General features: G+C 64.9%; 55 protein-coding genes and 2 pseudogenes (2 of these 57 cut by a window edge). 42 read left to right on the top strand and 15 right to left on the bottom strand.

Translation table 11 applies throughout. The features are described from left to right. Nucleotides 1-153: the beginning of a TetR/AcrR family transcriptional regulator gene (locus NDN01_RS18430; protein ID WP_272623191.1), read on the bottom strand. The gene continues 441 nt to the left of window position 1, outside the view; only the first 153 of its 594 coding nucleotides appear in the window; the start codon lies at nt 151-153; the stop codon falls past the left edge of the window. 59 nt (nt 154-212) lie between these two features. Between NDN01_RS18430 and NDN01_RS18435 the strand changes: the two genes are divergently transcribed. Further along, nucleotides 213-1,160, top strand: coding sequence for an alpha/beta hydrolase family protein (locus NDN01_RS18435; protein ID WP_272623192.1), 948 nt, complete (start codon nt 213-215; stop codon nt 1,158-1,160). Here the strand turns inward: NDN01_RS18435 and NDN01_RS18440 are convergent. Then, nucleotides 1,140-1,571, bottom strand: a complete 432-nt coding sequence (locus tag NDN01_RS18440; protein WP_272623193.1) for an NUDIX hydrolase — start codon at nt 1,569-1,571, stop codon at nt 1,140-1,142. The genes NDN01_RS18435 and NDN01_RS18440 overlap by 21 nt on opposite strands. A gap of 168 nt (nt 1,572-1,739) precedes the next feature. Between NDN01_RS18440 and NDN01_RS18445 the strand changes: the two genes are divergently transcribed. Beyond that, the gene (locus NDN01_RS18445; RefSeq protein ID WP_272623194.1) at nt 1,740-2,648 is read left to right on the top strand and encodes a LysR family transcriptional regulator; all 909 of its coding nucleotides are present in this window, start codon (nt 1,740-1,742) and stop codon (nt 2,646-2,648) included. Here NDN01_RS18445 and maiA read toward each other — a convergent pair. Both maiA and gstA read right to left on the bottom strand, forming a co-directional pair. Then, nucleotides 2,638-3,300, bottom strand: a complete 663-nt coding sequence (maiA, locus tag NDN01_RS18450) for a maleylacetoacetate isomerase (protein ID WP_272623195.1) — start codon at nt 3,298-3,300, stop codon at nt 2,638-2,640. The genes NDN01_RS18445 and maiA overlap by 11 nt on opposite strands. Before the next feature lie 13 nt (nt 3,301-3,313). Then, entirely contained in the window at nt 3,314-3,904 is a 591-nt protein-coding gene (gene gstA, locus NDN01_RS18455) for a glutathione transferase GstA (protein ID WP_272623196.1), read from the bottom strand. Nucleotides 3,905-4,069: 165 nt separating this feature from the next. Between gstA and NDN01_RS18460 the strand changes: the two genes are divergently transcribed. The 7 genes from NDN01_RS18460 (at nt 4,070) to NDN01_RS18490 (ending at nt 11,589) form a co-directional block, all read left to right on the top strand. Further along, on the top strand, nt 4,070-4,870 hold the full coding sequence (locus tag NDN01_RS18460) for an AraC family transcriptional regulator (RefSeq protein WP_272623197.1): 801 nt from the start codon (nt 4,070-4,072) through the stop codon (nt 4,868-4,870). A gap of 112 nt (nt 4,871-4,982) precedes the next feature. Then, nucleotides 4,983-5,411 (top strand): hypothetical protein, encoded by a 429-nt coding sequence (locus NDN01_RS18465; RefSeq protein ID WP_272623198.1) that lies wholly within the window; start codon nt 4,983-4,985, stop codon nt 5,409-5,411. 2 nt (nt 5,412-5,413) lie between these two features. After that, on the top strand, nt 5,414-6,907 hold the full coding sequence (locus NDN01_RS18470; RefSeq protein ID WP_272623199.1) for an efflux transporter outer membrane subunit: 1,494 nt from the start codon (nt 5,414-5,416) through the stop codon (nt 6,905-6,907). After that, a complete protein-coding gene (locus NDN01_RS18475) occupies nt 6,904-8,439 on the top strand; it encodes an MFS transporter (RefSeq protein ID WP_272623200.1) in 1,536 nt (511 codons plus the stop codon). Before NDN01_RS18470 ends, NDN01_RS18475 begins: the two co-directional genes overlap by 4 nt. 11 nt (nt 8,440-8,450) lie before the next feature. Beyond that, the gene (locus tag NDN01_RS18480; protein ID WP_272623201.1) at nt 8,451-9,485 is read left to right on the top strand and encodes an HlyD family secretion protein; all 1,035 of its coding nucleotides are present in this window, start codon (nt 8,451-8,453) and stop codon (nt 9,483-9,485) included. A gap of 57 nt (nt 9,486-9,542) precedes the next feature. Beyond that, nucleotides 9,543-10,685 carry a diaminopimelate epimerase gene (dapF, locus tag NDN01_RS18485; protein WP_272623202.1) on the top strand — a complete coding sequence of 381 codons (1,143 nt, stop codon included), beginning with the start codon at nt 9,543-9,545 and terminating at the stop codon, nt 10,683-10,685. A 49-nt stretch (nt 10,686-10,734) separates the two neighbouring features. Continuing rightward, a complete protein-coding gene (locus NDN01_RS18490) occupies nt 10,735-11,589 on the top strand; it encodes an NAD(P)-dependent oxidoreductase (protein WP_443025142.1) in 855 nt (284 codons plus the stop codon). Here the strand turns inward: NDN01_RS18490 and NDN01_RS18495 are convergent. Then, nucleotides 11,574-12,506 carry a LysR family transcriptional regulator gene (locus NDN01_RS18495; protein ID WP_272623204.1) on the bottom strand — a complete coding sequence of 311 codons (933 nt, stop codon included), beginning with the start codon at nt 12,504-12,506 and terminating at the stop codon, nt 11,574-11,576. The two genes, NDN01_RS18490 and NDN01_RS18495, sit on opposite strands and share 16 nt — an antisense overlap. Nucleotides 12,507-12,571: 65 nt before the next feature. Between NDN01_RS18495 and NDN01_RS18500 the strand changes: the two genes are divergently transcribed. Then, a complete protein-coding gene (locus tag NDN01_RS18500) occupies nt 12,572-13,636 on the top strand; it encodes a zinc-dependent alcohol dehydrogenase family protein (protein ID WP_272623205.1) in 1,065 nt (354 codons plus the stop codon). A gap of 18 nt (nt 13,637-13,654) precedes the next feature. Continuing rightward, a complete protein-coding gene (locus NDN01_RS18505) occupies nt 13,655-14,380 on the top strand; it encodes an SDR family oxidoreductase (RefSeq protein ID WP_272623206.1) in 726 nt (241 codons plus the stop codon). Nucleotides 14,381-14,424: 44 nt separating this feature from the next. Here NDN01_RS18505 and NDN01_RS18510 read toward each other — a convergent pair whose 3' ends face one another. Further along, complete coding sequence (locus tag NDN01_RS18510) at nt 14,425-15,507, bottom strand: NmrA family NAD(P)-binding protein (RefSeq protein ID WP_272623207.1); 1,083 nt, start codon at nt 15,505-15,507, stop codon at nt 14,425-14,427. A gap of 125 nt (nt 15,508-15,632) precedes the next feature. On the opposite strand from NDN01_RS18510, the gene NDN01_RS18515 reads away from it, so the two are divergent. Beyond that, a complete protein-coding gene (locus NDN01_RS18515) occupies nt 15,633-16,133 on the top strand; it encodes a winged helix-turn-helix transcriptional regulator (protein WP_272623208.1) in 501 nt (166 codons plus the stop codon). A 15-nt stretch (nt 16,134-16,148) separates the two neighbouring features. Here the strand turns inward: NDN01_RS18515 and NDN01_RS18520 are convergent, their stop codons facing one another. Continuing rightward, complete coding sequence (locus tag NDN01_RS18520; protein WP_272623209.1) at nt 16,149-16,916, bottom strand: hypothetical protein; 768 nt, start codon at nt 16,914-16,916, stop codon at nt 16,149-16,151. Between the two features lie 66 nt (nt 16,917-16,982). On the opposite strand from NDN01_RS18520, the gene NDN01_RS18525 reads away from it, so the two are divergent. The 4 genes from NDN01_RS18525 (at nt 16,983) to pdhA (ending at nt 20,746) form a co-directional block, all read left to right on the top strand. Further along, a complete protein-coding gene (locus NDN01_RS18525; protein WP_443025143.1) occupies nt 16,983-18,350 on the top strand; it encodes an MFS transporter in 1,368 nt (455 codons plus the stop codon). Between the two features lie 45 nt (nt 18,351-18,395). Further along, a complete protein-coding gene (locus NDN01_RS18530) occupies nt 18,396-19,247 on the top strand; it encodes an EamA family transporter (RefSeq protein WP_272623211.1) in 852 nt (283 codons plus the stop codon). 143 nt (nt 19,248-19,390) lie between these two features. After that, on the top strand, nt 19,391-19,720 hold the full coding sequence (locus NDN01_RS18535; RefSeq protein ID WP_272623212.1) for a DMT family transporter: 330 nt from the start codon (nt 19,391-19,393) through the stop codon (nt 19,718-19,720). A 12-nt stretch (nt 19,721-19,732) separates the two neighbouring features. Continuing rightward, the gene (gene pdhA / locus NDN01_RS18540) at nt 19,733-20,746 is read left to right on the top strand and encodes a pyruvate dehydrogenase (acetyl-transferring) E1 component subunit alpha (protein ID WP_272623213.1); all 1,014 of its coding nucleotides are present in this window, start codon (nt 19,733-19,735) and stop codon (nt 20,744-20,746) included. 24 nt (nt 20,747-20,770) lie between these two features. Here the strand turns inward: pdhA and NDN01_RS18545 are convergent, their stop codons facing one another. Further along, entirely contained in the window at nt 20,771-21,229 is a 459-nt protein-coding gene (locus NDN01_RS18545; protein ID WP_272623214.1) for a winged helix-turn-helix transcriptional regulator, read from the bottom strand. 100 nt (nt 21,230-21,329) lie between these two features. Between NDN01_RS18545 and NDN01_RS18550 the strand changes: the two genes are divergently transcribed. From NDN01_RS18550 to NDN01_RS18570, 5 genes and pseudogenes are all read left to right on the top strand, one after another. Beyond that, nucleotides 21,330-22,538, top strand: a complete 1,209-nt coding sequence (locus NDN01_RS18550) for an MFS transporter (protein WP_272623215.1) — start codon at nt 21,330-21,332, stop codon at nt 22,536-22,538. 132 nt (nt 22,539-22,670) lie between these two features. Beyond that, nucleotides 22,671-22,786: pseudogene (locus NDN01_RS26015) on the top strand (IS3 family transposase); the annotation flags it as partial. Nucleotides 22,787-23,442: 656 nt separating this feature from the next. Beyond that, on the top strand, nt 23,443-24,459 hold the full coding sequence (locus NDN01_RS18560; RefSeq protein WP_272623216.1) for an ArdC family protein: 1,017 nt from the start codon (nt 23,443-23,445) through the stop codon (nt 24,457-24,459). Continuing rightward, on the top strand, nt 24,456-24,857 hold the full coding sequence (locus NDN01_RS18565) for a DUF2958 domain-containing protein (RefSeq protein ID WP_272623217.1): 402 nt from the start codon (nt 24,456-24,458) through the stop codon (nt 24,855-24,857). Before NDN01_RS18560 ends, NDN01_RS18565 begins: the two co-directional genes overlap by 4 nt. Nucleotides 24,858-24,943: 86 nt before the next feature. Beyond that, nucleotides 24,944-26,701 carry a ParB/RepB/Spo0J family partition protein gene (locus tag NDN01_RS18570; RefSeq protein WP_272623218.1) on the top strand — a complete coding sequence of 586 codons (1,758 nt, stop codon included), beginning with the start codon at nt 24,944-24,946 and terminating at the stop codon, nt 26,699-26,701. 100 nt (nt 26,702-26,801) lie between these two features. Here the strand turns inward: NDN01_RS18570 and NDN01_RS18575 are convergent, their stop codons facing one another. Beyond that, complete coding sequence (locus tag NDN01_RS18575) at nt 26,802-27,224, bottom strand: DUF6771 family protein (protein WP_272623219.1); 423 nt, start codon at nt 27,222-27,224, stop codon at nt 26,802-26,804. A 190-nt stretch (nt 27,225-27,414) separates the two neighbouring features. On the opposite strand from NDN01_RS18575, the gene NDN01_RS18580 reads away from it, so the two are divergent. Continuing rightward, nucleotides 27,415-28,128 (top strand): DNA helicase, encoded by a 714-nt coding sequence (locus tag NDN01_RS18580; RefSeq protein ID WP_272623220.1) that lies wholly within the window; start codon nt 27,415-27,417, stop codon nt 28,126-28,128. A gap of 75 nt (nt 28,129-28,203) precedes the next feature. Here the strand turns inward: NDN01_RS18580 and NDN01_RS18585 are convergent, their stop codons facing one another. Next, the gene (locus tag NDN01_RS18585) at nt 28,204-28,416 is read right to left on the bottom strand and encodes a hypothetical protein (RefSeq protein WP_272623221.1); all 213 of its coding nucleotides are present in this window, start codon (nt 28,414-28,416) and stop codon (nt 28,204-28,206) included. A 315-nt stretch (nt 28,417-28,731) separates the two neighbouring features. Between NDN01_RS18585 and NDN01_RS18590 the strand changes: the two genes are divergently transcribed. The 7 genes and pseudogenes from NDN01_RS18590 to NDN01_RS18620 form a co-directional block, all read left to right on the top strand. Then, nucleotides 28,732-29,031, top strand: coding sequence for a DUF736 domain-containing protein (locus NDN01_RS18590; RefSeq protein ID WP_272623222.1), 300 nt, complete (start codon nt 28,732-28,734; stop codon nt 29,029-29,031). 332 nt (nt 29,032-29,363) lie between these two features. Further along, on the top strand, nt 29,364-29,603 hold the full coding sequence (locus tag NDN01_RS18595; protein WP_272623223.1) for a helix-turn-helix domain-containing protein: 240 nt from the start codon (nt 29,364-29,366) through the stop codon (nt 29,601-29,603). Then, nucleotides 29,590-30,174 (top strand): S26 family signal peptidase, encoded by a 585-nt coding sequence (locus NDN01_RS18600; protein WP_272623224.1) that lies wholly within the window; start codon nt 29,590-29,592, stop codon nt 30,172-30,174. Before NDN01_RS18595 ends, NDN01_RS18600 begins: the two co-directional genes overlap by 14 nt. A 17-nt stretch (nt 30,175-30,191) precedes the next feature. After that, a complete protein-coding gene (locus tag NDN01_RS18605; protein WP_272623225.1) occupies nt 30,192-30,770 on the top strand; it encodes a lytic transglycosylase domain-containing protein in 579 nt (192 codons plus the stop codon). 179 nt (nt 30,771-30,949) lie between these two features. Beyond that, a complete protein-coding gene (locus NDN01_RS18610; RefSeq protein WP_272623226.1) occupies nt 30,950-31,345 on the top strand; it encodes a hypothetical protein in 396 nt (131 codons plus the stop codon). A gap of 270 nt (nt 31,346-31,615) precedes the next feature. Continuing rightward, nucleotides 31,616-33,589: a relaxase/mobilization nuclease RlxS gene (rlxS, locus tag NDN01_RS18615; RefSeq protein WP_272628300.1), complete on the top strand. Its 1,974-nt coding sequence runs from the start codon at nt 31,616-31,618 to the stop codon at nt 33,587-33,589. A gap of 59 nt (nt 33,590-33,648) precedes the next feature. Further along, nucleotides 33,649-33,798 (top strand): annotated as a pseudogene (locus NDN01_RS18620) (transposase domain-containing protein); the annotation flags it as partial. Nucleotides 33,799-34,308: 510 nt separating this feature from the next. On the opposite strand, the gene NDN01_RS18625 reads toward NDN01_RS18620, so the two are convergent. Further along, complete coding sequence (locus NDN01_RS18625) at nt 34,309-34,782, bottom strand: Lrp/AsnC family transcriptional regulator (RefSeq protein WP_272623227.1); 474 nt, start codon at nt 34,780-34,782, stop codon at nt 34,309-34,311. A 117-nt stretch (nt 34,783-34,899) separates the two neighbouring features. Here NDN01_RS18625 and NDN01_RS18630 point away from each other — a divergent pair, with 117 nt between their 5' ends. Beyond that, entirely contained in the window at nt 34,900-36,210 is a 1,311-nt protein-coding gene (locus NDN01_RS18630) for a S41 family peptidase (protein ID WP_272623228.1), read from the top strand. Nucleotides 36,211-36,449: 239 nt separating this feature from the next. Further along, nucleotides 36,450-37,814 (top strand): serine hydrolase domain-containing protein, encoded by a 1,365-nt coding sequence (locus tag NDN01_RS18635; protein WP_272623229.1) that lies wholly within the window; start codon nt 36,450-36,452, stop codon nt 37,812-37,814. Between the two features lie 252 nt (nt 37,815-38,066). Here NDN01_RS18635 and NDN01_RS18640 read toward each other — a convergent pair whose 3' ends face one another. Genes NDN01_RS18640 through NDN01_RS18650 form a run of 3 tightly spaced genes read right to left on the bottom strand, consistent with a single transcriptional unit; the run spans nt 38,067 to nt 41,718 of the window. Then, nucleotides 38,067-40,040 carry a DUF3732 domain-containing protein gene (locus tag NDN01_RS18640; protein ID WP_272623230.1) on the bottom strand — a complete coding sequence of 658 codons (1,974 nt, stop codon included), beginning with the start codon at nt 40,038-40,040 and terminating at the stop codon, nt 38,067-38,069. Next, nucleotides 40,040-40,552 (bottom strand): three component ABC system middle component, encoded by a 513-nt coding sequence (locus NDN01_RS18645; protein ID WP_272623231.1) that lies wholly within the window; start codon nt 40,550-40,552, stop codon nt 40,040-40,042. The genes NDN01_RS18640 and NDN01_RS18645 overlap by 1 nt, the downstream gene beginning before the upstream one ends. Continuing rightward, on the bottom strand, nt 40,549-41,718 hold the full coding sequence (locus NDN01_RS18650; RefSeq protein WP_272623232.1) for an ABC-three component system protein: 1,170 nt from the start codon (nt 41,716-41,718) through the stop codon (nt 40,549-40,551). The genes NDN01_RS18645 and NDN01_RS18650 overlap by 4 nt, the downstream gene beginning before the upstream one ends. 626 nt (nt 41,719-42,344) lie before the next feature. Between NDN01_RS18650 and NDN01_RS18655 the strand changes: the two genes are divergently transcribed. From NDN01_RS18655 to trbJ, 7 genes are read left to right on the top strand one after another with little or no spacing between them, the layout of a single operon-like run. Beyond that, entirely contained in the window at nt 42,345-44,429 is a 2,085-nt protein-coding gene (locus NDN01_RS18655) for a conjugal transfer protein TraG (RefSeq protein WP_272623233.1), read from the top strand. A 2-nt stretch (nt 44,430-44,431) separates the two neighbouring features. After that, the gene (locus tag NDN01_RS18660; protein ID WP_272623234.1) at nt 44,432-44,833 is read left to right on the top strand and encodes a CopG family transcriptional regulator; all 402 of its coding nucleotides are present in this window, start codon (nt 44,432-44,434) and stop codon (nt 44,831-44,833) included. After that, nucleotides 44,830-45,819: a P-type conjugative transfer ATPase TrbB gene (gene trbB / locus NDN01_RS18665; protein WP_272623235.1), complete on the top strand. Its 990-nt coding sequence runs from the start codon at nt 44,830-44,832 to the stop codon at nt 45,817-45,819. The genes NDN01_RS18660 and trbB overlap by 4 nt, the downstream gene beginning before the upstream one ends. Beyond that, entirely contained in the window at nt 45,816-46,157 is a 342-nt protein-coding gene (locus tag NDN01_RS18670) for a TrbC/VirB2 family protein (protein WP_443025144.1), read from the top strand. The genes trbB and NDN01_RS18670 overlap by 4 nt, the downstream gene beginning before the upstream one ends. 8 nt (nt 46,158-46,165) lie before the next feature. Continuing rightward, nucleotides 46,166-46,438, top strand: a complete 273-nt coding sequence (locus NDN01_RS18675; protein ID WP_272628302.1) for a VirB3 family type IV secretion system protein — start codon at nt 46,166-46,168, stop codon at nt 46,436-46,438. Continuing rightward, nucleotides 46,432-48,876 carry a conjugal transfer protein TrbE gene (gene trbE / locus NDN01_RS18680; RefSeq protein ID WP_272623237.1) on the top strand — a complete coding sequence of 815 codons (2,445 nt, stop codon included), beginning with the start codon at nt 46,432-46,434 and terminating at the stop codon, nt 48,874-48,876. The genes NDN01_RS18675 and trbE overlap by 7 nt, the downstream gene beginning before the upstream one ends. Further along, nucleotides 48,876-49,622 (top strand): P-type conjugative transfer protein TrbJ, encoded by a 747-nt coding sequence (gene trbJ / locus NDN01_RS18685; protein WP_272623238.1) that lies wholly within the window; start codon nt 48,876-48,878, stop codon nt 49,620-49,622. Before trbE ends, trbJ begins: the two co-directional genes overlap by 1 nt. A 244-nt stretch (nt 49,623-49,866) precedes the next feature. Here trbJ and ltrA read toward each other — a convergent pair whose 3' ends face one another. Further along, nucleotides 49,867-51,393 carry a group II intron reverse transcriptase/maturase gene (gene ltrA / locus NDN01_RS18690; RefSeq protein ID WP_272623239.1) on the bottom strand — a complete coding sequence of 509 codons (1,527 nt, stop codon included), beginning with the start codon at nt 51,391-51,393 and terminating at the stop codon, nt 49,867-49,869. A 637-nt stretch (nt 51,394-52,030) separates the two neighbouring features. Between ltrA and trbL the strand changes: the two genes are divergently transcribed. The 4 genes in view from trbL to NDN01_RS18710 are tightly spaced (at most 3 nt apart) and all read left to right on the top strand, a layout consistent with a single transcriptional unit that may run on beyond the window. Beyond that, nucleotides 52,031-53,326 (top strand): P-type conjugative transfer protein TrbL, encoded by a 1,296-nt coding sequence (gene trbL / locus NDN01_RS18695; protein WP_272623240.1) that lies wholly within the window; start codon nt 52,031-52,033, stop codon nt 53,324-53,326. 3 nt (nt 53,327-53,329) lie between these two features. After that, nucleotides 53,330-54,139: a conjugal transfer protein TrbF gene (gene trbF / locus NDN01_RS18700; RefSeq protein ID WP_272623241.1), complete on the top strand. Its 810-nt coding sequence runs from the start codon at nt 53,330-53,332 to the stop codon at nt 54,137-54,139. Next, on the top strand, nt 54,136-55,068 hold the full coding sequence (gene trbG / locus NDN01_RS18705) for a P-type conjugative transfer protein TrbG (RefSeq protein ID WP_443025145.1): 933 nt from the start codon (nt 54,136-54,138) through the stop codon (nt 55,066-55,068). The genes trbF and trbG overlap by 4 nt, the downstream gene beginning before the upstream one ends. Beyond that, a protein-coding gene (locus NDN01_RS18710; protein ID WP_272623242.1) for a TrbI/VirB10 family protein crosses the window boundary here: on the top strand, nt 55,065-55,756 show its 5' portion. 520 nt of this gene lie beyond the right edge of the window; only the first 692 of its 1,212 coding nucleotides appear in the window; it begins with the start codon at nt 55,065-55,067; the stop codon falls past the right edge of the window. Before trbG ends, NDN01_RS18710 begins: the two co-directional genes overlap by 4 nt.

Consider the following 55,756-nt stretch of genomic DNA (forward strand, 5'->3'; position numbering starts at 1 on the left):
CTTGCTGCGGAAATGATAATAGACGCTGCGCTTGGTGAGCCCCGCCTTCTCCGCGATCGCGTCGACGCTGACCGCCTTGACGCCGAGCGACTGGAACAGGCTCGCCGCAGCCTTGAGGATCCGGTCGCGAGCAGGAGCAAGGGTCTTGGGCATCCCTCAAGTATACCTACCAGTGAATATACTTGAAGCCTCCCGCGCGTTAGCCTCGACCCATGGCATCGACGCAGCATCCAGCACATCCGGTTGGCAGCGAAGCGGTCGCGATCGCCTGCGGCGACGGCGTGGTGCTGGGCGGGCACCTTTGCCACGGGCACGGCGATGCGCGGGTCGGCAGTGTCATCATCAACTGCGCGACCGGCGTACTGGCCCGCTATTATCACCGCTACGCCCGCTTCCTTGCCGGACAGGGCTATGACGTCCTCACCTACGATTATCGCGGCATTGGTGAGTCCCGGCCGGGGCGCTTGCGAGGCTGCGGCTATCGCTGGCGCGAATGGGGAACGCGCGATTTCGAGGCGGCGCTGCGCTTCATGCACGCGCAGCGCCCGGGCGCGACGATTGCGGTCGTCGGCCACAGCATCGGGGGCTTTCTCCCCGGCCTCGCACCCAGCACCCCGCTGGTCGCGCGTATGCTGACGGTGGGCGCGCAATATGCCTGGTGGGGCGACTATGCGAGGGCGGCGCGGATGCGGCTGTTCGCCAAATGGCACGTCGCCATGCCGGCTCTAACGGCGCTCTTCGGTTATTTCCCCGGCCGCAGGCTGGGCTGGCTCGAAGACCTGCCCGCCGGTGTCGCGAACGAGTGGAGCTTTCGGGGCCGCCGGTTCGAGGAGAGCTTTCCGCGCGCTGATCGGCAAGCCTCGCGCGACCGGATGCGCGCCGTGACCGCGCCTATCCTGGCGATCTCGCTTGCCGACGACGAGATCGGCACGGTAGCGGCAGTCCGGCGCACGCTCGATTATTATGCCGGGGCAGATCGCACCCTCGTCCAGATCCGACCGTCGGACTTCGGGAGAGACGCGATCGGCCATTTCGCGCTGTTCCACGACAGCTACGCCGAGACCTTCTGGACCGGCACGCTTCGATGGCTGCGCGACGGACACAATCCTTGGCCGTATCTCAGCGCGCCGGTCGTCTCGTCACACAGCGAGGCTCGCTAGAATGGCGGCCTGGCGCGCGACATCCGCGACACCGAAGCTCATCGCGAGGCCGGCATGATCGAGACCGTCAAGATCATGCCAGGCCGCCTCGAGCGCATCGTCTCCGGCCTGCGGCTCTCCCGCCGCCCAGCGGCACAGCACCGCGATCAGGACGTAATGGGCATGAACCCCGCCGGTCGTGGCCAAGTCCATCGCGTCTACCGCAGTAAAGACTGGCCCCGCTTCGGCGCGGATGCCGGTCTCCTCGAAGAGCTCGCGGACCGCCGCCGCCTCGATCGTCTCGCCATGATCGATCTTGCCCCCGGGAAAGCCCCACAGGCCAGCATCGGGCGGGTTGGCGCGGCGGACGAGGAGAACCTGACCATCACGGATGACGGCGGCGATGGTCGCAGGGACGGGATGGCTAGGCATGGCGAAACCTTAGTCGCGACCGGGTACGGTCTGGATTGCCGTATCGAAAGGAGCGTTTGCAATCCTGCAACCGCACGTCCGATTGTCTGCGTAGTCCTTTGCGATTATGCAGACTTGCAAGCCAAAGCGTGATGATCGTCTCCGCGCTTTCCAAAAGGCAAACCGAACATGGACTGGAATGACTTCCGGCTGATCCTCGCGATCGGCCGAAGCGGATCGTTGAAAGGCGCCGCGCACACGCTGGGCAATGACCATTCGACCATCTTTCGCTGGCTGAATGCGCTCGAAGCGCGCGCCCAGGTCCAGCTCTTCGAGCGGGCCGGCGGCGCCTATACCGCAACGGATGCCGGCGATCGCATGCTGCTCGCCGCCGAGCGCATGGAGCAGGAAGTTCTCGCGCTTGACCGGGAGATCACCGGCCGCGACGCGCGCCTCTCGGGCAACCTGCGCATCACTTGCTCGGAATCGCTCGCCTATCGGATCCTCAACGATCTCCTGTCCGAGTTCCGCGCTCGCCACGAGGGCATCACGCTCGAACTGCTGGTCGACAACCGCCAGCTCGACCTGCTGCGCCGCGAAGCCGATATCGCGATCCGCGCCACCCGCCCCGTCGAGGGCGACCTGTTCGGCCGCCAGATCGCAGAGACCGCTTGGGCGCTCTATGCCAGTCCCACCTATCTGGCCGCCAACGCCCCCGTTACCGGAGCACCCTTCGAAGGTCACCGCTTCATCGGCTGGGACAGCATGGCGGTCGCGGCGGCCGCGAAATGGCTGACCGACACGGTCTCCTCCGACCAGATCGTCTATCGATCGAGCAGCCTCATCAACCAGATGATGGCGGTAAAAGCCGGGATCGGGATGGCGCTCTTGCCCTGCTATCTCGGCGACCAGGAGGGCGATCTCACGAGCGTATCGCTCCCGGAGGCGACGTTGACCCGCGAACTCTGGCTCATCACCCACCGTGACCTTCGCAACACGGCCCGCGTCCGCGCCTTCTTCGACGTGATCGGCCAAGGGCTGACGGCGCGCCGAGCGCTCCTTGAAGGGCAAAGCCTCAACCCGGATATCACACGCTGATCGTTCCTGCCGCTCGATAGCCTGGATGCGCGAAGGGATGCGCGTCGGCGAAGGCTGGCAATTCGAAACAGCGTTTCGCCAGCGCGGCGACATGCGGATAGTCCGCGAGCTCCATATGATAGACGTCGGCCAGCGCGACTTGGCCCGCAATGCCGATATCGGCGATGGAGAGTGTCTCCCCCAGCGCATAGGGTGCGGGCGCCTGCCGGGCCAGCAACCGCTCGTAGGTTGCGAGGCCATCCCCAGTCCAGTGCCGGCACCAGGCCTCGATCGACGCCGCATCAGCCTGGAAGGCATGGCCGAGATACTTCCGGACGCGCGGCACGGTGAGCGGATGCGCGTCCGCCGTCAGGACCATCGCCAACGCACGGGCATAGGCGCGCGCCGTCGGATCGGCCGGCAGCAGCGGTGGCTCCGGGGCGATCTCGTCGAGATATTCGATGATCGCCAGCGACTGGAAAATCCGGCGACCGTCATGGACCAGGGTCGGAACGACGTGTTCGGCATTGACCTCGGCGTAGGCCGGGTCGAATTGATCGCCCGCGAGGATGTCGACGTCGATTTCCTCATAGACGAGCGCCTTCAGCGCAAGCGCGACCCGGACGCGAAATGCGGCGTTCGAACGCCAGAAGCCATAAAGCTGGATGGACATTGGTCTCTCGCCCTTATCCGTGCCGTTCCAGCGCTGCGGCGACCTTCGGCCGCGCCCGCACACGGTCCAGATAGGCGGACAGGAACGGCCATTCCGCAAGATCGATGCCTTTGCCAGGCGCCCAGCGCGCGATGGCGAAGCAATAGGCATCCGCCACGCCGAAATGATCGCCCAGGAGATAGTCTGTCGATTGAAGATGCTGATCGAGATAGCTGAACCGGTCCGCGATCCGCGCCCGGGCAACGGCGGCGGCCTGTTCTCCATATTCCGGGTGGAACAGCCACGGGCTGAAGCTCTTGTGGAGTTCTGTCGCGATGAAGGTCAGCCATTCGAGCTGGCGATAATGGTCGAACATCGTCCGCTCGCTCCATTCGTCACCGATATATTGAAGGATGGCGACGCCCTCGGTCAGCAGGTCGCCATCTTCCAGTTCGAGCATGGGCACATAGCCCTTGGCGTTGATGGTGTGGAAGTCGGTGCCATCGGCCAGTCGATGCGGATTGGCTCGAATATCCACGCGCTCGAGTTCAAATCGCAATCCCGCTTCTTCAGCTGCGATCAATGCCGCCAAAGAACAGGCGCCAGGTGCGTAGTAGAGTTTCATCGGGCATCCCCTCCTCGGAAAGGCGCTCAGCCTAACTGCTCCGCAAAAATCCGGTATTTGTCTTGTCGCAAGCGGCGGTTGCTGGCGCGCAAGGGACGAAGGCGCCCCGCCGCGCTATGGTCCTCTCCGCGACCCGGCCGGATGAAGAACAAGGTGCTACCGATAATGACAAACGCTGAGCCGGAAGGGTCGTTCGAGGACTATAATCTGCTGCGCCCCTTGTCGTCGGTCGAGATGGCCTTGGTGACGCAGGGATGGGAGAAGGAACCGCATGCCCATGGCCGCGCGCAGCTGATGCTGTCGCTGCGCGGCCTGATCAGCTGCGAGGTGGCGAGCGGCCTTTGGCTCGTCCCCTCGCAGCATGCCCTCTGGATACCGCCGGGCATCCTGCACAGCGTGCGGTGCGTCGGTGAAGTCGAGCTGACCTGCTTGTTCATCGATGAGGCGCTGATCGAGGGACTTCCGGACCAATGCCGCACGATCTCGATCGCGCCGCTGCTGCGCGAGCTCATCCTCGCCGTGTCGCGTCTGCCGCCGCTCTATGACGAGGCTGGCACGCCGGCACCCCTCATCCAGACGATGCTCAATGAACTGCGCAGCGCACCGATCGAGCAGCGCCACATGCCGCTCCCCGCAGACCGCCGCCTGCGCAAAATTGCCGACGCCTGGGCGGCGGACCCCGCAGACCGCGCCACCACAGGAATCTGGGCAAGCCGTATCGGCATGAGCGAGCGCACCCTGTCCCGGCTCGTCCTGCACGAGACCGGCATGCCCTTCGGCCAATGGCGCCAACAGTTCCAGATCATGCTCGCGCTCGAGCGACTGACCCGAGGGCTCGCCGTGCAGGTGGTGGCGACCGACCTCGGCTATGAAAGCCCGAGCGCCTTCATCGCGATGTTCCGCAAGGCCTTGGGCGAGTCGCCCAGCCGTTACCTCGCGCGGCACGGCCCGAAAGCCTCGCGATAGCGGCACGCTCCCCAATTTTGGCGAGATCGCGCGATAGAATGTCTGACTGTCGCGATCCCGCCGTTCTCCAACGCGCTACATGCGAACGCATCGCAAAACGGCGGATCGATCCATGCTCATAGAAGACGATGATTTTCCGATGGTGCGGCTGCACTATAACCGCTCTGGTCCTGGCGGTCTGGACGAGGGCTTCACGGCGTTCGAGGCGCAGCTCAATCGTGCTCGTCCCTTCGTGTTGATCGGGCACGGCGCGGGGGCACAGGCCCAGGACCATGAAGAGCGCAAACGGGTCGCGCTCTGGATGAAGCGTCACCGCGAACCTTTGCGTCAGTTCGTGCTGGCGCTGGTCTATGTCGAGCCGCAGGCAGCCAACCGCTTCGTCGCGCGATCGGGCGCGGAAACCTACGCGAAATTCTGGGGCTACCCGATGCTGGTGACGGCCTCCGACGAGGATGCGCGCGCGGTCGCAGCGCGGCTGCTCGCAGGCGAGCCGGCGGCAACGATCGACGTCCCCGAGCCGCATGACCCGGGGGGAGATTGAGCATGCGCCATACCCGGATCCTGATCCCCGGCCTGATGTTGACGGCAAGCGGTTGCACGGTCGGCCCGAATTTCTCGCCGCCGGTGGCCATGGCGCCGGCTGCGGCGACCGCCGCCGCCGCGCAGACCATGCTGTCGGACAAAGGCGAGAGCAGCGCTTCCTGGTGGCACAGCTTCGGCGACCCGGTGCTCGACGAGTTGGAGCAGCGCGCGCTGGCCGGCAATCTCAACCTTGCCGAAGCCACCGCCCGCATCGGCCGCGCCCGTGCGGAGGTCCGCATCGCAGGCGCGGCCGGACTGCCCCGCGCGGGAGCCGCCGCTTCCTATCAGCGCGAGCGTGCGAGCCCGGAGGGCATCCTGTCGCTGACGGGCGAAGGTCCGCCGTCGCCCAGCGCCGCCGGCGGCGCCGACCCGTTCGGCACCGCGAGCGTGCCGCCCTCCTCGAAGTCGGACGACTATGACCTGTTTCAGGCCGGATTCGATGCGAGCTGGGAACTAGACCTCTGGGGCAAGGCACGCCGCCTGCGCGAGGCCGCCCACGCCGACGCGCAAGGCGCGGTGCTCGATCGTGACGCGGCACGCATCTCGCTCAGCGCCGAGGTCGCGCGTACCTATATGCGGTTGCGCGGCGCGGAGGCGCGGCTCGCCGTCCTCGGCGACAATCGCAAGGCGGTCGCGGCTGGACAGCATATCGCCGAACGGCGGCTCAACAGTGGAGCTGCCACCCGCTATGACGCCGCGACCGCCGGCACCCAGCTTGCCGCGATCGATGCCCAGCTGCCGCTCGCCGAGCGCGAGGCTGCGGAGGCGCGCAACGCGCTGGCGTTCCTCACCGGCGCGGAGCCGCATGCGCTGGACGCCCTGCTGGCCGGCGGCTCCGTTCCGATGGAAATATCAGCCTCGACTGTGCCTGCCGCTTTACCGTCCGATCTTGCGCGCCAACGACCGGACATCCAGGCCGCCGAGGCCGCGCTGCATGCCGCGACGGCCCGGATCGGCGTGGCGCGCGCGGACTTCTATCCCTCCATCTCGCTCAGCGGCAGCCTTGGCCTGCAATCGGTCTCGCTCGATAATTTCCCGCTGTGGAATGCGCGCCAGTTCGTGCTCGGCCCGATCCTATCGCTCCCGATCTTCCAGGGCGGCCGGCTGACCGGACGGCTGGAGCTCGCCAAGGCGGACCAGCAAGTCGCGGCATTGCGCTATCGTGCGACCGTGCTGAAGGCCTGGCACGAGATCGACGACGCATTGGAGGCGCTCCGCACCGCGGACGCGCGCCTCGCCGCCACCCGCGCCGGCGTCGACCAGAGCCGCATCGCCGCACATGTGTCGGAGCGTCGCTATGGCGCAGGCGCAACCGGCTATATCGATGTGCTCGTCGCCGAGCGCGCCCGCCTCGACCGGGAAGGCGAATGGATCGACGCGCGGACCGAGCGCGCAGTGGCGGTGACCGCGCTCTACAAGGCGTTGGGCGGCGGCTGGACGCCATCGGCCGCATGACCGCCGTGACCGCCCCCGCCGCCCCGCCACAGGCCCAGGCGCCCGCGCCCGCGCCCGCCGCCCATCATGCCTGGAACCTGCGGGTCGCGACCGGACTTGCCGGCATCCTCATCGCCGCGATGATGTCCGGGCTCAACGACCGGGTCACCGCGTTGACGCTCACCGACATCTCCGGCGCGCGCGGGCTGGCCGGCGACGACGCCCATCTGCTCGGCACCGTCTATGCCGCGACCCAGCTCGCCGCGATGCCGGTCGCCTCCTGGTTCGCCGCGACCTTCTCGCTTCGGCATTTCCACCTCGCGATCACCGTCGTCTTCATGGTCTGCGCGCTGCTGCTGCCGTGGGCGCCGAACTTCGAGTGGCTGGTCGCGCTCCGGGCCATCCAGGGCCTCGCCGGCGGCGCGATGATCCCGCTGCTGATGGGCGCTGCGCTGCGCTTTCTGCCACCGGCGATCAAGCTCCAGGGGCTCGGCTTCTACTCGCTTACCGCGACCTTCGCGCCCAACCTCGCTTTGTGGTTCGCGGCCACCTGGATGGACGGATGGAATGACTGGCGCCTCACATATTGGCAGGTGATCCCGATCGGCTTCGTCGTGCTTGCGATGGTCGGCTGGGGTGTGCCGCAGGACCCGGTTCGCTCCGAACGCCTGCGCGAGATCGATGGCGTGGGCCTCGCCACCGGCCCGCTCGGCCTCGGCCTTCTCGCCTATGTCGCGGAGGAAGGCGAGCGGCTCGACTGGTTCAACTCCCCGCACATCACCGGCATCGCCGTCGCCGCCGTCGCGCTGATCGCGGCCTTCCTGCTCAGCGAATGGCATCACCCGCAGCCCTTCGTGAAGCTCCAGATGCTCTCGCGGCGCAACTTCGCGCTCGGCCTGCCGCTGTTCTGCGGCATATTGATCGTGGTCGTCTCCAGCGCACTACTGCCCGCCGCGCAACTGGCCGAGGTGCAGCGCTTCCGCCCCCTCCAGATCGCGCCGATCGGCCTCATCATCAGCGTGCCGCAGATCCTGCTGGCGCCCGCCGTCTCGGCTCTACTCTATCGGCACTGGGTCGATGCGCGCCATGTCGTCGCCCTCGGTCTTGCGCTGATCGCGACCTCCTGCTGGCTCGGCTCGCAGGTGACGGATGGCTGGATGGTGCGCGAGTTCTGGCTGGCACAGGCATGCCAGATGATCGGCCAGCCGCTCGCCGTGGTGCCGTTCCTCTATCTCTCGGTCAGCACGCTCATATCGCCCGCCGAAGGCGCGCTCTACGCGGGGCTCATCAACACGCTGAAGACGCTGGCGAGCATCGCCGGTGCCGCCATCGTCGAGCGGCTGCTGGTGGTGGGCAGCGCCGCGCATCTCACCGTCCTCGCCGATCGCGCGGGGCGAACAGGCCTGTCGCCGTCCAACCTGTTCGAGCCGCAGGCGCTCACCTTCGCAGTAGCGGACGTCTACCGGCTCGCCGCCCTGCTCGCCGCGCTGCTGATCCTGCCGACCCTGTTCCTCACCCATGTCCCGCCGCCCGCTCCGGCGAAGAAAGCCTAGGAAGACGCCCCATGCCGATGCCGCTCGCCACCAAGATCGCCCTCGGAGGACTCGCCGCCATCGCCCTCATGGGCACGACCTGGTCCGTGACACATGATGAAGGCGCTGCCTCCGCCCAGACCACTGACGATGCCTATGTGCTTGCAGATTCCAGCACGGTCGCGCCGCGCATCGCCGGACAGCTGATGCAGGTGCTGGTCACGGACAACGAGCGCGTCCGCCGCGGTCAGTTGCTCGCCACGATCGACGACCGCGATTATCGGGTGGCGCTCGCCTCGGCCGAAGCCGACCAGCATGCCGCCGAGGCCAATGCGGAGGGCCTGCGCCGGCAGATCGCCCGGCAGGACAGCGTGATCGCACAGGCCCAGGCGGCGACGGAGGCGGACGCCGCCGCGGTCATGCTGTCGCGCGCCAATTCCGGACGCTACCGCGACCTCGCCGGCGACGGCTCCGCGAGCCGACAGGAGCAGCAGGAAGCCGACTCCCGGCTCGCGTCCGATCAGGCGGCCAGCCGGCGCGACATGGCGGGCCATGTCGCGGCCCGCGAGCAACTGCCGATCCTCCGCGCCCAACTCGGGGAAGCGGAGGCGGCGATTTCACGCGCTAAGGCGGCGGTCGATGCGGCGCGGCTGAACCTGTCCTACACTCAGATCCGCGCACCCGTGGATGGCGTGGTCGGCGAGCGGACGCTTCGGGTCGGCAACTATGTCCAGGCCGGCACACCGCTCCTCGCTGTCGTTCCGGTCAGGCTCGCTTATGTCGAGGCGCGCTATCGTGAGACCCAGCTTGCCCGGATCCGGCCCGGGCAGCCGGCGACCTTCGCGCTCGATGCCGCGCCGGGCGTGACGTTCAAGGGGCATGTCGAGAGCATCGCGCCGGCATCGGGCGCTTCATTCGCCGCGATCGCCCCTGAGAATGCCACCGGCAACTTCACCAAGATCACGCAGCGGCTGGCGGTGCGCATCGCCATCGATCCGAACCAGCCGGAGCTTGATCGCCTGCGCGTCGGGATGTCGGTCGTCCCGACCGTGCAGACAGGGGGTTGAGCAGGACCAGCGCGGCTAACGGTCGCTTCACGTCCCATCGATCACGGAGAGATTTGGATGCCACACGCGAAACGATCGATCATGCGCCGCTGGTCTTCGCGCATCCGGACGGAAAACCGCGAGGCCTATGTCGCCTATATCGCGGGCACGGGCATTCCGGACTATGCGGCCACGCCAGGCAATCTCGGCTGCGAGATGCTGGCCCGCGACCTCGGCGATGGCACCACCGAGGTGACCACGCTGAGCTGGTGGCCGTCGATGGACACGATTCGAGCTTTCGCTGGCGAGGACGCCGACCGGGCGCGCTATTATCCGGAGGATGATCGCTTCCTGCTCGCAAAGCCGCCGGGCGTCGAGCATCACGACGTGGTCGCGGTGGGCGCGCGCGGCATCGCCTTCGAGAAGATGCACGCGAACGGCGACGATTTCGCACTGATTGACCTGCGCGGTGACGAGCGGACGATCGCTCCCGCGCTCGTCCGCCGTCTCGCCGACCGCGAACGCGGTATCGGCTTCCATCAACTGGCGGCGCTCTCTGATGGCGACGACAGCATCCCACGCCTCTCCTTCTGGAATCCCGACGGATCGGTCCTGGATGCCTGCGGCAGCGCCACGCGCGGCGCGGCGCTCAAGCTGATGGAGGAAAAGGCGGCAACCAAGGTCATGGTTCGAACGGCGCGCGGACTTCTCGCCTGTTCGCGGCCGTCCGATGGCCACATCTCGGTCGATATGGGCGCGCCGCTGCTCTCATGGTCGGACATCCCGCTCGCCGAAGCGATGGACACGCTGACCTTGCCCCTGTTCGGCGCGCCGGCTGCGTGCAGCATGGGCAATCCGCACTGCACCTATTTCGTCGAGGATGCCGAAGCTATCGCGATCGAGGAACTCGGACCCGCGATCGAACGCAACCCGCTTTTCCCTCAAGGCGCGAACGTCCACTTCGTCGAGATCATCGACCCGGCCCGCATCCGGCTGAGAATCTGGGAGCGTGGTGGCGGGGTTTCGCCGGGCTCGGGCTCCTGCGCCTGCGCGGCCGTGGTCAACGGCATTCGCCGCGGCCTGCTGGATCGCTCTGTCGAGGTGCAGTGCGATGGCGGAATCCTTCACGTCGCCTGGGATGGCGCGGGCGTGACGCTGACCGGCCCGGTGGAGCGCAGCTTCAGCGGCATCTGGGCCGGCACTCCTGTCGAAGAAGGCTGAGCGAACAATGGCGACCGCGTTTCTGGGCCTCGGCCATATGGGCGAACCGATGGCATCCAACCTCCTGACGTCGGTGCCCGATCTGATCGTCTGGAACCGCTCGCAGCCCGCGCTCGACCGTCTGGCGGCACGCGGCGCGACCGTCGCGCCGTCAGCGCGGGACGCCTTGCGGTCCTCGGCGGTCGCCCTGCTCATGCTGGCGAACGAAGCCGTGATCGACCAAGTACTGGAGCGCTCGTTGGACATGTTCGCGGACAATGTCTGCGGGCGGCTCATCGTCCATATGGGAACGACATCACCCGCTTATTCACGCGATCTGGGCACGGCGATCCTTGGCGCCGGCGGGCGCTACGTCGAGGCGCCGGTTTCGGGATCGCGCATCCCCGCCGAGAAGGGCGCGCTGGTCGGCATGGTGGCCGGCGACGGACCTGACGTGGCGATGGTCCGCGCGCTGGTGCGGCCGATCTGCGGCACGACCTTCGCCTGCGGGACAGTGCCGGGCGCCTTGACCATGAAGCTCGCGGTCAACCTCTTCCTCATCACCATGGTGACAGGGTTGATGGAAGCGGCTCATTTCGCGTCCCGCTCGGGGCTCGACCTCGACCTGTTCCGAGCCGTGATCGACGCCGGTCCTATGGCGAGCGATGTGTCCCGCGTGAAGATCGACAAGCTCGTGCGCGACGATTTCACGGCCCAGGCCAGTCTGGGCGACGTGCTGATGAACAGCCAGCTCGTCGCTGCCGCGGCTCGCAGCGCCGGGATAGCGACACCGCTACTTGACCGCGCGGACGGGCTCTACGCCATGGCGAATGCAATGGGTTTCGGGACGCTAGATATGATCGGCGTGATCCGGGCGCTCGAGGCGGAGACAGGCGGGTCGAGCCCCTGTTACGACAAGCCGTGATCCCAGGGAGCGGTAGGCATGAACCGCCCGACGAGCGTATCGACCATGATGCGGACCTTGGGCGCGAGATCGCGGGAGCGTGGCCAGATCGCGGAGATCGGACCGTCCTCGGCAGGCGTCGCGATCGGCACGACCTCGAGGCGATGGCTCCGCAGATCGGCCTCGGCGAGCCAGGTCGAGAGATAGGCGAGGCCGAGCCCGGCAACGGTCGCGTCCCGCAACGCCTCCCCATGGCTGATGGTGTAGCTCGGCTTGATCAGGATTTCCTGCATGTCACGGTCGCTATCGCATATCCGCCAGGGAAGCGGACGCCCATCCTTGCCGAACGCCAGGCAGGCATGACCGGCGAGATCGAGAGCAGATTGAGGCCGCCCATGCTCGTCCAGATAGGCCGGCGACGCGCAGATGAGCGAACGCTGCGTACCGATCCGTCGCCCGATCACGCTCGCATGATGGCCGGGGTGGCCGAGGCGTATGGCGAGATCGACGCCCTCCTCGACAAGGTCCACCAGCCGGTCCGTGAAACTGACGTCCAGCTCCAGGTCGGGGTTCGCGGCTGCGACCTCCTGAAGAACGGGCATGATGCACAGCCGGCCGAAGGAGACGGGCAGGTTGACCCGCAGGAGGCCGGAAATCGATCGCTGTCGGGCGGCAAGCAAGGCCTCCGCGCCGTTCAGCTCGTCGAGCACCTTGAGGCAGCTTCGATAATAGGTCTCGCCTTCGGTCGTCAGGCTCAGCTGCCGCGTCGTTCGAGCGAGGAGCCGAACGCCGAGCCGGTCTTCGAGCCGAGCGACGCTTTTGGCCGTCGCCGACTTCGACACGCCCATGCGCGCGGCCGCGGCGGTGAAGCTGCCGCCTTCGACGCTGTGCACGAAGGCCGAGATCCCCTGGAGATGAGAGTGAACATGGAGCGCCATATTGACGACTATATGGCGGAAATTATCCGAAACCATAGCGCAACTTCAGCGCCTTGGTTGTCGATATGATCGACCCCTCAGTCTGCGAGGTGATCATGAGCGACAAGATGAAGCAGTGGCAATTGCCGTCCTTTGGGCGGCACAATCTCGAACTGGCCGAGGCGCCCGTTCCCGTACCCGGCGCGGAGGACCTGCTGATCCGGGTCGCAGCCGCCTCGCTCAACTACCGCGACAAGCTCGTCATCGAGGGAGAACTGCTCCCGGTCGCTCCCGCCATGCCGTTCGTTCCCGTCTCCGACATGGTCGGCGAGGTGGTCGCCGTCGGGAAGCGCGTCTCCCGCTTCCGCCCCGGCGAGCGTGTCCTCGGGAATTTCTGGACCCAATGGATCGACGGCGCGCCGCCGCCCGAGATGGCTGCGCATGGGCGGTCGCTGGGCGGACCGCTTCCCGGCATGCTCAGTAAATATATCGTGCTCCATGAGGACATGGCCGTCGCGGCACCCGTGTCGCTCACAGACGAAGAGGCCGCGACCCTGCCAATTGCGGCGCTGACCGCCTGGTTCGCGCTTGTCGAGACGGGCCCGATCAAGGCCGGGGACACGGTGCTGATCCAGGGCACCGGCGGGGTCGCGCTGTTCGCGCTTCAGTTCGCCAAGGCGCTTGGCGCACGCACGATCGTCACGACCAGACGCGCCGGGAAACTGGGTCGGCTGGAGGCGCTCGGGGCATCGGCGATGATCGACACGAGCGCGACGCCGGACTGGGCGAGCGCTACCCGCGCGATGACGGGCGGCAAGGGCATCGACCATGTGATGGAGATGATCGGCGGCGATAACCTCGTCCGCTCCACGGACGCGCTGGCGGCCGGCGGACGGATCGCGCTCATCGGTTTTCTCGGCGGGCAAAGCCTCCAGTTGCCCGCCGTGCCGATGATGCTGAAGCGATCGACGCTCCAGGGTATTTCGGTCGGCCACCGCCGTGCGTTCGAGAGCATGAACCGCGCGATCGACGAACATGGCATCAAGCCCGTCATCGATAGCGTCTATCCGTTCGAGGAGGCTCCGGAGGCCTTCGATCATCTGGAGCGCGGTCCGTTCGGCAAGGTAGTCATCCATGTCGCGCGAGCATAGCGGCGAGGAGGAAGCCTGATGTCCGTCGTCCTGCTGACGAACGTGAATGCCTACGCCGGCCCGGGCGCCCTCCAGGGCCTGCTTGCCGACGGCCGGCAGATCGCCTGCCACGACCTGGCATTCGACAACGAAGCCAAACGCACCGAATTTGATGCCAAGTTCTCGTCAGCGTTCGCGCTTGCCGGTCAGACCCCGGGGGACATCCATGCCGAAGTGATCGAGCGCTTCGATGTGCCGGCCGCTATCATCTCGAATGACGTTCATCCTAACCGACCGGCACCGATCGAGCAGGTCGCCGCCGACGAACTCCAGCAATCTTTCGAAGCCCTGGTGCTGGCGCCGATCCGCATCGTGCAATTGTTTCTCCCTCGGATGAAGGAGCGCGGCAGCGGCGTCTTCGTGTTCGTGACGTCGGCGCGGGAGGCGAGGCCGGAACCGGGCTTCGCCGTCGCCACGACGCTGCGCGCGGCGACCACGGCCTTTGCGAAAGCGCTGGCGGTCGAGGCAGCCCCTTTCGGGATCCAGAGTAACATCGTCGCGCCGAACTATCTCGCCAGCGAACTCTATTATCCGAGGTCACGCTTCGTCGACGATCCCATCGGCCGCGAGGAGATTGCGCGTATCGTGCCGGTCGGTCGGCTTGGCGCGCCCGAGGAAATAGGTGCGCTGATCGCCTTCCTCGCCTCCGGCCGATCGCCCTTCGTCACAGGCCAGACCGTCCATTTCTCTGGCGGATGGTCGTAGCCAAGCGGTTCCGGCGCGAGCATGCAGGTAGTCGGGTCGCCCGATCAGAGTGTGCCCTGTCGACGATCCTCGCTGAGCTTCAATATGGTGCGCTGGGGCAACGTGTCTGGCTGTATCCGCTCCCATAGTGTCTCGGTGCCGGCGTCTCTCGCGCGCTGCTCCTCCCGCCGGATCCACTGCTCGGCGCTCCTGATCCGGTTCGGGTGAATTTCGTCGAGCAGGGCATAGTCGCGGGCGATGATGTCGTGCTTCCACATGCTCCAGAAGCCGGTGAAATTGTCGCGGAAGTTCATGGTGCTCTTGTCGTTCGGGTCCGCGTTATAACCGGCGGGCGACGCCGCGATCGCCGGGATCGGCGCGAAATAGGCGTCGAGATCGGTGTCGATGTAGCGCGCCGGATGCCCGGTCACGCGCGTGAACGCGGCGGCGAGGTCGGCATAGCGGACGGGCTCGATCGCGACTTCGAGATCCATGCCATTCGCGCGATCGGGATGGTCGAACAGCCAGCGGACGTAATAGGCGCAGTCCTCGAGCGCGACATGGACCACGGCACCGTCGCCGAGCGGGACACGCCAGGTCAGCACGCCCTCCTCGATCCGCGGGGTCATCGGAGTCTGGGCGGAAAACGCCATCTCCATATAGGGTCCGGTCGTAAACAAGGCGGCGCACATGCGGTGCCCGTTGGCCTGATTCTGGCTGAGGATCCATTCGCCGATCCGGCCCTTGCCGTCATAGTGACCGGTCCGGAACATCGAGCGATAGCCCGCCTTCTTCAGCGTGTAATCGAGATTGCCGTAGACGAAGAATTCGACGCCCTCCTCGATCGCGATCTCGTAGGCGCGGATCGCCCAATAGGTCTCGGTCTTCTCGCCGGCGTTAAAGCCGTCGATGTTGAGGAAGACGCCATCGCAGGCACGCATACCCTCGCGCAGGATCGCCTCGTCGGCGAAACTGCCTGCCAGGAACTCGACATTGCCCATGTCCGCCAGCGCCCGGGCGCGCGGCGAGTTGGCGTCGCGTGTCAGCGCAAGCACCGCGTAACGGCGATCCTCGACCAAGCCCCGCACGACGGGGAGGCCCTGGGCGCCGGTCGCGCCCACCACGAAGATCCGAGAGACGTTCGACATAAGGCGACTCCAGGCGATTGATCCTCACCTTCATAACTCTTATGATGAGAGTATATCAACTCTTATTATGAGAGTTACTTGATAAGAGGGAGCGACGAGCGATGCGATCCAAGGGGTTTGAGGGCATGGCCTGCTCGATCGCGAAGGTGATGGCGGCGCTCGGCGACCGCTGGGGCATCCTCGTCATGCGCGATCTGCTGCTCGGACTGACTCGCTACGATGATCTGCGGCGCTCGACCGGCGTTACCAATGCGACCTTATCGGACCGCCTGAAAAGTCTCGAGCAGGCGGGGCTGATTGAGCGGCGCCGGTATCAGGAGCGTCCGGAGCGCTACGAATATCTCCCGACCGGGCGAGGCAGAGACCTGGCGCTGCTCATGCAGGCAATGGTCCAGATCGGCGACAAGTGGCGGCGCGAGGAGGAACTGGAACCGCCCTTGCGCTTCGTTGGCGCAGGGTCTGGCAACGGGTTGAAGCTCGCTCTGGTCGACGAAGACCAGGAGGGATTGGCCGCAGAGCCTGAAATACGGATCGTCGCCGGTCCTGGCGCCGACGAGCTCATGCGCTGGCGAGTGGAACTGGGAAGAGATGAACGCGGCGCGCGACGCGCGGCGACGGCGGACTGACGGGCCTGCGCGATCTCAGACGAGGCGGTCGACCACTTGCCCCTTCGTTGCAGCCGACCAATCCGACGATCCCGGCGAGGGCACTAATGCCGAGGCGAGGCCGGTTGCAGCGGTGGGGCCCGCCGACAGAAAAGCGCCCGGATTGGTCACGCCGTAGGACGTCTCGCCATTGCCGAGATGGGTGACGATGGTGCCGTTGACGAGCGCGTCGAGCTGCCGGCCAGTGTCGATCATGCCGGCGAGCGATGTTGTCCGCGCCTTGGCCAGATCGATCGCGCCGCCTTGCGCATCGGTATAGGTCGCATCGTTGAACCAGCCGGTCTCCCCGGCCTTGTTCGCAACCTGCTGGATCATGCTGAGGAATTTGACCGATCCGTCGATCGCGCCGGCGACATTCTGATATTGCTGGCCGGTCTCGCGAAGCGACGTGCCGTTGGCGACGACCTGCTGCGTGCCGTCATAGGCGGACACCATGTCGGTATTGAATTGCTGGACCTGGTTGACCAGCGTCGTGTTGGCGTTGAGCTGGCCCTCCAGCCACTTGCGGTCGCTGTCGCTGAGGTCGTTCGAGACGACCTTCAGCTTGCCCCCGTCCGAGACGAAATCGAACTGTGCGTCGGCGAGGTCCGGGCGCTGGGCGAGGATCGATTTGAAGGCGGCCGTAACCGTCCCGGTCAACGCCTGCGTATCCTGGCCGACCTGCGCGATCGCGCGGAACTGCTTCATCGGCTGGGCATCGGAAATGTCGGGCGGGGTCGTCGAGACTTGCTGGACGCTGGTCACGGACGTCTGATCGGCAGCCGTCGCGCCGGCGGTGCCACTCGTGAGCACAGCGCTGGCCAGTGGGTCATGAACGCCTACACCATCGCCTGCACGAGCATTCTGATGGTGGCCGGCACGCTTGCCGACCGGCTCGGGCGGCGACGAGTGTTCACCGCCTCGATGATCCTCTTCGGTGCGGCTTCCCTGGGGTGCGGGATGGCGCAGACGATAGCCATGCTCATAGCCTGCCGCGTCGTGCAGGGGGCTGGCGGCGGGGCGATGTTGATCTGCCTCATCGCCATTCTCTCCAACGCCTATCGCGACGGGGCCGAGCGGGGCCGAGCCTTCGCCATCTGGGGTATCGTGTTCGGGACCGGGCTGGGCATCGGCCCGCTGTTCGGTGGCCTGATCGCCTCGCTCGTCGGCTGGCGCTGGGTGTTTCTCATCCACGGCCCCCTGACGGTCCTGACGCTGGTGCTGGTGTTCGCGACGATCCGGGAGTCCCGCGCCGCCAGCACCCACAAGATGGATCTCGCCGGAATGGTCACCTTGTCGCTCAGCGTGCTGGGCCTGACCTCCTTCATCATCGAAGGACCGAAATACGGGTTCGACAGTCCGGTGATGATCGCGATCGCCGTCGCGGCTCTGGTCAGCGCCGCGATCTTCGTGGCCGCGGAACGGCTCAGTTCTCACCCGATGGTCGACTTCTCTGTGTTTCGCATCCCGCATTTCACCGGCGCGATCATGGGCTCGGCCGGGGTGAATTTCAGCTTCTGGCCGCTGCTGATCTACCTGCCGCTCTATTTCGAGAACGGCATCGGCTATGACCGGACGACGACCGGTTTCATCCTGCTGGCCTACACGCTGCCGGCGCTGCTCCTCCCGCCGCTAGGAGAGCAGCTTGCGCTCCGCTATTCTCCGCGGAACGTGATACCCGGCGGCCTCTTGCTGATCGGCTTGGGATGCTGGGCGATCACGCTCGGACTGGCCTGGGCGCCGCCCGGTTGGCTGGCCCTGCTGCCGGGCTGCATCCTGACCGGGGTGGGGTTGGGTCTCGCCAACACGCCTTCCTCCAATGCGGCGACCGGCGCGGTCGATGCCGATCGCGCCGGCATGGCCTCCGGGATCGAGACGACGGTCAGATATATTGCGCTGTCAGCCAACATCGCCTTGATGGGGCTCGTCCTGCTGATCGGCGTTCGGTCGTTCCTTCTGCACTCTGCTGGTGGGCTGGATGGCGCCCATGCTAGCGAGATGGCGGAGCGTCTTCTCACCGACGGCATCGGTTTCGACACGATCCTGTCGCCGCAGCAGAAGCTCGATCGCTTCCTCGCTCTGCGCCAAGGCTTCGAGACGCTGACGCTCTATGCGGGGCTGGCCGCCGCGTTTTTCGCAGCGTCGAGCTTCATAGCGTTCCGCCGGGACACAAGGCGGGCTGTCGGTTTGGCACAGTGAAGCCTGAACGCCGGCGCCATCATGTCACCGTCTTTCCTGCCCCCGATGCCAGCTGAACAACCCGTGACCCTCAGCGTCTTTCTGATCATCCTTATGGCCGCAGCCCTTCACGCGGCATGGAACGCGATCGTGAAGGGCGGTGAGGACAGCTCCCTGACGACGGTCACCGTCACAGGTGCGGCAGCCCTTATCGCCGCGGTGACGCTCCCGTTTCTGCCTGCACCGCATCGGCAGAGCTGGCCGCTGATCGCGGCCTCGGCGCTCCTGTCGATCGGCTACTATGTCCTCGTCGGACGGACCTACAAGATCGCCGACATGAGCCGGACCTATCCGCTCATGCGCGGCACGGCCCCGCTCATCGTCGCTCTCGCAAGTACGGTGATCCTCGGCGATCGACTTGGCGCGAGGGCATGGTGCGGGGTGGTCGTGATCTGCGCGGGAGTCCTCGCCATGACCGGCGATCGAAAGCCGGGCCAATCTGCCGGAACGCGGCTCGCGCTCCTGAATGCCTGTATCATCGCCAGTTACACGCTGGTCGATGGCGTCGGTGTTCGCCGCTCGGGCAGCGCGGCCAGCTACACGCTTTGGATCTTCCTTCTGACCGGGGCGCCCCTCGTGGCATGGACCTTCGTGCGCCGTGGCGTGCAGTTTCGGTCCTATGTGCGCCGGAACTGGCGCCTCGCCGCCGTCGGCGGAGCGGGCACGATCGCCTCTTACGGCCTCGCGCTGTGGGCGATGACGGAAACATCGGTCGCCGTGGTCGCCGCCCTGCGAGAAACCGCGATCATCTTCGGAACGCTGATCGCGGCCCTCCTCCTGAAGGAGCGCATCGACCGCAGCAGGATGATCGCGGCGCTCACTATCGCAGTTGGAGCAGTGGTCCTGCGCGCATCGTGAGACGAGGACTTGCGGTAACGCAAACTTGGCTTTCGAAAGACCAATGCCGCTTTCGGAGCCGCCGGTCCTATTCTGTCGCGCATGGATAAGACGGCAGAAACACTGGTGCCAAGAGTAGGCAGGAATGCTGCCTCAAAGAGCGCGTGAGCAGCGCCGCCGCCTGGACCCTGCTGCTGCTGTCCGGGCTCGCGGACGTTGCCTGGGCGACGAGCGTGAAGATGTCGGCCGGATATAGCCGGCTTGGCTGGGCCGCCACTTCCTTCGTTCTGCTCCTCCTTTTCATCGCGATGCTCGGTCGCGCGCTCGAGGTCCTGCCGATGGGCACAGCCTACGCCGTCTGGACTGGAGTGGGCGCGGTGGGATCGGTGGCCATCGGCATCGCCCTGTTCGGTGAGCCGGTCTCTCTCCCTCGGATGCTGTGGATTGCGGTCACTCTGGCCGGAATTGTCGGCCTCAAGATGACAAGCCAATAGCAGGAGATCGTGATGGAAACGGGAAAGAGCCCCCCGGCCGCTGTGTCGGAATGCGCAACGAACATCTCCTTTCGGAAAGAGGATGATCTTCACGCCTACGAGCAGATGGTGCTGATCCGCCGTTTCGAGGAGCGGGCCGGCCAAATGTATGGCGAGGGCCTGATTGCGGGCTTCTGTCACCTCTACATCGGTCAGGAGGCAGTCGTCGTTGGGATGCAGATGGCCATCGAAAAGGGCGATCAGGTCATCACCGCCTATCGCGACCACGGGCACATGCTCGCGCTCGGCGTCGACCCCAACATTGTGATGGGCGAGCTGACAGGCCGCGAGGCCGGCATCTCGCACGGCAAAGGAGGATCGATGCACATGTTCGCACCGGAGCTCGGCTTCTACGGCGGCCACGGCATCGTCGGCGCCCAGGTCTCGATCGGCACCGGGCTGGCTTTCGCGAACCGCTACCGGGGCAACGACCGGGTCTGCCTCACCTATTTCGGGGACGGCGCGGCCAACCAGGGCCAGGTCTACGAGAGCTTCAACATGGCGAAGATCTGGGACCTGCCGGTCGTCTACGTGATCGAGAACAACCGATACGGCATGGGCACCAGCATCGAACGGGCATCTGCCACGACCGATCTTTCTCAGCGCGGGGCCTCGTTCAACATTCCGGGAGAACAGGTCGACGCGATGGACGTCCGCGCCGTCTACGAAGCGGGCAAGCGGGCGGTCGAGCGCGCGCGGGATGGCGGTGGCCCTTACATCCTCGAGATGCTCACCTACCGTTATCGCGGCCACTCGATGTCCGATCCGGCCAAATACCGATCGAGGGACGAGGTCCAGAAGATGAAAACCGAGAATGATCCGATCGACCGGGTGATGGCACGTCTGCTGAACGACTGGCGCGTCGGGCAGGAGGAGTTGAAGGCGATCGACAAGCGCATCAAGGCCACGGTCTTGAGTGCAGTCGATTTTGCGGTATCCAGCCCAGAGCCTGATCCGGCCGAACTCTACACGCATGTCTATGCGTAACATCCCGTTGGATACGGGCGACGCTCAAGGATTGGCGTCGTCCGGCACTTTCTCGATGACGGTGTCGCTTGAACCGACCAGTTTTCCATCCTCCGTCTTGACCTCGAGGATAATCCGGCGGCCGCTATCGCGTGCGAGGAGGCGGGAACGCTTCTCGTCAGGCTCGAACAGATAGCGCTCTCCCCATTGGCGGAGCGCCACCATGACCGGGAACAGATCCCGGCCCATCTCTGTCAGGAGATATTCCTCTCGCGAGGGCGTTCCCTCGGTTGGCCGCGTTTCCAATATCCCGCGGTCGACCAGCGTGCGCAGCCGGAGCGCCAGGATGTTTTTGGCGATGCCGAGGCTCTTCTGAAACTCCCCGAAGCGCGTCAGCCCATCGAAGGCATCGCGCACGATGAGCAGCGACCACCAATCGCCGATCACGTCCAGCGACCGCGCGCTCGGGCAGGTGTCGGCTATCAGGCTCTTGCGCTTCACCATGGGCCTTACGTTCTGCATCTCCTGATTGATGGTTGCATTATAAAACCTTCCCGATAGGCTGCAATTCGGTTTCATCATTAAACCGAGTCGGGGATTCTCCATGCCTGCCAGCGAGGCCTGCGCACCCTTCGAACACCCTCGTCCTGGGATATCGAAGCTCTCTCCAGCCCTGATCTTTCTCTTTGCCCTCGCGAGCGGGCTGGCGGTCGCGAACGCCTATTTCGCGCACCCGATGCTCGACGTGATGGCGGATGCTGTGGGCCTTCCCCGCGCGCAATCCGGACTGATCGTCGGCATGACCCAATTGGGTTACGGCCTGGGGTTGATCTTCCTCGTACCGCTCGGCGACCTCTTTGACCGGCGCCGCCTGGTGATCTTCCAATCCTCGCTCTCGGTCGCGGCACTGCTGGCGATCGGCCTCTCGCCGACCGCCGCGACGCTGCTAACTGCAATGGCGTTCATGGGGTTTCTCGCGGTCACCACCCAGAGCTTCGTTGCTTATGCCGCCAGCCTGGCCGAGGATGCGGAGCGCGGGCATGTCGTCGGGCTGGTTACGGGCGGGATCGTCATTGGCCTACTGGGCGCACGCACACTGTCCGGCGTCGTGACCGATCTTGCCGGCTGGCGCGTAGTCTACCTGACGTCCGCCGTCCTGACCTCGGGGCTGGTCATGCTGTTGGCTTTCGCGCTGCCGGCGCAACCGAAGACGGAACCGGGGTCGTCCTACCGTGCGCTCATCGCATCGCTTTTCACCCTCTTCAGGGCCGAGCCTGTGCTGCGCGTCCGTAGCTTGCTCGCCATGCTCATCTTCGCCAATATCACGACCTTGCTGACGCCGCTGGTGCTGCCGCTGAGCGCGCCGCCTTTTTCCCTCTCGCATACTGGCGTCGACCTGTTCGGGCTCGCGGGGATTGCGGGCGCGCTCGGCGCGACGCGGGCGGGACGATGGACCGATCGCGGCCTGGGTCAGCGGGTGACGGGCATTGCACTGACAATGATGCTGACGGCATGGACCTTCATCGCGATGCTACCCCATGGCCTTGGCTGGCTCGTGATCGGCGTCGTCATGATCGATTTCGGACTGCAGGCGGTCCACGTCACCAACCAGGCGATGATCTACCGCGTTCGCCCGGAAGCGCAGAGCCGCCTGACGGCCGCCTACATGGTGTTCTATTCGATCGGCAGCGCGCTTGGCTCCTCGGCCTCGACCTTGCTCTACACGCACGCCGGCTGGAGCGGCGTTTGCGCGCTCGGCGCTGCCATCTCGGTCCTGTCGCTGATCCCTTGGATGAGCACGCGCGATCGGTAGGGTCGATAGGATCAAGTGGCCGCATGCAGCATGGCAATACCGACGAGCACGGCAATTACGCCGACTGACTGCAAAACGGACAGCCGCTCACCACGCAAGGTCAGGCCAAGCCAGGCCGTTACGGCGGCCGCCAGGGTGCTCAAGCAGTTGGTCGCCGACCTCAGCCTCGACAAGCATATCCTGCAGGATGTCCTGTCCAAAAAGCTCTGACGCCTGGGCGGCGGCGCGAGATTGTCGCGCACGTCCGGGCGTCCCTCCGATTAGCGGTGTTGTGACCGCTTTCGGCAAAGGCCGCCGTTAAGGCCGGCCGAACACAATGACGGCTTCGTCCCAATTACGGTCTTTGAGCATGCCGCACTGAACGCGTGTCAGCTGGACCGCCGTGAGAAATTGATCGCTTGGCGCACGGCTAGGCCCTGACAGGTCCGGCCTGATCTCGCGCCGGACCGCGGCCGAGATTCGCGATGCGGTGAGAATATAGTCGAGTGCCAGCTCGAACCCGATTTTCCGGCACAGCGTGCGGGCGCCTCGCGCTGGCGCGCGACCGCGCTCTACGGCGCCAGCATATAGTGCTAGCGCCGACGAGCCCATGGGTCTCGTCCTTCGGTGACGATCGCATGGCGCGTGGCCGGACCCTGACGGCTCCGGCCTGGTCCGCGGTCGCCGCGCTCGCGCGCGGCGGCGTCGTTTGTGGCCTCTCCCGGTGACGCGGGTGCGGACGGCGCTTCCTGCTAGGCCCGCCGCGGCCGGCGGCAAGCCTGGCGTTCCGCTCGGCTGCTCCATTGCATTGCGCCCTTGCGGTGCCGCCGCCCGCTCAAGCGGTCCTCTTCGGTGCGCTCTTGCCGCCCACCCCCCGCGTCCGGGGGAGGCCCCGTGGTTTTTGGGGGCGGTGCAGGAGGATATCATGCGCCAGAAGAGCAACCGTCGCGCGCGCGGCAAGCCCCGGACGGACCGGACCAGCGCCAGCGAACCGCGCGCCAGCCTCTATGATGAGGTCACCCACCGCATCGTCGCCGAACTGGAAGCGGGCCGGTTTCCATGGGTCCAGCCATGGGCAAGGAGCGGCGGCACCGGACCCTGCCTGCCGCGCAACGCGCTCACCGCCCGCTCCTATTCCGGGGTGAACGTCCTGATCCTGTGGGGGGCGGTGATCGAGCATGGGTGGCCGTCGCAAAGCTGGCTGACCTTCAAACAGGCGCTGGAGGCCGGGGGCTGCGTCCGCAAGGGCGAGCAGGGCACCACTGTGGTCTATGCCGATCGGTTCGTCCCCAAGGAGGTGGACAAGGTGGGGCTCCGGGGGAGCGCCGCTCCGGCGAACGAGGGCGAACCACCCGAGGCGAAGTCCATTCCCTTTCTCAAGCGCTTCACCGTGTTCAATGTAGCGCAGTGCGAGGGGTTGCGCGAAGGCCTCGGCGCCGATCCCGCGCCGCTCCCTGAACGGGAGATCGTGCCCGTTGCGGAAAACGTGATCGCCGCGAGCGGGGTGGATTTCCGCATTGGCGGTGACAAGGCTTTCTATGTGCCGAGCCTCGATTTCGTGCAGGTCCCGCCGCAGCCCGCCTTTTTCGACCAGATCAACTATTACCGCACCGCGCTGCACGAACTGTGTCACGCCACCGGCCATGGTTCGCGGCTCGACCGCAAGCTGACCACCGGTTTCGGCACGAGGGATTATGCCCGGGAGGAATTGTGCGCGGAAATGGGATCGGCCTTTCTCTGCGCCGCGCTCGGTATCGTGCCGACCGTCCGCCACGCCGATTATCTCGCCGTATGGCTGGAGGTGCTGCGCGAGGATAGCCGGGCGATCTTCCGCGCCGCCAGCGCGGCCTCCAAGGCCGCCGACTGGCTGCTGACCCGCCACGCGGCGGCGCAGGGCGAGGCGATCCAAGCGGCCTCAGGCGAATGGAGGACGGCGGCATGATCCTGCTCACCCCCGAGCTTCGCGCCGCGCTGCGCGCGAACGCGGATCGTTCCGCCTCCGGCGATCATGATCCCTGCCCCGTTCTCAAGCTGTTCAACCCGCTTGGCGCGGGGACATGGCTCGCGACCGAGCTTTACGACGATGACGACACCTTGTTCGGCCTTGCCGACCTTGGGTTCGGCTGCCCCGAACTTGGCTGTTTCAGCCTGTCGGAGATCGCCGCCGTCCGGTTGCCGTTCGGCATGGCGATCGAACGCGACCTCCTTTTCTCGACCAGCCACCGGCTGTCGACATGGACCGAGGCGGCGCGGCGTGCCGGGTCGATCCTCTGGGCCGAAACCCTGTTGCGCCGGGCCGCCCGGCGCACCGGCGACGAGCTTCCATCGCAGGATGGATGACGCGGGCGGCGCGTTTCGCCGCCATCACACGCCGGTCCGCCATCCCGGAAAAGAGCGACGGACCGGCACTCACAAGGAGTGATGACATGAAACTCGACTTCATCGATCTTGGCAAGCTGTCGGTATCGCCCGCCAATATGCGGCACGGCCGCAAGGCGCCCGACATCGGCGATATCCTGCCCTCCGTCCGCGCGCGCGGCGTGCTGGTGCCGGTGCTGGTCCGTCCCAATAGCGGCACCGCCAGTTTCGAGATCGTCGCGGGGCGGCGGCGCTTCCACGCCGCGCAGGCGATCGCCGCCGAAACCGGTACCGCCGATCCGCTCCCGTGCGCGATCCTTACCGATAGCGACGATGCCGCCGCCATCGAGGCGTCGCTGATCGAGAATCTCGCCCGGCTCGACCCCGACGAGGTGACCCAATGGGAGACTTTCACCCGGCTGGTGCGGGGAGGGCGCGGCGCCGACGACATCGCCGCCATCTTCGGCCTGCCCGACCTCACCGTGCGCCGTATCCTCGCGCTCGGCAATCTCCTGCCCCGCATTCGCGCGCTCTATGGGTCGGAGAAGATCGACCGCATCACCGTCCGCCACCTCACTTTGGCGAGCAAGAGCCAGCAAAAAGCGTGGCTGGCGCTGCACGACGACCCCGACAGCTATGTGCCGACCGGTCATCAGGTGAAGGCATGGCTGTTCGGCGGGCAGTCGATCCCGGCCCGGTTCGCGCTATTCGACCTCGATGGCTTCAAGGGCGCGACCGTCGCCGACCTGTTCGGCGATGATCTTTATTTCACCGATACCGACGCCTTTTGGGATGCGCAGAACGCCGCCATCGCGGCGCGCAAGACTGGCTATCTCGACGCCGGATGGAGCGATGTCATCATCGTACCGCCGTCCGAGCATTTCCATGCGTGGGAATATGAGAAGGCGGGCAAGCGCAAGGCCGGGCGCGTCTATATCGATGTCCGTTCGAACGGCGAGGTCACCTTCCACGAAGGCTATCTCTCCGCCAAGGAAGCGCGCCGCGCCGCCAGCGGCGGCACCGCCGAGCCGACGAAAGTCGCGCGGCCGGAGGTCACATCGACGATGCAGACCTATCTCGACCTGCACCGTCACGCCGCCGTCCGCGCCGCCCTGCTCGGCCATCCCGGCGTCGCGCTGCGCCTGATGGTCGCCCATGCCATCGGCGGGTCTTATCTGTGGCGGGTGTCGCCCGAACCGCAGACGACCCGCAACGACGCGGTACGCGAGAGTATCGAAACCTGTCGCGGCGAGACGGTGTTCGACGAGCGCCGCCGCGCCGTGCTGGCCGTGCTCGACTTCTCGGCGGAAGAACCGACCGTGAGCGGCGGCAATGGCGACGATTACGGCGTGGTGGGCATCTTCCTGCGGCTGATCGACCTGCCCGACCCGGTGATCATGGAGATCATCACGGTCATCATGGGTGAGACGCTGGCCAGCGGCAGCGCTGCCGTCGCGGCGGTGGGCGTGCAGATCGATATAGACATGGCCGACTGGTGGCAGGCCGATGCGGCGTTCTTCGAGCTGATCCGCGACAAGGAAGTTCTGGGCCGACTCGTCGCCGAGGTGGCGGGCGAGACGGTCGCCACCGCCAATACGGGCGAGAAGACCAAGACCTTGAAAGCAATCGTGCGCGCGCATCTGGACGGCGCGGACGGACGAACCAAGGTCGAGCGCTGGGTGCCGAAATGGCTGGCCTTCCCGGCATCCGCCTACACAGCGCGCGGCGGAGTCGGCACCGTCGCCGCCCATGCGACCGTCGAGGCGGCACGGACCCCCGAGCCGGACCCCGATGCCGGGCAGGAGCCGTTCGCAGAGGCGGCGTGACGGTCGGCGGGCGGGCTTCGGCCCGCCCGCTTTCGGACCTGCGAAAATCCGGCCGCGCGCCGCCGCCGTCCCGGCGGCGGCGCGCGGTTTCCTCTCTTTTTCAGCGCAGGCCGTTGTCGATCGGGAGCGGCAATTGTCCATCGTGATAGGCAGATGGTGGCGCCAGCCGCGCGCTGATCCACCCGGCGAGAGCATCGACGGCGCGAAGTTGCTCGCGCGCAGTTCCGACCGTCAGGCCCTGGCGATAGGCCAGTGGCGAATTCTCGATGGCACGGGCAACCGCGTCGAGCGAATCGGAGTCGAGTCGGGTCATGGCGCATTGGAACAAATAAAGAACGCATTTGCATGAGGCTGCATGGCGACGCCGCATGCCATCGATATGGTTCGCGTCATGCTGATGTGCATGCGCGTCTATCCCGTCCTCAAACCCCAATATGGGCTGCTGGCGATCTGCAAGCGTCGACTCAGGATCGCGACAATCAACCACCCCTTCGAGATGATCGCGGTGCAGCGAGAGCGGCATCGCCGGAAATATCTCGGTAGCTTGTTGCCGCCAGGGCTGTTTGCTATTGCTCCGGCAAGGCACGGCCCGTGCCTCCCCCCACCTCCGGGGAAGCATATGACATGCCGGGCGTCCTGTTTTTCGAACCATCCCGTTCGAGCATGCGCATAAGGTGGGATTGCGAACATCGCTCGAAAAGAGGAGGTTCTCAATGAAGCTATCTGCTCCAATTTTTCGGCTGAAGCGTCAGGCCAAGTTGCTTGCGCGCGAGTCCGACGTTCCGCTTCACACAGCCCTTGATCGGTTGGCCCGACATGAGGGCTTTCATGCCTGGAGTCATCTCGCGGCATCCGCATCCGACCATAAGCCGGCACATGAGATGCTGGCGCGGCTCAGTCCGGGTGATCTGGTGCTGCTGGGCGCGCGGCCCGGACATGGCAAAACGCTCATGGGCCTCGAACTGGCTATCGAGGCCGTCCGGACCGATCGACCGGCCTTTTTCTTCACCCTCGAAGACACTGAAGGCCTCGTGTTCGATCGTCTTCAGATGCTTGGTACTGACAGGAAAATGGTCGAGGACAAGCTGACCGTCGATACATCCGACGATATCTGCGCCGACCACATAATCGACCGGATCGGCCATGGGAGTCCTGGCGTCCTAGCGATCATCGACTATCTTCAGCTGCTGGACCAGCGACGCCGTAATCCGGAACTCGATGTCCAGATAAGAGCGCTGAGGACGTTCGCGAGCGCGACAGGATCGATCATAGTGGTGCTGGCACAGATCGATCGGGCCTTCGAAACGACAGGTAGGAACATCCCGGGACTGGAGGATATCCGCTTGCCCAACCCTCTCGACATCAGCCTTTTCACAAAGGCCTGCTTCATGCACGGCGGTGAAGCTCATCTTGAGAAAATAGACTGAGGCCTTGGATGTAGAGGCCCGCGGCGCTTCGCCCTGTGGCGGGGAGCCGCGGGTGCCGCGGTCATCGCGACCAAATCAGGGCGTGCTCGCTCGCGCATCTGACGGGTCGCGGTGCGTTTCGGAGGCGTCGATCCCCGCCATCCTGATCCGCTCACCGCTTTCCAGCCGGAACGTATCGCCCTCCGTCACCCAGCCCACGTGGCTCGAACCTCCATCGTCGGCAGCGCCGGCGGGCATCATCATCAGTGCCGCGACACCAAAAGCGACGATCGAGAAGACACGCAGCATGGCAGAGATTATCGCCGTGCAGGATGCCGGCTGTCGAGCGTTCACCACTCTGGTGCGAACCTCCAGGCTTTCGACTGCCGCCCTGAACGGACCTCTCTCTCGGCGGGTCTGGCGGGGTCCGCCGGTCCCGCAACGGCGTCGCCGATCTTCTTCCCCGGCTCGGGTATCCCTCGCCTTCCTCGCGAGGCAAGAAGCCCGGCTTTGGCCGTCCTCCGCTTCGCTGCGGCCTGCGGTGCGGGACCGTCCTCCACCCGCCTGATCGACCGCCTGTCGAGGCCGCATCGGGCGGCATCGCATCACTTGAAGGAGGTTATCATGGCACAGATTGGCAGCTTCACCCGCGGCGACAACGGCATCTACACCGGCGAAATCCGCACCCTGACACTCCGCGTCAAGGCGACGATCCGCCCTTGCGAGCGCGACAACGAGAAGTCGCCCGACCACCGCGTCAGCGCCGGCGGCACCGAGTTCGGGGCGGCCTGGACCAAGGCGGCGCGCGAGACCGGCGCTGAATATCTGAGCCTCAAGCTCGACGACCCGTCGTTCCCGGCACCGATCTACGCGACCCTCAGCCAGGGCGATGACGGCGAGCACAAGCTCATCTGGTCGCGCTGAACCGAATGCCCCGCGCGCTCCTGCGCGCGGGGCAGGAGCGGCGCGCCGGATTAGCCATAGCTCGCGAGAGACCTGGCAGGCGGGGGCGTCTGCTTGTGTCAGCTTACCGTCGCACGGGACCGACAATCCCCTGCCACCCGGCATAACCCACGCCGCTCTTTATGGCGAAGGCGAGCCCCGCGCGCTCCGGCGCGCGGGGTTTTCAGCGCTTCGGCGGGAAGTGTGTCGAAAACGCGGGTCGCGATTCCGACACTCCCCGTCCGGTGCCCCATCCGTCATTTCCGGTGCCGGTGACGGCAGATCGCCGTCCTTTTCGGACATGGACAGGCAGCATGGACAGCGACGACGACATTTCCCGCGCGACCCGCGCCAAACGCGGCTCCCCCTATCTCAATACCGATCAGGCGGCGGCCTATCTGAAGTTCTCCAGTCGCCTGCTGAAGCGGCTGCGGCGCGCTGGAAAAGGCCCGGCATTTCGGCGCCACAGCCGCTTCGTCCAATATCATATCGACGATCTCGACGCCTGGTCGAAGGCCCAGTCGAACGGAGGCAACGACCATGACCCGGCGTGACAAAAGCGGGACGGGGACGCCGCTGCTGGACTGGGGCGAGCAGCTTCGCGCCGGCAAGCAGCGGCGCCGAATCGTCGGTCGCCGTATCGCGATCACCGGCGTCGGCATCTCCCTCCTCGGGCTGACGATGGCGTTTCCGCCGGCCCCCCGGCTGGTCTGGAATGCCAGCGCCAGCGCGCCGATCGGTCTCTATGCCGTGATCCCCGGAGCGCCCGTCGATGCCGGCGACATGGTCATCGCGCGCGTGCCGGATCCGTGGCGGATGATGGCGGCGCAGCGGCGCTACATTCCCGCCAATGTCCCGCTGGTGAAGCGTGTCGCCGCGATAGCGGGCGACGAGGTCTGTGCCCTCGGCCAGGAAATCTTCGTCAACGGAACATGGGTCGTCGAGCGCCGCGTTGCCGACGCCAGTGGGCGGCCCATGCCGTGGTGGAGCGGCTGCGTGCGGCTGCGTGGCCGCCAGTTCTTCCTGCTCATGCCGGGCAGTCCGGCGTCCTTCGACGGCCGTTATTTCGGCGTGACCGACGGCGGATTGGTCGTCGGCAAGGCACGGCTGCTATGGCCGCGCTGAACCGTTTACTCCCCGCCATGCTCGTGCTGGCCGCGACTCCCGCCAAGGCCGATAAGGTCGATCGCTGGCGGCCCATGATCGAGGAGGTGTCGACCCGCTTCGGCATCCCGACCAGCTGGATCGAGCGCGTTATGCGGGCCGAGAGCCGGGGTTACACCATGCTGAATGGCCGCCCGATCCGAAGTCGTGCCGGAGCGATGGGCCTGATGCAGCTCATGCCCGCGACCTGGACCGACATGCGCGCACGCCTCGGACTGGGCAGCAATCCCGACGACCCGCGCGACAATATCTTGGCCGGCACCTTCTTCCTGCGCCTCATGTACGATCGCTTCGGTTATCCGGGATTGTTCGGCGCCTATAATGCCGGGCCGGGTGCCTATGCCGCGTATCTGGCGGTTACGAGACGGCTTCCCGGCGAAACATTGGCCTATCTCGGAACGGTCGGCAGCACGTCATTGTCAACGTCGCCTGTCTCCCCATTGCCGCCGCCGATGACGATGTTTGTCGTTCGCCGGGCCGTGCCATCGGACCAGGCTGCCGCCGGGGAAGGCGAAGAACAGACGTCGCTGTTCGCGGTCCGGAAGGTGATCCCATGATCGCGGGCGTTGGAGGGGCTCGTCTCGACAGGCCGAGCATGACGGCTGGCGGAGCGGCTCTCAAGGCCCGTGGGTGCCCCCCAATTTTCTGCGAAAATCGGTTCCCCCCACGTCCGCTTCGCGGCGCTTCGCGATGCTCCGCGGCCCTGACAGCCGCTCCGCCACCCGTCTTTTTCACGATGTTCTCGATCAGGAGAACAGAAGTGAAGGAGATGATCATGGGCATGTTTCAACCCATTTCGGTGGCGTCAGATCGCGTGATGGCGGCGTTGGTTTCGGGACTGGAGATCGAGTTCGGACACGGTGTCGGAGAGGCACTGGCGCACCGGTTTCTGGAGGCCGAAGAGACCGAATTCCTCTGGGATGCGCGGGATCAGGAGCGCTGGATCGGCACCTATGAGGGCACGGACGACGACGAAATCGACCTGGATCGGGTGCGGATATTCGGGCGGCTGGGCGGCAGATGGTTCGTCGCGGTGATGATCGTCGATGGCGATGGAAACCCGCACGGACTGATGGGAAAGCGCGAGTTCGGGCGGCGGAAGCGGGCTCTGGCGGCATTCGCAGATGCTTGAGGAGTTGCGCATTCTAGGCCGGGATGCGGTGCCGCGTTGGCATCGCGTCCCGGCTTTTTCTTTGAGCCGAAAATGGAGAGAGGGGCAGGAAGGAAGGGAAAAGCGAAAGCAAGAGAAAGGCAATGCCTCACAGGCATTGCTAAGTGTTTGTCTGCACATCGTTTTCTTGAGAGACATGGCGTTCGTCGCGCGAGACATGCTTTTGAAGAATGGCGGAATTCCGCCATTCGTGGCCCGAATTCGCGAGATCGACCGCCGTGGCGATCATCGATGAGCGAGGACGACGAATTCAAGCCACGGCTCGGTCGGCAGCGCCAGCAGGGAGGCAAGAAGGCGCGGCGCTACATCGGTCGCGTGGTCGGCGCGGCGATCCGCTTGGCCGAGAAAAGCGCGATCAGGAACCGCCGCTTCGATGGTAGCCGGATCGGGCGCGGTGCCAGCATGGGCAGACTCCTCTCCAGCCGCGATCGCTTTGGTGGGCTTCGGGCGCGCCGTGTCGTCGTGAAGACTCGCCTGGTCAGGATCGACACCAAGGGGCTACCCGCGGCCCGCGCCCACCTGCGCTATATCCAGCGCGATGGCGTCACGCGGGAGGGAGCGCCCGGTGAGCTCTATTCGGCCGACCGCGACACCGCCGACGGGAAGGCGTTCCTCCAACGATGCGACGGTGACCGCCACCAGTTCCGTTTCATCGTGTCCGCCGAGGACGGTTCGGAATATCCCGACCTCAAGCCCTACATTCGCCGACTGATGACCCAGATGGAGGCTGATCTCGGGACCAGGCTTGACTGGGTCGCGGTCGACCATTTCAACACCGCCCATCCGCACACGCACATCATGCTGCGCGGCGTCGATGACACCGGCCAGAATCTGATTATCGCCCGCGAGTACATCTCGCACGGCATCCGCGAGCGCGCGGCCGAGTTGGTGACGCTCGATCTCGGACCACGCACCGACCAGGAGATCGAGGGCTGGCTCAGGCACGACATCGGCGAGGAGCGCATGACCGCGATCGACCGGAAGCTGATCCGCTCGATGGACGCGGATCGACTCGTGGTTTCGGCCGACCGTGATCCGTTCCAGCAATCGCTCCGGGCCGGCCGGTTGCAGAAGCTTGCGAGCATGGGACTCGCCGACAATGTCGGCGGTGGTCACTGGCAGCTCGCCGACGATCTGGAGGGCACGCTCCGCACGCTTAGCGAGCGGGGCGACATCATCCGGACCCTGCAGCGCGAACTGACCGCCCGAAATCTCCAGCGGCCCTGGATCGGGCGAAGCTTGTTCGGGGCGGGGGAAAAGGATCCGGAGCCGGTGGTCGGCCGCTTGATCGCGCGGGGCCTCGCCGACGAGCATCGGGACCGTCACTATCTGCTGGTCGACGGCGTCGATGGTCATGCCCATTATGTCGATATCGGTCGCGGTGACGCCGTCGCGTCGATCCCCGAGGGCGCGATTGTCCGGGTGTCGGCCCGGAGCCTGGAGGTCAGAGACGCCGATCGCGTCGTCGCCGAAGTGGCGGTGGCGAATGGCGGGCGATATTCGGTCGACCTGCATCTACGGCACGATCCCTCGGCCACGCAGGCTTTCGCCGAAACTCATGTGCGACGGCTGGAGGCGATGCGGCGGGTAGGTACCGGCGTCATGCGGGAGGCCGACGGGAGCTGGACGATACCCTTTCACCATACCGATCGTGCTGCCGCCTATGAAGCTCGCCGCCACCGCGACCAGCCGGTAGAGGTCGAAATTCTGTCGGCGCGCCCGCTCGAACAACTTCGCGATGCCGATGGTGCGACCTGGGTCGACCGTGAGCTCGCCTCGCAATCGCCGCTGCCCATCCGTGATGCCGGATTCGGACACGAGGTCCGCGGCGCCATGGCAACGCGACGGCAATGGCTTGTGGAACAGCAGCTCGCCGATGTTGATGGCGATCGCATTCGCTTGCGCGCCAACGCGATCATGATGCTCCAGCGGCGAGAGGTGCTGCGCGCAGGCGATCAACTGGAGAGCGAAATGCGCAAACCATTTGTGGAGGCGCAGCTGGGCTCCGCGATCGAGGGCCGGCTTGTGCGCCCCATCGATCTAAACAGCGGCCGCTTTGCGCTTGTCGAGAATAGTCGTGAATTTACTTTGGTGCCGTGGCGCCCGGTGCTCGAAAAGCACGTTGGCTATCAGGTGAGCGGCATCGTCCGAACCAACGGGCTGAACTGGCACCTGGGACGGTCGCGGTCCGGGCCCGAGATCTGATAGCGGCTCGTGTCCGGGCCATGATGAAATATCACTTCAAGTTTGGCGATGACATCACCGAGACCTGCAAGCTCAACGGTGTCGAGCCGCAGGCTTACATTACTGACGTCATCGCCAAAATCGCGGGCAACCGGCCTGCCGCGCGCGGGGATGGACTCATGCCTTGGAACTGGCGCCCAGACTTCCAAATCATCGTCGAAGCCGCATAGGCAATATCGCAACTCTCCCGCTCTTGGCCATTTAGGGGTGAGCGATCGGCTCCCGGACCCGGACCTTCATTCGTCGACGGATGCGGTACTGGATTGGCAGGGACTGGGACAAACCCGTCGTTTCCATGTCGCAGGTTGAGCGTCAGCTCTCGTCAGAAGCCGACGTTCAGTGTTTGTTTGCGCGGCGTCGCGTTACGACTGAAGCTGGGCCGTTTGCAGGCCGGCAGGTTTTGGGCGCGTATACGCGCGAAGCGACATTCATTCACGAAATTTGCGATGCTAGGAGATCCAAAAGTCGCCATTCCGGCGCGTCATTATGGTTCCCGCTTCCGGACGTCCGCTCACTTTGAAGAGAAGCGGGAGTCCTGAGCCGCAACATCAAACCGAGCAGACGATAGCTGGAGGACGACGTCCATGACGTTAGCAGAACGCCTTGACCTCAGCCGCGATAGAGAAGCAGACATCAGTTCAGTCCCCGCCTCAATTTCCCCGTCATGCCAATGCTAAGGCTCAGCGCGCGATCGAGCCGATCGGCAGGGCAATGCTAAGCTTGCGCCGCTTCTTAATGAAGCGGGTCTCGTAGCGGCGCACAACCGGCGCACTGGCGAGCATGGTATCAGCGAACGCATTATAGGCGTCCATATTCGTGACGGTCACCAGCAAAGCGAGATCGAACGGCCCCGCTATTTCGAAAATGGCCTGCACGTACGGGCTGGCGCCAAGCTCCCTGAGCAGTGCCTCGATCGCTGGCAGCGCGTGGTGGTCGAGCTGAACGTCGACCAGCGCCGAAAGGAAGGACCCGACGCTTCCGGAGATGACCGCGACGTCGGCCATGATTATGCCCTCGTCGCGAAGGCGCCGCACCCGCCGGGCAATCGCCGACGGCGACAAAGCGACCGTGAGCGCGAGATTGTCGGCGGTCTGCAGGTTGTTCTCCTGAAGCGCATTCAGCAACGCGAGATCATAACCGTCGAGAGAGCGCATTTTTGGCAAAGCATTCCGCAGATTGCCCGGCGGGCGCGCCGGCGCGCCCTTCTTCGCCCAAATCCGGCGCGCGAGGCAAGCTAGTCCTCGCCAGTACAACGACTCGAGAGGGACACCATGCGCAGGACTACGGTGATGATGGCGGCCACAATGGTGATGCTGGCGGCACCGGCAAGGGCGGACGCGCCGGCAACGGACACGCATGCGACGATCGCCGCGGCGCAGAAGACCATCCGTGATCACTATGTGCTTCCTGCAGTCGCGATCGCACTCGAGCAGGCGCTCGCGCGCAGCGAGGCGGCGGGGCGATATCGTGGTCTTGCCGGAGAAGAGCTTGCCACGCGGGTAAACGCGGATCTGGAGGCGGTGGCGCATGACCAACATCTGAGCCTGCGCTACGATCCCAAGCTGTCGACGCAACTCGGCACCGACGCGCACGACGACGATGGGCCGGCCCCGGCGGCGATCGCACGCGCATATGATCGGCAGAACGCTGGCGTTCGCGAACTCCGGGTGCTGCCCGGCAACATTCGGTACATGGCCTATGAGGCCTTCGTCTGGGACACGCCCGGCTCGGCCCAGGCGGTGGCGACCGCGATGGAGTTCCTGCGCGGCGGCGACGCCTATATCATCGACATCCGGCGCAACGGCGGCGGCTCGCCCGATGCCGTTGCGGCAATCGCCAGCTACTTCGTGCCCGAAGGTACGCCGCTGATGCGGTTCGAGATGCGTGGCCAGCCGCCGCTTGAAACGCAGGCGCCAAAGGCGCCGTTCAGCCTCGCAAGCAAGCCGCTCTACGTGCTGACCAGCCGCAACACCGCCTCGGCGGCCGAGGAGTTCTCGACCCATGTGAAAGCGCTCGGTTTCGGAACCTTGATCGGCGCGAACACGCTCGGCGCGGGGTTCCGCAACAACACGGTCGGGCTGCCGGGCGGCTACGTGCTCAGCGTTTCGGTCGGGCGCGCGGTCAGCCGCAAGACCGGCAGCGACTGGGAGCGGATCGGTGTGGCGCCGGACATCGCCACCCCGGTCGACACGGCACTGCTCCGCGCCCAACAGGAGGCCATGGCGCGGATCGCCGCCGCGGCCCCCGCCGACGAACACGACGAGGATGAAGCTATTCTCGCTTATTACCGCGCGCTCGCCACGCCCGTGACCAGCGCGCACGCGGTGGAGGCCTATGCGGGCGCCTATGGCGACCGGACGGTCAGCGTGGTTGCAGGCGATTTGATGATCGCGCGAGCGTCACGACTCCCGTCCCGGCTGGTCCCGGTTGGACCGGACAGCTTCGCGCCTGAGACAGACCCGGCCGCCCGGTTCAACTTCGCCATCGGTGCGAGTGGCCGGGCGGAGTCGCTGCGCATCGTCCAGCGCGGTGGCGCGGCGAGTGTCGTCCCACGGGATGCGGCTACGATTACCAAGCCCTGACCGAGTACCGCGCGCGCAATCCTTGCACATCCCGGCACGATCGCCGGCAGCATATCGGCTTAGGCCCACAAAGCGAGGTCCGCGACTTTGCGCGCCTCTGAATCAGGCGCTCGTTCATGGCAGCGGGATTTCAATCGCGGTGTCATTTCTCATCGACTATTCAGTAGGTGCTTACATAAATAAGTGCAGTAATCATCATCCATGAAAGCTGATTCATGAGCCTGTCGAGGCGACACATATTGAGCAGTGGATTGGCGCTGGCCTGCCTTCCGCGTCGCAGTTTCGCCGCGGAAACCCGCGCCGTCCGCGACTGGCTGCCTGAATGGCTGAATGCGTTCAACGATCCCGATGCCGCCGCCTACCCAGATTTCGTCAGGCGCAACATTCCTGATCTCGTCCCGTATCTCGATGAGGATCTGGCGGTGCGCGAAGCCTCCGGCGGCTTTGTCGTCCTGCGTAGCGAGCAGACCGCGTCGAGACAAATCACTGCATGGGTCCGAGATCGTAGCTGGGATCGGTTTTCGAAAGTCGTGTTGTCGATCGGCGATAAAAATATCGATGATTTGTCCTTCGCTGGAGCGGCTGCGCCAGCCGAGTTCATTATTCCTCGGATGAGCGAGGTGCAGGCCGTGCGAGCGGTTCACCGGAAGTTGCGCGATGAGACTGCCGCCAATCGGTTCTCAGGCGCGGTACTGATAGCAAAAGGAAATCGAATCCTGCTTCGCAAAGCCTATGGCGCGCTAGATGCAGCAAATACGCAGGCGATTACGCATGCCACCCGCTTCTGCATCGGCTCTGCTGGCAAGATGTTCATGGCGGTCAGCATCCTCCAACTCATACAAGCCGGCCGACTGAAGCTGTCCGATACGATCGCCACGCACCTGCGCGAATATCCCGACACGCTACTGGCTCGAACCGTAACGGTGCAGCAGTTACTTACGCACACGGGGGGAACCGGCGACTTCTTCGGCCCCGATTATGAGGCGCACGCCTCGGAGCTTCATACTCCAGCGGATTTCGTTCGCCTGTTCGGCCAGCGTGATCCTTCGTTCGTACCCGGTTCACACTGGGGCTATAGCAATTTCGGCTTCATCCTGCTGGGCGCGATCCTGGAACAGGTATCCGGTCAGAGCTGGGACAACTATCTTGCGCGCAACATCTTCGACGTCGCCGGAATGAGGGCAACGTCCGCCATTGCATCACCGAGCGATACCGCCGTGCCGCTCGGCGGTGCGGCGAGAACCGGGCTCAAGCCGTTGCCTTATTACACTGGCCTGCCCGCCGGGGGCGGCTATTCGACGACCGACGATCTGCACCGCTTTGCAACAGCGCTCGAAGAAAACACGCTTCTCGATCCGGCGCATCGCCACATGCTGAAGACCGCGTCGGTTTCCGCCGGCAACGCGCAATGGTCGCTCGGGCTGCGCATTGCTACACGAAACGGTGCGATCTGCTATGGACACGGCGGCAGCGCTCCGGGCGTGAACGCGGACTTCGCCATCTATCCGGGATCGGGATATTCGATCATCGTACTTTGCAATCGCGGGCATCCCCATGCCGTGAATGTCGCCGAATACGCAGGCACACGTTTGCCAATGTTCTGATCTTTCATATACCTAACAAAGCAGGACGACATTCTCCACCTGAACGTCCGGTTCCAGGAGAAGCGCAATTGGCCGAAAGGCTGAAATTGTGGCGCAAAGCCGACCCGCTGGTTTGCGCGACCCGAATGGCGGGTTTCAGCAAGAGCTGCCGCTAATATCAATTACGCTGAACGTCTTGAGCTGGTCGGGTCCAGTCCTGTTAGGCGGGCGCGAAGCGCCGGCCGCTCACCTCGGATAATCCTCCAGCTCAGGCTATTCAGGGCGATCTGGCTCCAGCCAACCGTGCGGAACAAGCGCGTGATCGCGCCATTGCTCGGCAAGCACCACGTTATCAAGGTCACCCCATACGTCCTCGTCGGCATGGTCGAGGACGATGACCTGAAGGCGTCCGTTGGCGGCTGCCACCTGCTTCCCAAGCAACGCGAACACCTTCCGCACAGCTTCGACGTCCTGGTCGCGCCACGTCACTGGGTCCGTCTTTTGATTGCCGGCTGTCCGGCGAGGAAAATAGACCTGGCTAGGCTGGTCGTAGATCAGCAATCCGGGAACGGGGTGATGGGGCAGCGACAGGAAAAATGTCTGTAGCGCGAGGGTGAGCGCAACGTGATAGGCAAGCCAGTTCGCGCCGCTGCCGATCTCCCACAGATAGTCGTCCCGGGTCCCGCGGATCACCTTCACCGTCAGGTCCTGGATCATCAGACGGACCGGCGCTTCGGGCCATTCGGCATCGAGCCGGGGTATCAGGCGACCGGTCGTCGCTTCGATGCTGTCGATCGCATTGCGGAGCTTCCTCTGGATCTCACCTTCCGAGACCCGCCGCTGTAACTCTGCGATCTGCGCCTTGAGGACATCGATCTGCTGGCGAAGTCCGGCGGATTGATCAGTCTTGTCATAAAGCTCAAGCGCCTGTTCCAACCGGCCAAGGAAACGCTCCATCCGGTCGAACCGGTCGATCGCCTGCTTAGCCTGCTGTGAGTTGCGCTCCAGAAGCCCGATCTCACGCTTGATCTCGTTCAGCCGGATCAGCGAGGCCTCCGCTTCTGCACGCAAACGCAGTATCTCTTTGTCGAGCGTATCGGACACACTGGGATGAGTTCGCAAACGAACTTCGATCGCAGACAGCGCGTCACTCAGCTGCTCGACCTTCTCGCGACCGCCTTCACCAAGAGCCGCAACGACATCCTCGGGGCGATCCTCGGGAACGAGTTGCTTGAGCCACTCGGAGATCGATAGGCGATCCCGCTGGATCCGCAGTGCGCTCCCGTACGCGTCGCTGCTCTCGATCAGACGACGCAACTCGCTCAAGCGCTGGCGCCGCTGCGTCAGTTCGGCGGCGACCTTGCTCTCTTCGTCGCGCAGTTCGCGCAGCCGCATCAGGGCAGCGTCGATGCCGGCAATGGTCGGATGTGCCGCCTCGCTGTTGGCCGCTACAATCCCGCGCAACAGATCGACGATGTCGGGCCATTCGGTCGGGATTACCTGATCTGACGGCAGCAGCCCGAATTCGATCGCTTGGCGGACCCACGACGTCGCTTCCAGCCTCCATGCATTTCCGGCCGTCACGAGAGTCCGCAGGTCGATCTCACGGCGCCGCAGAATCCGGTTCAACCGGTCAAGCTCATGGCGTGCTTGAAGAACCTCGGCGGTCACGGCCTGCAGGATGTAGGGAAAAATCGTCTTCAGCTTGTCGCGATGCTCGCTGGTATCCGCCTTGAAGAACATGATGTCGGGATTGGCGACGATATTCTGCGGCTGGAACGTGAACGCCATGAGATCGCGAAAGCTCGGACGCGACTGCGAAGCGGCTTCGGATTCGGGATCGAAACCGAGATTGGTGAGGCCGGCCAGCCGGTCGAGCACCTTCTTGACGTTGCTTTGGGTAGTATCCTTGCCCTCGATCCGGTGCGGGACATCGATCGTGTCAGCCTCGATCAGGACCATGTCGCCGGTGCTCTGCTGATCCCCGGGTTCCCTGCGCGCGAGCAGCTTATGCCCTTCGACTGTGTCGATCACGATGCCGAACCAGCTGCAATTCTCGCGAATGACGCCGACTGGGATCGCGCATTTGTCGGAGGCCAGGCAATAATCGATGATCGGAATGACCGCAGATTTGCCAGTCTTGGACGCGCCGCTGATGACGTTCACCACGCCCGGGTGGAAATCCAGCTCCCGGGGCTTTTCATCGGTACGTGGCCAGAGGATCAATTTGAGGAGCTGGAAATACATTAGAAGTCGATCCTCAGTGTTGAGGCGATCTGTGGAAGGCCGAGCTTGGAAAACCAGTAGCCGATCTTGTCGGCAGCGCTCGAAAATCCTTTCAGCCGTTCAGGGATGGAGGGCTTCTTCACATCGAGAAGATCGAGTGGATATCCGTGCAACAGCGCGGAGCCGTGGTCGATGCGAATGAGCCGAGATGTCGATGCGACGCCGATCGACTGGAAGCTGAGCGGCCTGAGCAAACGGGCGCGCGAGTGAAGCTCGACAAGGGCCTCCCGTTCGCGGTCGAATTTGGCGGCGAACAGGGTTAGGCCGGATGCCTTTCTGGTCGACGCGACGGCGTCGAACGTCTGCCGGTGAAGCAGCATCGGCAGGACGAGGAAAGCGAGCAGGAACGGCGCAGCCTCGGCGACACCGTCCTCCTGATACCCTAGCGTGAAATTCCAGATGAGATAGGCGCCGATGGCAGGGTTCTGGACAAGGTCGAGTTCGGTGAGGTCTGCTCTTGAGAAGGCCGTCATTCAGGGGCTTCTCCCAGAAGCGAATCATAGTTCGCGTGCCAGCCGAGTCGACGGCGATCGGCCAGATCGTTGAAACTCCCATGGACGAAATGCCCGGGTACTACCCGCCCTTCGAGCGGCGCCTGATGCTGCGCGCACTGACGGTAGACTAGCCGCCCCTGAACCGGTGCCGACCGGTCGGAATGAATATCTGAGACATCGCCCCGGATCATGCCATGACGCCTAACAAGGTCGTCGTCCCAAGTATCGAGGCTGCCGGGAAAGATCACGCCGCGATCTGCCCAGTCGGCCTTGTCAGCCGAAGCCCGAAGATAGTCGCTGACTGCACGCAGGCGCTCTTCGTCATTGGCTTCGACGAGCTCAAGCTGCCGGATGAAAATCGGCCTGGTCGAAGCAATGCCGGCCACCAAGTCGTCGCTTGGCGTACCACCGAACGACGTGAGCAGGCCAGGCATATTGTTCTGCCGGACGAACGCGTGGAAATCGCGCCGGAAGGCGTCGGCATCCAGGATCGGACGCTCGCCCCTCTGAATGAGACGGTCAAGCGTCTGCTTGGCCTGCCCAATACCGGATTTAATGAGGACGTCGATTTGGTTCTCGCTGATGACCGGTAAAAGAACGGCCCGAATCGCGTCGAGGGGATCTGCCCCTTCCGACTCCACTGCGAACCGCGTCACGATCGCCATCTGCTGTTCGGCAGGCGCATCGAGGAACGGCTGGAGATGCTCAGCGCAACTAGGGACCGTCTTCAGTTTCGCCAGCTTGGTCCGGATGACCTTCAACGCAGCCTCGGCGGTATGGACATCGTCAGCCGCGGACAGCGCTTGCACGAAATCACCCTTCTTCTGCGGCGTCACGTACAGGCGGTAATCGGTAAAGCCCGCGTCGATCTCTTTGCCGACGATCATGGCTCGCCAGTTCTCGAACGCTTTCCAGAGATCGCCGGCCCAGTCGGACACCGGGTTTTGCCGGAGCGCGCTCTTGGTCTGCTCCAGCAACAGTTCGCCGTCCGCATAATGGACCGCAACGTCGTCCTTGAACTCCAGCGATACCTTAGCGCCTTTCGGGCTGGTCAGCAGATGATAAAAGACCCGCACCGGCTGCAAGGCAAAACCGAGATATTGCCCAGGGGCGCTGTGCTTGGCAGGTTTCGTCTCCGCGTTCATCCGTTAAGCCCCTTTGTCCGCCATGCTGTTGAAGTCGCAGTGCCAGGTCAAGAGATCATGGCTGATCTCAGTGTTCGTCTTCCCGACGTGAGCCGTAACGATCTGCTTGCTTCGACTGTGGTCGAGCCTTGTCCTTTCGGACCTCGCGAACAGCGACAGAAATGGTGCTTGCGGGATTGATCGAACCATTGCTGAACGTCTCACATTGGTGCGCACTGCTGCCGGACTGCTCAAGCAAGCTGGAATAGCGGGTTTCGGCAAGAGCAGACGTCTGGCGCGGGGCGTGGAACGGCTCGAGTCGGTCGCTGGCTGCCGCCGGGGCAGGTAGCGACCATTGGCAGTATCACCAATGGGTCGCCCAATAGCAGTCAGGCAGGAATCCACCCAGCACCATTTCCTCAATCTTCCGACCCCGCTTACCACCAGTCTCGATGCTCCTGAGGCGATCCCGAGATTCCTACGCGATGCGCAAATATCCTTTATTACGGCTCTAAAGCCGAGGCAGGGCTGAGATTCCCCAGATCGACACTCGACGTCCCCAGAGAGGCTCTGACGCACCGCACTGCGTTCGCGGATTCTAGCGACCGAGCCTGCGCAGACTGATTCTCGCGCGGGCGGAGGCCCGCATGACCCCGACCAAATTGCTCCTCGGACAAATCATTGTGGTGTTCGCCATCATATTGGCGGGCGTCTGGTTTGCTACGCAATGGGCTGCGGCCGAACTGGCCTATCAGCCCGAGCTTGGCCGACCATGGTTCATCGCGTTCGGTCATCCGGTCTACCCGCCCTGGTCCTTGTTCCGCTGGTGGTTCTCGTTCGAGGCCTATGCTCCGGTATTGTTCGAAAAAGCAGGCGGAATCGCTGCGGCTAGTGGCCTGGTCGGATGCGGAGCCGCGATCTTGGGGTCGCTCTGGCGTGCCCGTCAGCGCAACAATCTCACCACCTACGGCTCCGCGCGCTGGGCTACGGCCAAGGATATCCGGGCCGCCGGACTGCTCACGGACACCGGCGTGTTCCTCGGTCGAACTGGCCCTCGTTACCTCCGCCACGATGGTCCCGAACACATCATGGCGTTCGCGCCGACCCGCAGCGGCAAGGGCGTCGGACTGGTCGTACCAACCCTGCTCGGCTGGTCGGGATCGACAGTCATCCACGACATCAAGGGCGAGAACTGGCAGCTAACCGCCGGCTGGCGCCAGCGCTTCTCGCATTGCCTGCTCTTCAACCCCACAGATGTCCGCTCGGCGCGCTACAATCCGCTGCTCGAAGTTCGCCGCGGGACCGACGAGGTACGCGACGTCCAGAACATCGCCGATATCCTGGTCGATCCGGAAGGCGCGCTCGAACGCCGCAACCATTGGGAGAAGACCAGCCACTCGCTGCTGGTCGGAGCCATCCTCCACATTCTCTACGCCGAGGAAAACAAGACGCTCGCCCGCGTCGCCTCCTTCCTGTCCGACCCACAGCGCCCGTTCACCGCCACGCTCCGCCAGATGATGACCACCAATCATCTCGGCACGGGAGACGCGCCGATCGTCCATCCCGTCGTTGCGTCGGCGGCCCGCGAGGTGCTCAACAAATCCGAGAACGAACGCTCCGGCGTGCTGTCGACGGCGATGTCGTTCCTCGGTCTCTACCGAGATCCCACCGTCGCGACCGTAACGTCGCGGTGCGACTGGCGCATCGCGGATCTGGTCGAAGGCAAGTCGCCGGTCTCCCTCTATCTCGTTGTTCCGCCGTCCGACATCAGCCGCACCAAGCCGCTGATCCGCCTCGTGCTCAACCAGATCGGCCGCCGCCTGACCGAGCATCTTCATGCCGACAACGGCACCAATGCCGCCGCCCGCCACAAGCTGCTGATTCATGCCGACAACGGCACCAATGCCGCCGCCCGCCACAAGCTGCTGATGATGCTGGACGAGTTTCCGGCGCTCGGTCGCCTGGATTTCTTCGAGACCAGCCTCGCCTTCCTGGCGGGCTACGGCGTGCGCGCCTTCCTGATCGCGCAGAGCCTCAACCAGATCGAGAAGGCTTATGGCGATCACAACGCCATTCTCGACAATTGCCACGTCCGCATTGCCTTCGCGACCAATGACGAGCGAACGGCGAAGCGTATTTCCGACGCACTCGGCACAGCGACCGAGCAGCGCGCGATGCGCAACTATGCGGGCCACAGGCTCGCACCTTGGCTCGCGCACGTCATGGTGAGCCGACAGGAGACCGCCCGCGCGTTGCTGACGCCCGGCGAGGTAATGCAGCTTCCCGCAACCGACGAACTCGTGATGGTCGCCGGCACACCGCCGATCCGCGCCACCAAGCTGCGCTATTACGAAGACAGTACGTTCAAGACACGGGTGCTGCCGCCGCCCGCACTTGTCGACGGCGACTACCCTGACCGGCCGATGTCGCGCCCGGATGATTGGGCAGGGATCGTGCGCGGTATCGACGCGCGCCTTGATGCCGCCACCGACAACGACCGTGAAGATGCCGGCGGTGGTCTCGAACAGGCGCGCCATCCCGGACAGGAAATCGACCGGCCGATCTCACCCGACCCGATTACCGCTGATCCCCTCGGTCTGGCCGAAGACGATGGCGATCTCGCCTCCGAGCAGCGTGCAATGGATCAGGCCCGCGCGCTCGGCACGGCACGCACCGTCTACGCAATCGACGCGGCTGATGATCGGCCCGGCGATCTGCAGCTGGATCTCTGACCATGGTCGAGAAAATCCGCCACCAGCTGTTTCTCCCAAAGCCCGTCAGCGACCGTCTCGAGGCCCTCGCGGCGAAGCCGGGAGCGTCCAAGTCGGCGATCCTGACTGATGCGGTGACCGCGTGGCTCAATCGTCGCGGCGCGTCCGAACTGGAGGACCGGTTCGGCATCCGCCTGGATCGTCTGACCGCCGCGATCGGAAGGCTAGAGCGCGACGGCCATATTCAGATCGAAACTCTGGCCCTGTTCGTCCGCTACGAACTGGCGATCCAGGCCCCGCTCGCCGAAAACGACCATGCTGGGCGCGCCATTGCCGCCAAGCGATTCGATGCTTTCATCGCCCAGGTCGGACGGCAAATAGCCGCCGGCCGTCGAACGATCGGCGCATCTGAGGCCGGCCAATGACGGGCGGCATTTCCGCAGACCGTCGGCGCGCGATGCTGCGCACCGCGATGGGGCCGGCAATTGCCGAGGCGCTGGCCGATCCGCGCGTCATCGAGATCATGGTCAATCCGGACGGGGCGCTACGTCTGGACAGGCTTGGTGATGGACGCTCCGACACTAAAGTTCGCATGGAGGCGGCGCAGGTAGAACGGATCATCCGCCTCGTCGCGTCGCACGCACGCGCGGAAGTCCATGGCGATGCGCCGATCGTCTCGGCAGAGTTGCCGCCGCACGTCGAAGGCCGCGCGGGCGAGCGGTTCGAAGGCGTGCTTCCGCCCGTGTCGATCGCGCCGTGCTTCTCGATCCGCAAACCGGCCGAACGGCTCTACAGCCTCGACGACTATGTCGCAGACGGCATCATGGCGCAGGCGGCTGCCGACCGGCTGAAAGCCTGCGTCACCCAGCGCTACAATATCCTGGTCGCCGGCGGCACGAGCTCGGGCAAGACCACGCTTGCCAACGCGCTGCTCGCTGAGATGGCATGGGTCGACGAGCGCGTCATCCTCATCGAGGACACACGCGAACTGCAGAGCCCGGCCGCCGATACGGTCGCACTGCGCACGCGACCGGGCATCGTCACGATGGCCGATCTCGTCCGTTCGACGCTGCGCCTTCGTCCCGATCGCATCATCGTCGGCGAGGTGCGTGGTCCCGAAGCGCTCGACATGCTCAAGGCGTGGAATACCGGGCACCCCGGCGGGATCGCCACCGTCCACGCGAACAGCGCGATGTCTGCCCTCTACCGGATCGAGGGTCTGGTGCAGGAGGCGGTGGTCACCGTGCCACGCCGGCTGATCGCCGAGGCGATCGACATCATCGTTTTCATCTCCGGCCGCGGCCTGCAGCGCCGGATCGCCAGCATCGCGCGCGTCGCCGGGCTCGACCCCGACACGGGGAGCTACGCGCTCGCCGACCTTCTTAATCTCACCAACCCCCAAGGAGAATGACCATGCAGCTTGCCAGGATTCCGTCTCGCGGATCGACCTTCCTTATCGGCGCCGTCATCGGCCTGACACTTGCTATCGCCCCTGCCGCGGAGGCAGCCGGTTCAGGCATGCCGTGGGAGCAGCCGCTCCAGCAGGTCCTGGAGTCGGTCCAGGGCCCGGTCGCCAAGATCGTTGCCGTCATCGTCATCATCACGACCGGGCTCACGCTGGCGTTTGGCGAGAGCAGCGGCGGCTTTCGGCGCCTTATCCAGATCGTGTTCGGCCTCTCGATCGCATTCGCCGCATCGAGCTTCTTCCTGAGCTTCTTCAGCTTCGGCGGCGGAGCGCTGATCGCGTGAGTAAGGTCATGCACAGCACCGGCCAGCATCTCGAAGGGTTCGAAGCTCCCATCCACGGGAGCCTCGGGTCGCCGATCCTGCTCGGCGGCGCGCCGCGAGGAATCGCGATCGTCAACGGGACGATCGCCGCCGCCGTCGGTCTCGGCCTCCAGCAATGGATCGCCGGTCTCGTGCTCTGGGCAGTCGGGCACAGCATCGCCGTCTTCGCCGCGCGTCGCGACCCGGATTTCGCGCCCGTGCTGATCCGCCATCTCCGCCAGAAAGGCTATTTCGCGTGCTGAACCTCGCCGAATATCGCCACTGCGCCGACCGGCTGGCCGATCACCTCCCCTGGGCCGCGTTGGTCGCGCCGGGCGTCATCCTCAACAAGGATGGCAGCTTCCAGCGCACGCTTCGTTTTCGCGGACCGGATCTTGAATCGGCCACCGAGGGCGAGCTGATCTCGGCCTGCGCGCGGGCGAACAATGTACTGAAGCGGTTCGGTACAGGATGGGCGCTCTTCTTCGACGCAGAGAGGCGTGAGGCATCCGCCTATCCAGATAGTGATTTTCCCGACGCCGCGTCCTGGCTTGTCGATCAAGAACGCAGGGCAGCCTTCCTCGCCGAAGGCGAGCATTATGAGAGCCGCTACCATCTCACGCTAACCTGGCTGCCAACGCCCGACAGCGCCGAGGCTGCTGGCCGGTCGCTGGTCGAGCGCCCCGATGCCGAGAAGGGCCGCGACTGGCACGGCGCACTTGCCAGCTTCATCGCCGAAAGTGATCGCGCTCTCGATCTTTTCGCGAGTTTCATGCCCGAGGTGCGCGCGCTCGACGATGCCGAGACGCTCACATTCTTGCGCGACACCATTTCATCGCGGCCGCATCGTGTCGCCGTCCCCGAAACGCCGATCTACCTTGATGCGCTGCTCGCCGACACGCCACTCACCGGCGGACTGGAGCCGCGGCTTGGTGACACGCACCTGCGCACGCTTACAGTGCTCGGCTTCCCGAGCATGAGCCGGCCCGGTATCCTCGACGCGCTCAACCATCAGGATTTTTCGTATCGCTGGGTCACGCGGTTCATCTCGCTCGACAAGAGCGATGCAACCAGGGCGCTGACCAAGCTGCGCCGCCAGTGGTTCAACAAGCGCAAGTCGATCACCGCGCTGCTGCGCGAGATCATGTACAATCAGCCGTCGCAGCTGCTCGACAGCGACGCCGACAACAAGGTGGTCGATGCCGACCTGGCGCTTCAGGTGCTGGGCGGCGACCATGTCGCGTTCGGCTATTTGACCACGACGATCACGGTTGCGGATACCGATCGCGGGCGTGTCGAGGACAAGGTCCGGCAGGTCGAGCGGATCGTCAATGGCCTCGGATTCACGACGATCCGCGAAGGCGTCAACGCGGTCGAGGCATGGCTGTCGTCGCTACCAGGCCAGACCTACGCCAATGTCCGGCAGCCGCTGGTGCATACGCTGAACCTCGCGCATCTGATGCCGCTGTCGTCGGTCTGGGCCGGGCCGCTGCGCAATGCCCATCTCGACGGACCGCCGCTACTCTATGCGAGCACTGCGGGATCGACGCCGTTCCGCCTGTCGGCCCATGTGGGCGATGTCGGGCACATGCTGGTGGTCGGGCCGACCGGCGCCGGCAAGTCGGTGCTGCTCGCGCTGATCGCGCTTCAGTTCCGACGCTACGCGGGTTCGCAGGTCTACATCTTCGACAAGGGTTTCTCCGCCCGCGCTGCCGTGCTGGCGATGGGTGGCGCTCATCACGCGCTGGGCCTCGGCGCTGATGCTGGCGAGACATTGGCGTTTCAGCCGCTACGCCGGATCGACGATGCGACCGAACGGAGCTGGGCGGCCGAATGGATCGCCGCGCTGCTCGCGCACGAAAAGGTCATCGTCACGCCCGAGGTCAAGGACGCGGTCTGGTCCGCGCTCGGCAGCCTCGCGTCCGCGCCGGCCGAAGAGCGGACGCTGACCGGCCTGACTTTACTGCTCCAGTCGAATGCGCTGCGCACCGCGCTTGGCGCATACACACTGGACGGCCCTTATGGCCGATTGCTGGACGCGGCCGAGCAACATCTCGCCTTCGCTGACGTCCAATGCTTCGAGACCGAGGCGCTGATGGGGCAGGCCGGTGTGGTCGCCCCGGTGCTCACCTATTTGTTCCACCGGCTCGAGGAGCGGTTCGACGGCCGGCCCACACTGCTCGTCCTCGACGAAGCCTGGATCTTCCTCGACCATCCGCTGTTCGCGGCGCGTATCCGCGAATGGCTGAAGGTGCTGCGCAAGAAGAATGTCGCGGTGCTGTTCGCGACACAGAGCCTCGCCGATATCGCGTCCAGCAGCATCGCGCCGGCCATCGTCGAGAGCTGCCCGCAGCGCATCCTGTTGCCCAACGATCGCGCAATCGAACCGCAGAGCCGCGATGCCTATGAGCGGTTCGGCCTGAACGACCGCCAGATCGAGCTGGTCAGCCGCGCCACGCCCAAGCGGCAATATTACCTTCAATCGGCGCGCGGCAACCGGTTGTTCGAACTCGGACTTGGCCCGATCGCGCTCGCGCTCTGCGGCGCGTCCGATCCCGCCACGCAATCGCGGATCGACGCGATGATCCTCGACGGGGGCCTGACAGACTTCGCGGCCCGCTTCCTCTTGTCCGCCGGTCTCGACTGGGCCGCTGACCTTCTCCCCAATTTCCCCGCCCCCCAAAGCACAGGAGTATTGTGATGCGTTTCCTCACCCGCAAATATCTGATCGCGAGCGCGCTCGGTCTCGGCACCGCCGGATCGCTCGTCATGGGCCTGACCATGACCAGCACGCCGGCCCAGGCACAGTTCACGGTGTTCGATCCGAGCAACTATAGTCAGAACCTTCTGACCGCCGCGCGGACGCTCCAGCAGATCAACAACCAGATCCAGTCGCTCCAGAACGAAGCGAACATGCTGATCAACCAGGCGAAGAACCTGACGCGGATCAACTTCCCCGAGTTGCAGGCGCTGACCCAAACCCTTCAGCAGGTCGATCGGCTGATGGGTCAGGCGCAGGGGATACAGTTTCAGGTGTCCGGTCTCGATCAGCGGTTCCGCCAGCTGTTCCCACAGAGTTTCGGCCAGGCACTCAGCACCAACGATCAGGTCATCGCCGCTCGCACACGGCTGGACACCAGCATGTCGTCCTACCAGCATACGATGACGGTTCAGGCGCAGATCGCCGAGAACGTCGCGGCCGATACCCAGGCGTTGTCGGCAATCGTCGCGAAGAGCCAAAGCGCCGAAGGATCGCTGCAAGCGCAGCAGGCTACCAACCAGCTGCTCGCCCTTACCGCCAAGCAGCAGTTCCAGATCCAGAACATGATGGCCGCGCAATACCGCGCGGAGGCGATCGAACGGGCGCGCCAGGGGCAGGCCGAGATCGACGCGCACGCAGCGGCCAAACAGTTCCTCGGTTCCGGCACCGCCTACACCCCCCAGTAGCGCGGCCGGACTGGGCGGCGACGGTCGCCTCCCGTCGCCGTCCGCCGCGGGGCGGGGCTCAGCTCCCCCGGCCCCGCTCCGCGGCATCCCCTCTCGCGCAGGACATCACCACAGTAGGATAAGTATGGAACGCTACATCCCCTCTCGGAGACAAGTTTCTCCATACTCTCCTCCGAACCGGACGTGCGGGTTTCCTCGCATCCGGCTCTCCATGCCTGCACGGACGACCGGGCAGGGGTGGGCCTCAGATATGTCTGAGGCTGTGGAACGCATCCCAGAAGCTCCGCGTGCTTGCGCGGTGCCGGGCTTCACGGGGCGCATCCCATCCGTTCGGTTTCGTAATAAGCTGGGCCGGGTAGCGACGGGTATTCCCTTCGGTGAGGAACCGCAGGCGTATCGCGCCCTCGGTCCATTGCCGCCGTTTTCCCGGTGCGCTGTGATGATAGCTGCGCCGAACCACAGGCCACGACGCATCTCCGTGCTTCTTTCTCAACCAGCGCCCAACGCGCTCCCAAATCCAGAAGTCGAGTTGGTGGAACGCCCGATATGCGCCAGTGGCGTATCGGTAGTAATTCCGCCAACCCAGCAGGATCGGGTTGAGCTTGTCGATCAGGGTGGTGAGCATACTCCCGGTGGAAGTTCGCTTCACCAGGACCTTGATCTTGTGGCGCAGGTCGTTCAGCTTGCCCCTCGGGATGAAGAGGTTGCCGACACGGCGACCCGTGTTGCGGGCTCTGGTCTGCGCCACCCGATATCCGAGGAAGTCGAAGCCTTCCCGGACGTCGGTGATCTTGGTCTTTTCGACCGACAGCTCCATGCGAAGCTCCGTTTTCAGGAACTCCGCCAGCGCGCGCTTTTCCGCTTCCGCCTGCTCCCTCGTGCCATCCACGAGGACGACGAAGTCGTCCGCGTATCTGACCATATAGAACACCGTCCTGCGCCGCTTATGGTCTTTGACCCGGCGGGCAGCGGCATTGATATATGGTTCGCGAGGGCACTGGGACCATCGCCCGTATCGCTCATCGAGTGCCGTCAGGTAGATATTCGACAGCATTGGCGAGATGATACCGCCTTGCGGCGACCCGGTAACGGGGTGACGAACGGTTCCCTCGACCATCACGCCGGCCTTCAGGAACGCGAGGATCAGCCTCAGCACCTTGCGGTCGCCGATGCGTTTTCGCACCCGTTCCATCATGACATGATGATCGATGGCGTCAAAGCATCCCTTGATGTCGCCCTCAATGACATAAGCGTAGACCGAAGGTCCGCGCTTCGTCGGGTGAAGGACCTTCACGATCCTTTCGAGTGCGTCGTGGGTGCTCCGGCCTATGCGGAACCCATACGAGGTCGGATAAAAATCCGTCTCGAAGATGGGCTCCAAGACCAGCTTCAAAGCCATTTGTACCAGACGGTCGATGAGCGTTGGAATGCCGAGCGGGCGGAACTTCCCCGGCTTGCCTGGCTTCGGGATGAGCCGTTGCCTGACCGGTTGCGGTTGATAGGTTCCGTTGCGAAGCGCCTCACGAACTTCTTCGATCAGCGCTGCCGCGCCACCCGGACGCTCCTCGACCTTGCGCCGCGTCATACCGTCCGTGCCCGGTGTCTTGCTGCCGCTGTTGCGGACAAGCTTTTCCCAAGCTGCGGTCAATATTCTGCGGTCGCATACGATATTGAACAGATCAGCGAAGACCTTGTCAGGGTCTTCGTGACTCCACCGATACAGTTTGCGCTGCATGTCGAGGACGAACGAGGTATTCACCCCATCGGACATAGGTCCGCCTCCTGCCTGCTCGCTGCATCCACTGCCTCCCTTCGCCATGTGGACGGCTTTCCCGTCCTCGGACTACTACGAAGGCTCCGCCCCCCATCACCGCGATCGCTGGTCGCTTCAGTCACCCGACGTTTGGAGACGCCGGGAGCGATGGCAGGGTTCTCAGGTTCCGTAATTGATCTCTCGCCTGCTTTAGGCACCGACTCTACCCCGTGCGGATTCGGGCCACGGCACACCGCAAGCTTGTGTCGAGGCTGGCGCGCGGCACGCCGCGCACCCCCAGTCCGTGCATCCACACCACGGACCAACGCTCCGCCGATCTGCCGCTCGCGCCGCAGATCGACCCGCCCACTTCCGAGTTGGCGGATGTTCAAGTCTGCCGGGGCTTCCACCATCGGTTCGGTTTCCCTTGCCATGGCAAGCTCGCTCGCCGGGCCAGCCACAGGGTCGGAAGTCCCCGTCTGCCCGACTTTTATGGGTTCTGCTGATTTACGCCTCACCGGAAGCACCCGGCGCGACTCACCCACCGCTCGTCACCGCATGTTGCGTCACACGGTGCGCAGGGCCTTGCACCCTGCGAGATCAAAAACAGCAATAAAATCAAAGCACTCCTTTCTTTGATTAGGACCTGACGCACGTGAACGACCTCAATGTCATCGACCGCTTCATGCAGGCCTTCATCCGCTACATCGATAGCGGGTTCGGGCTGCTCGGCGGCGACGTCCACTTCCTGACCGTGACGCTCATCGGGATCGACGTCACGCTGGCGGGGCTGTTCTGGGCGCTAGGCGGCGACGACAACGTCATCGGCCGGTTCATCAAGAAGATTCTCTACATCGGCGCGTTCGCGTTCATCCTGAACAGCTTCTCGACGCTCGCCGACATCATCTTCCGTTCGTTCACTGCCGCCGGCCTCACCGCCGGCGGAGGCGGAATGACAGCCGACGACCTGCTCAAGCCGGGCCGGCTTGCCGGTGTCGGCTTCTCGGCCGCCTGGCCACTCCTTCAACAGATATCCGACCTCACCGGCCCGGTCGCCTTCTTCACGAACTTTGCGACGATCGCGGTGCTGTTCCTCGCCTGGGCACTGACGATCATCACCTTCTTCGTGCTGGCCGTGCAGGTCTTCGTCACGATCATCGAGTTCAAGCTGACCTCGCTCGCCGGCTTCATCCTCGTGCCGTTCGCACTGTGGAACCGCACCAGCTTCCTGGCAGAAAGGGTGCTCGGCAACGTCGTCAGCTCTGGCATCAAGGTGATGGTGCTCGCCGTCATCATCGGCATCAGCTCGAACTTTTTCACCGAGTTCGCGACGGCCGGTCAAGGCGAACCGGACCTGGCCGCTGCGGCGAGCCTGCTTCTGGCTTCGCTCACATTGTTCGGCCTCGGCATCTTCGGCCCCGGTATCGCGTCGGGCCTTGTCGCCGGCGCACCCCAGCTCGGTGCGGGCGCAGCGCTCGGCACGGCGGTCGGTGCGGCCGGCATCACGATGCTCGCCGGTGGCGCGGCCGTCGGCGGCGCGCGCATGCTCGGCGGTGGGGCGCTCGGCGCTGTCCGTGCCGGCACCTCGATGGGATCGGCGGCATCGACCGCGTATACGCTCGGCAAGGAAACCGCCCCGGCGCCGACGATGGCTGCTGGTCTTGGAGGCGTCGCGCGCGCCGCCGGCAATGCCGCGCGCGACCGCGCATCCAGCGCGCTTGGGTTGGGCGAAGCCGCTTCGCAAGGTCGGGCAGCGGCATGGAACGCGCTCAATCGCACAAGCGGCAATGACGCCCCGCAGCCTGCCGACAATGATGGCGCGCCCGGATGGGCGCGCGCCATGCGCAACCAGCAATCCGCCCGCCATCACCGCCAGATCGCGCTGCACACGCTCCAGCAGGGTGATCGCGGCGGTGCCTCCGCCACACCTGACATCAAGGAAAAGGACTAGCCGATGATCTTCAAACGCGCCGTCCAGCGCTACGGACGAACCCCTGAGCCGGAGACGCCGTACCAGCGTGCCGGTCAGCTCTGGGACGAGCGGATCGGTTCCGCCCGGGTACAGGCCCGCAACTGGCGGCTGATGGCGTTCGGTTGCCTCACGCTGACCGGCGGCCTTTCGTCTGCCCTAGTCTGGCAATCCATGCAGAGCCGTGTCACGCCTTACGTCGTCGCGGTCGATCGTTTGGGTGGGGCACGTGCCGTCACCGCGGCGGAGGTTGGCTATCATCCGACCGACCCGCAGATCGCCTGGCACCTTTCGCAATTTATCGCGCATGTCCGGGGGCGATCGCTCGATCCCGTGCTCGTGCGGCAGAACTGGCTCGAGGCTTACGACTTCACGACCAAGCGCGGTGCCCAGTTTCTCGATGACTATGCGCGCGGTGCCGACCCGTTCGGCAGCATCGGTGAACGAACCGTATCGGTGCAGGTCACCAGCGTCGTGCGGGCGTCCGACCGGTCGTTCCAGGTCAAATGGACCGAGACAGCCTATGAACGTGGCGCCGCGGCGGGAACGTCCCGCTGGACCGCGATCCTGACGGTAGCGATCAAAACACCCAGCGACGCCGACACGCTCCGCAAGAATCCGCTCGGCGTCTATGTCGATGCGATCGACTGGAGCCGCGAGCTCGATCCCCCGGCGCCGCCTCCATCCTCGACACCTGCCGCCGCGCCAGCCATCCCGCCCGGTCTGCCGCTCGGCTCGCCCCTCGATCCCAACCTCGCTGCGCCGGCGCAGCCCGCTCAGGAGACTCGCCCATGAAGATCATCCTCACCGCATCGGCGCTTGCCTTGTGTGTCACGCCTGCGTTTGCGCAGAATGTCACGGCGCCGGCTTCTGCGGCACCTGTGGCCGCGACCGTTAATCCGCCGACTGCAAAGGCGCCGGTCCGTCACGCGCGGATGCGAAAGCCGATCAGTCCGGCCGTCGCGCGCGTCGCCATCGCCAACCGCGCGGCGACCCAGCAGCCGCTGGCCCAAGCGTTCGTGAACGCCATGCAGGTCTACCCCTTCAGCGACGGGACGATCTACCAAGTCTACACCGCGCCCGGCGCCGTGACCGACATCGCCTTGCAGCCGGCCGAAGGCCTGATATCGGTGGCCGCAGGCGATACGGTGCGCTGGGTCATTGGCGACACGACCAGTGGCGCCGGTATAGACAAGCGGACGCACATCCTGGTGAAGCCGTTCGCGTCGGGGCTCGCGACCAATCTCGTCATCACGACCGACCGCCGCAGCTATCACCTTCAGCTCACCGCCACTTCGCGCACTGCGATGGCGGCGCTGTGCTGGACCTATCCCGCCGACCAATTGATTGCCCTACGCAAGGCTGCCGACCAGACGACCGCTGCGGCGCCCGTCGCTGAAGGGCTCTCGGTTGACAGCCTCCACTTCAACTATGTCGTGAGCGGCGATCAGCCTGCATGGCGGCCGCTGCGCGCGTTTGATGATGGGCGGCAGACCTTCGTCGAGTTTCCGGCGGCAATCGCCGTCGGCGAGGCGCCTCCGCTGTTCATCGTCGGCCCGACGGGCGAGGCCGAGCTTGTCAATTACCGTGTTCGTGGCCGCTTTTATGTGGTCGATCGCATCTTCGACTCAGCCGAACTCCGGCTCGGCACCAGGAAGCAACAGATCGTTCGCATCGATCGTGTCGCTGAAGGGATCAAGTCGCGGAAGGACAAGCGCTCATGACCGAGCCAGAAATCGCGCCCGCGCCGAAGGTCGATCCAGAGACCTTGGCAATCCGCGCAAGACCGGCGCGCGCCATCCGTTTTCGACGCGGCGTCATCGTCGCCATCGCCGCGCTGGGCTCGGTCAGTTTGATGGCGGTGGCATGGATCGCGCTGAAGCCGCGGGTATTCAGCGCCGTCGCTGATCGCCAGGAATTGTCTGAACCCAGCAATCGTCCGTCGGCCGACGCATTGAATGGGCTGCCATCGTCATACGGCAATGTCCCGAAGCTTGGTCCACCGCTCCCCGGAGACCTCGGCCGACCGATCCTCGAAAGCCAGCGCCGGATGGCGACGGAAACCGGATCAGGAAGCGATCCGTCGTCTCAGCAAGCTGCGCAGGAGCAGGAACGTCGGTTGGCCGAACTCAAAGCCGCGCGCGAGTCTGGCGTCTTGGTCCAAGGCCGTGCCGGAACCACCGCGCCGCCCGTCATAGACGCGGCGGCCGCGCCATCGTCCGCCCCGACACCTTCTGCCGGTCCGGCGCTTGACCAAGACCGCGATCCGAACGCGCAAGGCCGGAAGGCTCAGTTCATTGGCGCACTCGACAAATCCGGCGACATCAACCCGCACACGCTGACCGCCGCACCATCACCGTGTTTGCTGTCGGCGGGCAGTGTGATTTCGGCGAGCCTGATCACGGGACTGCG

It is taken from the genome of Sphingomonas sp. QA11, from assembly GCF_028473665.1.
Classification (GTDB): Bacteria; Pseudomonadota; Alphaproteobacteria; order Sphingomonadales; family Sphingomonadaceae; genus Sphingomonas; species Sphingomonas phytovorans.

Coding starts and splice junctions, on each gene's coding strand:
- NDN01_RS18435 (WP_272623192.1), top strand. CDS start 213: ATGGCATCGACGCAGCATCCAGCACATCCGGTTGGCAGCGAAGCGGTC.
- NDN01_RS18440 (WP_272623193.1), bottom strand. CDS start 1,571: ATGCCTAGCCATCCCGTCCCTGCGACCATCGCCGCCGTCATCCGTGAT.
- NDN01_RS18445 (WP_272623194.1), top strand. CDS start 1,740: ATGGACTGGAATGACTTCCGGCTGATCCTCGCGATCGGCCGAAGCGGA.
- maiA (WP_272623195.1), bottom strand. CDS start 3,300: ATGTCCATCCAGCTTTATGGCTTCTGGCGTTCGAACGCCGCATTTCGC.
- gstA (WP_272623196.1), bottom strand. CDS start 3,904: ATGAAACTCTACTACGCACCTGGCGCCTGTTCTTTGGCGGCATTGATC.
- NDN01_RS18460 (WP_272623197.1), top strand. CDS start 4,070: ATGACAAACGCTGAGCCGGAAGGGTCGTTCGAGGACTATAATCTGCTG.
- NDN01_RS18465 (WP_272623198.1), top strand. CDS start 4,983: ATGCTCATAGAAGACGATGATTTTCCGATGGTGCGGCTGCACTATAAC.
- NDN01_RS18470 (WP_272623199.1), top strand. CDS start 5,414: ATGCGCCATACCCGGATCCTGATCCCCGGCCTGATGTTGACGGCAAGC.
- NDN01_RS18475 (WP_272623200.1), top strand. CDS start 6,904: ATGACCGCCGTGACCGCCCCCGCCGCCCCGCCACAGGCCCAGGCGCCC.
- NDN01_RS18480 (WP_272623201.1), top strand. CDS start 8,451: ATGCCGATGCCGCTCGCCACCAAGATCGCCCTCGGAGGACTCGCCGCC.
- dapF (WP_272623202.1), top strand. CDS start 9,543: ATGCCACACGCGAAACGATCGATCATGCGCCGCTGGTCTTCGCGCATC.
- NDN01_RS18490 (WP_443025142.1), top strand. CDS start 10,735: ATGGCATCCAACCTCCTGACGTCGGTGCCCGATCTGATCGTCTGGAAC.
- NDN01_RS18495 (WP_272623204.1), bottom strand. CDS start 12,506: ATGGCGCTCCATGTTCACTCTCATCTCCAGGGGATCTCGGCCTTCGTG.
- NDN01_RS18500 (WP_272623205.1), top strand. CDS start 12,572: ATGATCGACCCCTCAGTCTGCGAGGTGATCATGAGCGACAAGATGAAG.
- NDN01_RS18505 (WP_272623206.1), top strand. CDS start 13,655: ATGTCCGTCGTCCTGCTGACGAACGTGAATGCCTACGCCGGCCCGGGC.
- NDN01_RS18510 (WP_272623207.1), bottom strand. CDS start 15,507: ATGTCGAACGTCTCTCGGATCTTCGTGGTGGGCGCGACCGGCGCCCAG.
- NDN01_RS18515 (WP_272623208.1), top strand. CDS start 15,633: ATGGCCTGCTCGATCGCGAAGGTGATGGCGGCGCTCGGCGACCGCTGG.
- NDN01_RS18525 (WP_443025143.1), top strand. CDS start 16,983: ATGAACGCCTACACCATCGCCTGCACGAGCATTCTGATGGTGGCCGGC.
- NDN01_RS18530 (WP_272623211.1), top strand. CDS start 18,396: ATGCCAGCTGAACAACCCGTGACCCTCAGCGTCTTTCTGATCATCCTT.
- pdhA (WP_272623213.1), top strand. CDS start 19,733: ATGGAAACGGGAAAGAGCCCCCCGGCCGCTGTGTCGGAATGCGCAACG.
- NDN01_RS18545 (WP_272623214.1), bottom strand. CDS start 21,229: ATGGTGAAGCGCAAGAGCCTGATAGCCGACACCTGCCCGAGCGCGCGG.
- NDN01_RS18550 (WP_272623215.1), top strand. CDS start 21,330: ATGCCTGCCAGCGAGGCCTGCGCACCCTTCGAACACCCTCGTCCTGGG.
- NDN01_RS18560 (WP_272623216.1), top strand. CDS start 23,443: ATGCGCCAGAAGAGCAACCGTCGCGCGCGCGGCAAGCCCCGGACGGAC.
- NDN01_RS18565 (WP_272623217.1), top strand. CDS start 24,456: ATGATCCTGCTCACCCCCGAGCTTCGCGCCGCGCTGCGCGCGAACGCG.
- NDN01_RS18570 (WP_272623218.1), top strand. CDS start 24,944: ATGAAACTCGACTTCATCGATCTTGGCAAGCTGTCGGTATCGCCCGCC.
- NDN01_RS18575 (WP_272623219.1), bottom strand. CDS start 27,224: ATGCCGCTCTCGCTGCACCGCGATCATCTCGAAGGGGTGGTTGATTGT.
- NDN01_RS18580 (WP_272623220.1), top strand. CDS start 27,415: ATGAAGCTATCTGCTCCAATTTTTCGGCTGAAGCGTCAGGCCAAGTTG.
- NDN01_RS18585 (WP_272623221.1), bottom strand. CDS start 28,416: ATGCTGCGTGTCTTCTCGATCGTCGCTTTTGGTGTCGCGGCACTGATG.
- NDN01_RS18590 (WP_272623222.1), top strand. CDS start 28,732: ATGGCACAGATTGGCAGCTTCACCCGCGGCGACAACGGCATCTACACC.
- NDN01_RS18595 (WP_272623223.1), top strand. CDS start 29,364: ATGGACAGCGACGACGACATTTCCCGCGCGACCCGCGCCAAACGCGGC.
- NDN01_RS18600 (WP_272623224.1), top strand. CDS start 29,590: ATGACCCGGCGTGACAAAAGCGGGACGGGGACGCCGCTGCTGGACTGG.
- NDN01_RS18605 (WP_272623225.1), top strand. CDS start 30,192: ATGCTCGTGCTGGCCGCGACTCCCGCCAAGGCCGATAAGGTCGATCGC.
- NDN01_RS18610 (WP_272623226.1), top strand. CDS start 30,950: ATGTTCTCGATCAGGAGAACAGAAGTGAAGGAGATGATCATGGGCATG.
- rlxS (WP_272628300.1), top strand. CDS start 31,616: ATGAGCGAGGACGACGAATTCAAGCCACGGCTCGGTCGGCAGCGCCAG.
- NDN01_RS18625 (WP_272623227.1), bottom strand. CDS start 34,782: ATGCGCTCTCTCGACGGTTATGATCTCGCGTTGCTGAATGCGCTTCAG.
- NDN01_RS18630 (WP_272623228.1), top strand. CDS start 34,900: ATGCGCAGGACTACGGTGATGATGGCGGCCACAATGGTGATGCTGGCG.
- NDN01_RS18640 (WP_272623230.1), bottom strand. CDS start 40,040: ATGTATTTCCAGCTCCTCAAATTGATCCTCTGGCCACGTACCGATGAA.
- NDN01_RS18645 (WP_272623231.1), bottom strand. CDS start 40,552: ATGACGGCCTTCTCAAGAGCAGACCTCACCGAACTCGACCTTGTCCAG.
- NDN01_RS18650 (WP_272623232.1), bottom strand. CDS start 41,718: ATGAACGCGGAGACGAAACCTGCCAAGCACAGCGCCCCTGGGCAATAT.
- NDN01_RS18655 (WP_272623233.1), top strand. CDS start 42,345: ATGACCCCGACCAAATTGCTCCTCGGACAAATCATTGTGGTGTTCGCC.
- NDN01_RS18660 (WP_272623234.1), top strand. CDS start 44,432: ATGGTCGAGAAAATCCGCCACCAGCTGTTTCTCCCAAAGCCCGTCAGC.
- trbB (WP_272623235.1), top strand. CDS start 44,830: ATGACGGGCGGCATTTCCGCAGACCGTCGGCGCGCGATGCTGCGCACC.
- NDN01_RS18670 (WP_443025144.1), top strand. CDS start 45,816: ATGACCATGCAGCTTGCCAGGATTCCGTCTCGCGGATCGACCTTCCTT.
- NDN01_RS18675 (WP_272628302.1), top strand. CDS start 46,166: ATGCACAGCACCGGCCAGCATCTCGAAGGGTTCGAAGCTCCCATCCAC.
- trbJ (WP_272623238.1), top strand. CDS start 48,876: ATGCGTTTCCTCACCCGCAAATATCTGATCGCGAGCGCGCTCGGTCTC.
- ltrA (WP_272623239.1), bottom strand. CDS start 51,393: ATGTCCGATGGGGTGAATACCTCGTTCGTCCTCGACATGCAGCGCAAA.
- trbF (WP_272623241.1), top strand. CDS start 53,330: ATGATCTTCAAACGCGCCGTCCAGCGCTACGGACGAACCCCTGAGCCG.
- trbG (WP_443025145.1), top strand. CDS start 54,136: ATGAAGATCATCCTCACCGCATCGGCGCTTGCCTTGTGTGTCACGCCT.